The organism is Isoptericola sp. NPDC060185, assembly GCF_042728595.1.
Classification (GTDB): domain Bacteria; phylum Actinomycetota; class Actinomycetes; order Actinomycetales; family Cellulomonadaceae; genus Isoptericola.
This window is the reverse complement of record NZ_JBHWYY010000002.1, coordinates 22,744-77,537: the sequence shown is the minus strand read 5'-3', so window position 1 is coordinate 77,537 and position 54,794 is coordinate 22,744. Positions and strand designations below refer to the sequence as shown.

Sequence of the window (54,794 nt, the reverse complement as noted above, 5' to 3'; positions counted from 1 at the left end):
GACCGGGAGCGCGTTCGTCGACATCGTGCTCGACCAGGCCGAGCAGAAGGGCACCGGCCGCTGGACCGTGCAGAACGGCCTCGACCTGGGCGTGCCGATCACCGGCATCGCCGAGGCGACGTTCGCGCGCGCCCTGTCGGGCTCCGTGCCCCAGCGCGAGGCCGCCCGCGCCGCGCTGCCCGCCGACGCCGGCACGTGGGACGTCACCGACCGCGCGGCGTTCATCGAGGACGTGCGTCTCGCGCTGTACGCGTCGAAGGTCGTCGCGTACTCGCAGGGCTTCGACCAGATCGCGGCCGCCTCCGCCGAGTACGGCTGGGACGTCGACCGTGGCGCGATGGCCCGCATCTGGCGCGGTGGCTGCATCATCCGCGCGCGCTTCCTCAACCGCATCACCGAGGCGTACGAGCGTGCCGCGGACCTGCCGCTGCTGCTCGCCGACGAGTACTTCACCGACGCCGTGGCGAACGGGCTGTCGGCCTGGCGCCGCGTCGTCGCGCAGGCGGCCCTCAACGGGGTCCCCACGCCGGCCTTCTCGTCGTCCCTCGCCTACTACGACGGCGTCCGCGCCGAGCGGCTGCCCGCCGCCCTCATCCAGGCGCAGCGCGACTTCTTCGGCGCCCACACCTACCGCCGCACCGACCGCGACGGCACGTTCCACACCGAGTGGTCCGGCGACCGCACCGAGCAGGAGGCCTGACGCCACCGTGAGCACCCCCAGCACCCCGGCCGCGGGAGCACCCGCGGCCGCTCCCGGGTTCCGACCGGTCATCGTCGGGTCCGACATCGGCGTGTACGCCCTCGCCCGGGCGTTCCACGAGCGGTACGGCGTGCGCACCACCGTGGTCGCGTTCGCCGAGCCCGGCCCGATCGCGCACTCCCGCATCATCGACGTCGTCCTGTCCGGCAGCGAGCCCGAGCAGATCGTCGCGACCCTGCGCGACCTCGCCGCCGCGCAGGCGGGCTCCGGCGACCGGCTCGTCGCGCTCACCAACATGGACTGGGCCGTCCGCACGCTCGTGCACCACCGCGCGGAGCTCGAGGGCGCGGGGTACGTCGTGCCCTTCGCCGACGTCGCGCTCATCGACCGCATCTCCGACAAGGCGGAGTTCGCGGCCGCGTGCGCCGAGCTCGGCATCCCCACGCCGGCCACCGTGATCCAGGACTTCGCGCGGGCCGACGACGCGGGCTGGCAGCCGGCGCCCGTCGCCTTCGACTTCCCGGTGATCGCGAAGCCGGCGAGCAGCGCCGACTACCACGGCGTGACGTTCCCCGGGAAGAAGAAGATCTTCGAGATCGCCACCCCGGCCGAGCTCGACCGGCTGATGATCTCGCTGCGCGAGGCCGGCTTCCGCGGCCGGTTCCTCGTCCAGGAGATGATCCCGGGCGACGACACGCAGATGCGCTCGGTCACCGCGTACGCGGACAGCAGCGGGCGGGTGACGCTGCGCGCGTCGGCCCACGTGCTCCTCGAGGAGCGCACCCCGGCCACCCGCGGCAACCCGTCGGCGATGATCGTCGAGCGGATCGACCCGATCCTCGACGCCGCGCAGCGGCTGCTCGAGCACACCGGCTGGCGCGGCTTCGCGAACTTCGACGTGAAGCTCGACCCGCGCGACGGCGTGTTCAAGTTCTTCGAGCAGAACCCTCGCATCGGTCGGAACAACTACTACGTCACCGCGGGCGGCCAGAACGTGGCCGAGGTGCTCGTGGACGACGTGGTGCACGGCGTGCGCCGCGAGCCGGTGACGGCCGAGCGCGAGATGCTCTACGCCGTCGTGCCGCACCGCCTGCTGCGCCAGTACGTGCTGGACCCGGCGCTGCGCGCCCGGGTGGTCGGGCTCATGCGGGCACGCCGCACCGTGCACCCGCTGCGCTACTCCGCGGACGCCTCACCCCGCCGCCGGCTGTACGTGCTCACCGCGCTGGTCAACCACTGGCGCAAGTACCGCCAGCACTACCCGCTGGACGAGCTGCGGCGCGTGCACGCCACCAACACGCCGGATGGTGCGCCCGGCCGGGTGAGTGCATGAGCCGCTCCACCGCGCCCGAGCCCCGGCCCGAGCTCGCCCCGGTCATCCTCGGCGGCGACATCGGCGTGTACGCCCTCGGGCGGGCCTTCCACGAGCTGTACGGCGTGACGTCGACGGTGATCTCGGGCCTCGTGCCCGGGCCCATCGCCGACTCCCGCATCCTGCGCACCGTGCAGGTCGAGGACAGCCACGACGCGCGCGGGCTCGTGGACGCCGCGCTCAAGGTGGCCGCCGAGACGCTGGCGGCCGACCCCGGCCGCCGCCTGCTGCTCCTGGCCAACTCCGACTGGCTCGTGCGCACGGTGGTGCGCCACCGTGGTGAGCTCGAGGCCGCGGGGTACGTCGTGCCGTTCCTCGACGAGGAGCTGCTGGACGACATCAGCGACAAGGCGACCTTCGCCGAGCTCGCCGAGAAGGTCGGCATCGCCGTGCCGCGCACGATCGTGCAGGACTTCGCCGGCGCCGACGACCCGTCGTGGCAGCCCGTGCCGGTCGACGTCGGCTGGCCGCTCATCGCCAAGGCGGCGAGCAGCGCGGACTACCAGGACGTCGAGTTCCCCGGCAAGCGCAAAGTGTTCGAGATCGGCACGCAGGCCGAGCTCGACGACCTGTGGCGCCGCCTGCGAGAGGCCGGGTTCCGCGGCCGGTTCGTGGCCCAGGAGCTGGTGCCCGGCGACGACACGCAGATGCGTTCCATCACCGCGTACGTCGACGGGCGGGGCGTCGCCACCCTCATGGCCGGCGCGCACGTGCTGCTCGAGGAGCACACCCCGAACGGCCTCGGGAACCCGGCGGCCATGATCACCGGCGACCTCGGCACGATGTTCGACCAGGCGCGCGCGTTCCTGGCGGCCACCGGCTACCGCGGCTTCGCCAACTTCGACATCAAGGTGGACCCGCGCGACGGGAGCTTCGCCTTCTTCGAGGTGAACCCCCGCATCGGCCGCAACAACTACTACGTGACCGCGGCGGGCGCGAACGTCGCGCGGTTCGTCGTGGCCGACCACGTGGACGGGGTGGCCCTCGAGCCGGTCGTCGTGACCCGCGAGGTGCTCTACTCCATCCTGCCGACCAGCCTGCTGCTGCGGTACGTCCGCGAGGACGGGCTGCGGGCGAAGGTGCGCCGGCTCGCCCCGGACACCGCGCACCCCCTGGCCTACTGGGCTGCCGACGGCGGCGCCAAGCGACGCGCGTACGTCGCGGCCGCGAAGGTCAACCAGGTGCGCAAGTTCCGGCAGTGGTACCCGGAGCCCACCGGCACGGGCTTCTGAGGCAGCACCCGTCCTGACACGGCCCGGTCCTGGCGCGCCGACGGGCCCGCACCCCCATGGGTGCGGGCCCGTCGTGCGTCGTCAGTCGCCGATCTCGCTGGTGCCGGCGTACAGGTGCAGCACCGGCGCCCGCAGCTTCTGCCGGGCGCGCGACGCCCAGTCCCTGCGCAGCGTGTCCGCGACCACGTGGGGGTACGTGACCACGACGACCCCCTGCACGCCGTCCGGCCCTCCCTCGGCGGTGACCGCCGCGGCGAGCGCGGGCACGGGGTCCTCCGCGGTCACCTCGCCGTCGGCGGCGACCCCGGTGGCGCGCAGCAGCGCGAGCGACCGCTCGAGCCGGTCGGCCGCGGTGACCTTCGCCTCGTCCTGCGTGGGCTCCCGGCCGACGAGGTCCTCGCCGGCCTCGCGCAGCTCGCCGCTCCACAGGTGGTCGATGATCGCGGAGACGACGTCGGAGTCGGTGTCCTCGGGCACGAGGACCCGGTACCTCTCCGGCTGCTCGGCCTGCAGGTCCGCGATGTGCTGCACATCGGCGTCGGTGAGCGCGTCCTCGGTGAGGATGATGGTCGTCGGCATGCCAGCACCGTAGTCATCCGGGGCCCCGTCCGCGAGGTCAGGACGGCCCTTCCCGTGCGGTGGTGACGAGCGCCTCAGCGCAGCAGCCAGCGCGCCACCAGCGTGCCCGTGCCCGGCGCGTGCAGCAGGTGCGCGAGACGTGCGGGCACGGGCGGCGTCGACGGGATCCCGGCTGGCGGCGGCGGCTCGCCGGATGCCCCGGCAGGGGAGGCGGCGACGATGCGCGACGGGCCCGGCCCGACGACGCTCGGGCTGGTGGTGACGCAGAGCTCGTCGACGAGGCTGTCCGCGAGCATCGCGGCGAGCAGCGTCGGGCCGCCCTCGCACAGCACGCGGGCCAGCCCGCGCCCCGCGAGGGCGGCGAGCCCGGCGCGCACGTCGACGTCGTCCGGGTCGCCGGCGGCCGGCACCTCGACCACGCGGTCGGCGGGCACCATGCGCGCGGCCGTCCGGGCGCCGGCGGCACCCGTGAGGATCAGGGGCGGCCGGTCGCCGTCGGCGAGCAGCTGGGGCACGCGGCCCGACCGCGAGACGAGCGCGAGCTCCAGGGGCCGGTCGCTCGCGGCGGGCAGCCCCGGCGGCCGGTCGAGGGCGGTGTAACCCTCGTGCCGGGCGGTGCCGGCGCCGATCAGCACGACGTCCGCCGCGGCGCGCAGCACGCGGAAGACGCGCCAGTCCGCGTCGTCGTTGATGGAGCCGGAGCGGTGGTCGGAGCCCCAGGCCGCACCGTCGACGGTGGCGACCATGTTGGCCCGGACGTGCGGCACGCCGGCGGGCAGCGCGTGGAGGGCGGTGAGCCGCGGCTCGGCCGGGTCCGCGGGCAGGTGCTCGGGTCCGGGGACGAGCAGGTCGAGCGGCGTCGTGGCAGATCTCACAGCGGCCAGCGTACTGACGCGGCGTAGCCTTGACGGTCGTGACGCTCACGCAGGACACCCCCGCGACGCCCCCGACCTCCGACGCCCGGGAGGGCGCGGTGCCCTCCCTGTCGGCCGTGCGTCCGACCGTCTCGCCGGACCGGCTGCTCGCCGACCTCGTGCCCCCGCGCCACTTCGCGCAGGCCCGGTTCTCGACCTACCGCGCCGACCCGGCGCACCCGAGCCAGACGACGGTGCCCGCCCGGCTGCAGGAGGTGGCGGGGGAGATCACGGCGGCGCGCGCGTCCGGCCTCAAGGCGCTGTTCGGCCGGCGCAAGGCCGTCCCCGCGGTGTACATGGACGGCGGCTTCGGCGTCGGCAAGACGCACCTGCTCACCTCCCTGGCGCACGAGGTCACGGCCGCGCTCGGCGAGGAGTCGGTCGCGTACGGCACGTTCGTGGAGTACACGAACCTCGTGGGCGCCCTCGGCTTCCTGCCCACCGTGGAGGCGCTCGCCACCCGCCGGCTCGTGTGCATCGACGAGTTCGAGCTGGACGACCCGGGCGACACGGTGCTGATGTCCCGGCTGCTGCGCGAGCTCGCGGACCGCGACGTCGCCCTCGCCGCGACGTCGAACACCCTGCCCGAGGCCCTCGGCGAGGGCCGGTTCGCCGCCGAGGACTTCCTCCGCGAGATCCAGGCGCTCTCCTCGCGGTTCGAGGTGCTGCGGGTGGACGGCGAGGACTACCGGCACCGCGCGGTCGTCACCGAGGCCGCCCCGCTGGCCGAGGACGTGGTGGCCCGTGCGGCGGCCGCGCACCCGGGCGCCGTCCTCGACGGGTTCGAGGACCTGCTCGCCCACCTGGCCACCGTGCACCCGAGCCGGTACGGCGCCCTGCTCGACGGCGTCGAGCTCGTGGCGCTCACCGGCGTGCGGCCCGTGCTGCGCCAGGAGGTGGCGCTGCGCCTCGTCGTGCTGGTGGACCGGCTCTACGACCGCGACGTGCCGGTGCTGCTGGCTGGCGACTCCGCGCAGCACCTGTTCACCGACGAGATGCTCCGCGGCGGCTACCGCAAGAAGTACTTCCGGGCGTTGTCGCGCCTGGGAGCCCTCGCCGAGGAGGGGCGCCGCCTCGCCGCGTAGCACCACCGCGTAGCGTCCCGGGCGCCGTCCGCCCGGGCTACCGGTCGACCGGCCCCGTGTGCAGCACGGCCGGCGACCGCGGCGGCAGCGTCAGCGTGCCGTCCTCGTAGGTGGTCCCGGCCGGGTCCCACGCGGCGACGAGCCGGGTGCCGTCGGGCAGCCCGGAGACGTCGACGGTGGCCCGCTCCGTCCCGGTGACCAGCGCGACGGCGGTGCGGCCGCGGTGACCCAGCAGCGTGGTGCCGTCGGTGCGCACCTCCACGGGCAGGTCCCGGTCCGCCGACGCGGCGGGGCGGAGGCCGGCCAGCGTCCTGGTCCACGCGACGAGGCGGCGCGACCGGGCGTCCCGCGCCGGGACGGGGACGTGCTCGGTGTCGAGCACGGGCGGCGTGCCGGCGAGGATCGCGAACGTGAGCAGGCAGGCGCGGTCGTCGTCGGTGACGGCCGCCTCGGCACCGCCGCTCGCGTCGGTCGCGTCGGGGGTCCAGGGCACGGAGCGGTTCGCCGCGGGCAGCCGCGTGAGGTCGCGCACCAGCACCGAGGACGCGCGCTGGGTGGCGCGGTGGGCGCGCCGGAGGCTCGGCGGGCGCCAGGGCGCCGTCGTGGGCGGGAAGACCTCGTTCGCCAGGCGACGCAGGTCCTGGGCGCGGTCGTCGTCGCCGGGGGCGGCGAGGATGTGGTGCACGACGGTGGTCAGCCGGTCGCTGCGACCGGGCCCGTCCACGAGGAGCGCGACGCGGCGCCCGAGCTGCTCGCCGAGCCGGTGGACGTCCTCGGCGAGCTCCCCCAGGAAGGGCATCGCGGACCGGTCCACGAGGGCCTCGACGTCGAGGAGCAGCCCGTCGACGTGGAAGTCCCGCAGCCACCGCTCGGCGTCCGCGACGAGGAAGTCGCGCGGGCCGCGGCTGCCGCTGCCGTCGAGGTTGAGCCGGGGGCTGTCCGAGCCGGCGGGCCCGGGCCGGGCCCCGGTGCGCGGGCCGATCCGCGAGCCCGTCGCGTAGGGGCCGAACGCGTGCAGGCCGAGCCGGTCGGCGACGGCCCACCGGTGGGGGGCGTCGAGCACGACGGCGAGGCCGTGCGCGTGCGCACGGTCGACGAAGCGCTGCAGCGCCCGGGGGCCGCCGTACGGCTCGTGGACGGCGAACAGCCGGACGCCCGCGGCGGGCCCGAGGGCCGGGTCGAAGGCGGCGACGGGGGAGAGCTCCACGCCGACGACGCCGGCGTCCGCGACCGCGGCCAGGCGGTCGGCGGCGGCGTCGAGCGTGCCCTCGGGGGTGAACGTGGGGACGTCGACGCGCAGAAGGGCGCCGACGTCGAGGTCCGCGCCGTGCCACGCATCGTCGGTCCAGGGGAAGTCGGGGTCGAGCACGCGGGAGGGCCCGTCCAGGCCGCCGGGGAGGGAGGTGCTGCACGGGTCGGGCACCGGGTCCGCGCCGTCGATCGAGAACGCGTAGTCCGTGCCCGCGGAGAGCTCGGCGTCCGCGCGCCAGTAGCCGGGCTCGTGCGCGCCCACGAGGCGCAGCGGGAGCCGGTCGCCCGTGGCGGGCAGGACGACCTCGACGGTGTGCGCCCGCGGCGCCCACACGAACGGGCGCGGCCCCGGCCACCGGTCCCGGGTCCGCGGGAGCGGGGGAGGAGGGCCGGTCGCCGCCCTGTCGGCAAGACCTGGATCGGCAGCGGTCACGGCGGACACTCTAGCCACGGGCACCGACCTTCGCGGCCTCAGTCCAGCGGGCCGGACGTGACGTCGCCGACGGGTCGCGCGGTGCGGGACCGACGCCCGCCGCGATGGTGGTGAAGCCGTGCCGACACGGTGCGCGGCACGGAAAAATACTGTGCCAAGCACGGGCACCCAGCGACGGCTGCTGCTAGACCTGGGCCTATGAGCACGCACGACACGGAGGCGCACACCCCGGCGCCGGTGGACATGCTGGACGAGTCGAACGCCTCGCAGGCGAGGCTGGCACCCCGGCGCCGCCCGCTGGACGAGCGACCCGGTGACCCGCGGGCGGGCGGGGACGCGGCGAAGGCGCCGGCGTCCCTCTCGGCCGCCGAGATCGGCCCGATCGAGGGGGCCTCGAGCGGGGTGTCCTGGGACGACCCCGACGAGCTCTGATCGCGACCGTCGTCCCGCGGCCGGTCGGGCCCGTCGGCCCGCCCGGCTCAGCGGGGGAGGCGGTCCGCCCCGACCGGCACGAGGCGGGGCATCCCGGCGGGGGCGACGCGGCTCACCGCCAGGTAGCGGGCCTCGGCGCGGTGCAGGCGGATGTGCTCGTCGAGGGACCAGTCGGGCCCGTTGGTGAGCACCATCCCGCACGAGCAGTCGATCTCGACGATGCCGCCGGCCGCGTGCCGCACCTGCCCCACCGTGACGTGCGACGCCCTGGCCCGCGCCTTGGCCCGGTGCATCGTCGCGGAGACGGGGTCGGCCGGGCCGTCGAGGGGGTCGTCGACAGGGGCGGGGGAGGCGTGATCCACGCGGGCGAGCCTAGTGGCTGTGCGCGATGCCGAGCTCGTGCATCCGCTCGTGCTCCTCGCGGGCGGCCTGGCGCGCGGCGATCCGTGTCTGCACCTCCTCGCGGCGCAGCGGGGGCACGGTCTTCGGCGGCTGGCGACGGGCGGGGAGCTCGCCGAGCAGGCGGGTGACGATCTCGGCGATCTGGTCGGTGGCCTCCTCGCACGGCTCGCGCGTGGCGGCGACGGCGGAGCGCTGGACCCCGGTGACCTTGCGGACGAACTGCTCCGCCGCGGCCCGGATCTCGTCATCGGTGGCGGGCGGCTCGAGCCCCCGCAGGGTCGTGATGTTGCGGCACATGGTCTCGACGCTACGCCGCGGGGGTGACGAGGGCGACGGGTCGGGCGTACGAGAGAGGCCGCCCCGGTGTTCCGGGACGGCCTCGTTCTGGTGGGCGATACTGGGATCGAACCAGTGACCTCTTCCGTGTCAGGGAAGCGCGCTACCGCTGCGCCAATCGCCCAAACGGCTGCTGCGCCCCCGTCAGGGAATGCAGAGCTCGGAGCGGATGACGGGACTCGAACCCGCGACCCTCACCTTGGCAAGGTGATGCTCTACCAACTGAGCCACATCCGCACGACCGAGTCTTCCGGGGCTTCCCCCGGGCCTCTCGGCGCCAGAGGAACATTACCCGGCCGGGGCCGCGTTGGTCCAATCGCGGCCGTGTGACCTGCGACGCCGCCCGGGCCTCCATGCCGCGACCTCATCCTGCGGCCGGCGGATCCGGGACGGGTGACGAGAGGAACGCGGCGCCCACGGCGGCGCCGTCGCGGTGCCGAGCACCGGGAGGGCGAGCAACGCGCCGAACAGCAGGCCCCAGAGCGTGCCCCAGCCCGCGCCGAGCGCCGGGTCGCGCCGGCGGTGCCAGGTGGTGGGGGCCTCGCTGGCCGGCCACGGCCGTCGTCCGTGCGGGGATCGCTGTCGCGGGGAGGGGACGACGAAGCCCCCTGACCGGGACCCGGTCAGGGGGCTTCGTCGTGCTGGTGGGCGATACTGGGATCGAACCAGTGACCTCTTCCGTGTCAGGGAAGCGCGCTACCGCTGCGCCAATCGCCCGTGCTGCGAGGTGGGTACGGGATTCGAACCCGTGTATACGGCTTTGCAGGCCGCTGCCTCGCCTCTCGGCCAACCCACCTTGAGACGTGCTCTCCCGACGCTCATGGTGAGTCGATCAGAGAGTGGGCCTCCGAGCGGATGACGGGACTCGAACCCGCGACCCTCACCTTGGCAAGGTGATGCTCTACCAACTGAGCCACATCCGCGCGACCAGGACCAGGACACCCTGCGGTGCCCGCCGTTCTGGCGCGCCCCAAACATTAGTGGACCCTCGACGGTCCGTCCAATCGCCCCCGCCGGGGTGTGCCGGGAAGCCGTTAGCGTGCTCCTGTGACCGCGCCGACCTCCTGGGCCACGTTCGCCGGACGCCGCGCCACCCGCGCCGTCGAGTGCGTCGACCTCGCCGAGCAGCCCGAGCGGCTGGACGACGGGCTGTGGTTCGTCGTCGTCGACTTCGAGGCCGACCTCGGCCGTGACGGTGCCTCCCGCCCGGGTGGCCGGGCGCGCGCGTGGCGGTTCGCCGAGGTGGCCCCGGAGCCTTCTGCTCCGCCCGGCGGCGGCGACGCCTGGCGGGGCCCCGAGCCGTCCTCTTGGCGGACGTCGATGACGCGGCAGGAGTACGTGCGCGCGGTCGGCACGGTCCGCGAGCGGGTGCGCCGGGGCGACGTCTACCAGGTGAACGTCTGCCGGGTGCTGTCCGCGCCGCTGCCCGCCGGCACGTCGGGCGGCGGCGCGTCCGAGCCCGACGCCTCGGCCCTCGCCGCCCGGCTCGCGGCCGGGAACCCCGCCCCGTACGCGGCCGCCGTGCACGTCCCCGCGGCGAGCGGGCTCGACCCCGTGTGGGTGGTGAGCGCGTCGCCGGAGCTCTACCTGTCGCTCGACGACGCGCGGGGTGCCGTGGGAGACGGCGCGGCGGTGCTCGGCTCGGGCCCGATCAAGGGGACGGCGCGCACGCCGGACGGGCTCACCGCCAAGGATCGCGCCGAGAACGTCATGATCACCGACCTCGTGCGCAACGACCTGCAGCGCGTGTGCCGTCCCGGCACCGTGGACGTCACCGACCTCCTCGCCGTCGAGGAGCACCCGGGCCTCGCCCACCTCGTCTCCCGGGTGCGCGGCGAGCTGGACCCCGCCGCGGCCGGGCCCGGTCGCTGGGGACGGGTGCTGGAGGCCACGTTCCCGCCGGGGTCCGTGTCGGGGGCGCCCAAGTCGTCGGCGCTGCGGCTCGTCGCCGAGCTCGAGACCGCGCCGCGCGGCCCCTACTGCGGCGCCGTCGGCTGGGTGGACGGCGCCGCCGGTCGGGCCGAGCTGGCCGTCGGGATCCGCACCTTCTGGTGGGCCGACGAGCCCGGCGGCGGCGTGCTGCGGTTCGGCACAGGCGCCGGGATCACGTGGGGGAGCGACCCCGAGCGGGAGTGGGAGGAGACCGAGCTCAAGGCCGCGCGGCTCGTCGGCCTGGCGTCGTCCGGCGGGGGTCGGGCGAGCGTCGACCGATGAGTCCGGCGCCTCGCCGCCGTCGGACCGGCATGACACAGGTGACGTGCGACATCGGGATCTCCCTGGACGGGTACTCGGCGGGGATCAACCAGCGGGAGGACCAGCCCTTCGGGGACGGGGTCGGAGACGGCGAGCAGATCCACGCGTGGATGTTCGAGCACGCCGACGCGCACCGCGCCGAGCTCGACGCGATCACGGCGGCGGGCGCGTTCGTCATGGGGCGCAACATGTTCACCCCCGGCCGCGGGGAGTGGGACCTGGCCTGGCGCGGCTGGTGGGGCGACGACCCGCCGTACCACGCACCCGTCTTCGTGCTCACCCATCACGAGCGCGAGCCGCTGGAGATGGACGGCGGCACCACGTTCCACTTCGTCACCGGCGGCCCGCAGGAGGCGCTCGCGCGGGCGCGCGAGGCCGCGGGCGCCCGGGACGTCTCCGTCGCGGGCGGGGCCACGACCGTCAACCAGTTCCTCGCCGCCGACCTCGTCGACGAGCTGCGGCTGCACATCGCGCCGGTCGTCCTCGACGTCGAGGGCGTGCGCCTGTTCGACGGCGTCGGGAACCACGCGCTGCGCGCCGTCGGGGGCCGGGTCACGCCCGAGGTGACGCACGTGGTGCTGCGCCGCTGACCGGCCGCCCCCGGGGGCAGGGTCAGGGCGTCACTCGGGCACGTTGCCCGAGTCGTGGCCCAGCAGGTACGGCGTGGTGACCCCCTCGTACATGAGGTGCGCGACGAGGCCCTCGGTCGCGTGGGGGAGGTTGTGGCAGTGGTCCATCCAGATCCCGGGGTTGTCGGCGACGAAGGCCACGTCGTAGACCTCGCCGTCGCCGACCTCGAGGGAGTCCACCCACCACGGGCTGCCGGTGGCGGGCACGCCGTCGCGGGACAGCACGACGACGTGGTGGCCGTGCAGGTGCATCGGGTGCGGCTCGCCGCTGCGGTTGTCGATCCGCATCCGCACGACGTCGCCCTCCGCGACCGTGAACATCGGCACGTCCGGGTAGGTGTGCCCGTTGACCGTCCAGTGCATGCCCGGCTTGCCGTCCAGGAACCCCGGCGCGCGCCCGATGACGTAGTCGAACGACCGGTCGGCGTCGGCCGGGTCGAACGCGAGCGGTGCCGGCGTGCCGTAGGAGAGCGCGTCCAGCGAGGTCGCGGGGCGCCGTGTGCGGGGAGCGTCGGCGCCGCGCGGCCCGAGGACGACCGCCGCCGACCCGCCCAGCTCGACGCGCGCGGCCGACCCGTCGGGCGGTGCGACGACGAGGAGGTCCGCGCGGCCGCCGGCCGGGACGGTCACGGCCTGGCCGGTCACCTCGGCGGGTGCGTGCACGTCCGTGCCGTCGATCGCCAGGAGGCGGAACGGGGCCCCGCTCACCCACACCGACAGGGTGCCGTTGTCGGTGTTGACGACGCGCACGCGCGCCGCGCGGCCGGGCGACAGCTCGACCGGAAGGTCCCCGACGACGCCCTGCACTGTCCGCCGCGAGCCGTACTGGTGCACGACCGCGGGCACGTCCACGGCGTCGTCGAGCAGCCGGGCCACGGCCGGCCCACCCGCGGGCCGGGCTCCCGGGGCCGGCTCGACCACCAGCGCCCCCAGCAGCCCTCTGCGGACCTGCTCGTGCGACACCTGGTGCGAGTGGTACCAGTACGTGCCCGCGTCCTTCGTGACGAACCGGTAGCTGAACGACCCGCCGACCGGCACCGCGTCCTGCGTCACTCCCGCCACGCCGTCCGCGGCGCCCGGCACGTCCACGCCATGCCAGTGCAGCGTGGCGCCGCCGGGCACGCCGGCGTTGACGAACCGCACCTCGACGAGGTCGCCCTGGACGGCGCGGACCGTCGGGCCGGGCGTCGTGCCGTTCACGGTGTACGCGTCCGTGGTGGCGCCCGGCGCGATCTCGACGCGCTCGGCGCGGGCGGTGAGCGTGACGCTCACGTCCGGTGGGCCGGGAGGGGCCACCAGGGAGTCGACGCTCATCCCGGCGGCGGCGTGCGCGCCCTGCCCGCCGTGCCCCGCGTGGCCGTCGAGGCTCGTCACGCGAGGCCCGCTGCCCGCGGGAAAGCCCCGCTCGGCGGTGCTCGCCCCGGTCACGGAGAACTGCCCTGGCACCCGGCTCGTCTGCCACAGCAGCAGCACGGGGACGAGGACGGCCGCCGCCACCACGCCCGCGACCACGCGGCGCAGCACCGGCGACGTGCGTCCGGTCATCGAACGACTCCTCGGGACGCCCCGGGACGCCTCAGGACGCCAGGCCCTCGGCGGGCGTCGCGCCGACCGACGCCGTCGTGCTGACCGCGCGGCCCCGCGCCGCGACCCGCCAGCCCGTGTACAGCGAGACGCCGAACAGCAGGAGCGCGTTGACGCCGTGCAGGCCGCCGAGGAAGGGGACGCTGTGCCCGGCGATGCCGAGGGTGGCCTGGAGGGCCACGAGCAGCAGGATCGCCAGCCCCCACCGCCACGCACCGCGCACGCCGGCGAAGAAGGAGGCGACGAAGGTCAGGAGGGCGACGATCGGCAGGACCATCATCCCGTTCATCCCGTGCAGGACCATCCCGTTCTGCTCGGGGAACACCTGCTCGCCGGCGAACACCTGCTCCATCGCCGCCTGGTCGAGCACACCGCCGTCGTCGATGTAGAGGCCCATGCCCGCGACCGCGTAGACGATCACGGCGGCCTGGACGACGACGCCCGCGGCGACGACGTAGGCGAGCGTGCGGAAGACCTGTCTCATCGGGATCACCTCGAGAACGTGGGGCCGCGCCGTCGCGGCCCGTCTTCCGATGGTGAGCCGCCCGCGGCCCGCGCTGCTACGCACCGCCGGGGTGAACACGGGGGTGAAGTCGGCGGGGCGCGCGGCCCGTGAGGTCGGGCACACTGGCCCCATGAGTCTGGTGATCTGGGCGGAGGGCCGCCTCGTCGGTCAGGGAGAGGCGGCGCTCAGCGCCGTCGACCACGGCATCACGGTGGGGGACGGTGTCTTCGAGACGTGCACCGTCTTCGACGGGCAGGCGTTCGCGCTGACGCGACACCTGCGCCGCCTCGCGCGGTCGGCGCAGGGCCTCGGCCTCGCCGCCCCCGACGAGGAGAAGGTGCGCGACGGCGTCGCCGCCGTGCTCGCCGAGGCCGTGCGGGCCGACGGGCCCTTCGACGGCCGCTTGCGCATCACCGTGACCGGCGGGATCGGCCCGCTCGGCTCCGGCCGCGTCGACGCCCCGGAGACCGTCGTCGTCGCCGTGCAGGACTCGACCATGGCCCCGACCTCGCGATCCGCACGCTCGCCGTGGCCCCGTAACGAGCGGTCCGCCGTCGCCGGCCTCAAGACCACCTCGTACGCCGAGAACGTGGTGGCGCTCGCGGACGCGGTGCGCAAGGGCGGCGACGAGTCGATCCTGCCCAACACGGTCGGCGACCTGTGCGAGGGCACCGGGTCCAACGTCTTCGTCGAGCGCGACGGCGAGCTGGTCACGCCCACCCTCGAGTCCGGGTGCCTCGCCGGCATCACCCGCGCCCTCGCGCTCGAGTGGGCCGCGGAGGAAGGGCTGCCCGTCCGCGAGGCCAAGGAGGGCGAGCTGCCGTTCACCGTGCTCGACGAGGTGACGCAGGGCCGCGCCCAGCTCACCCTCACGTCGTCGGGACGCAACGTGCAGCCCGTCGTCTGGCTCGACGGCGCGGACGTCGCCGTGGGCGAGGTCTCGCGCGCGGTGCGCGAGGTGTTCGAGCGCAACTGCCGCGAGCGCCTCGACCCCTGACACGCCTGCGGCGCCGGTTTGGTCAGCCGCCCGATCTGTGGCTAATATCGTCCACGCACCGGGCGATTGGCGCAGTGGTAGCGCGCTTCGTTCACACCGAAGAGGTCACTGGTTCGAACCCAGTATCGCCCACCCGTGAGCAAAGGCCCCTGACCAGCGGAAGCGCTGGTCAGGGGCCTTTGTCATGCGCTGCGCGCGAGCGGGGGATGATGGCCCGGTGTCCCGTGACCTGTGCCCCGGCCTCCGGGTGAGCTCTGCGCTCGTCGTGCCCGAGGCGGAGCTGTCGTGGCGGTTCTCGCGGTCGTCGGGGCCGGGCGGCCAGGGCGTGAACACGGCGGACTCGCGGGTCGAGCTGTCGTGGGACGTCGCCGCGTCGGCGGTGCTGTCCGACGCGCAGCGCGCACGGCTGGTCGAGCGGCTGGGCGGCCGCCTGGTGGACGGCGTGCTCACGGTGGCGGCGTCGGAGCACCGGGCGCAGCTGCGGAACCGGGAGGCCGCGCGGGTGCGGCTGGCCGCGCTCGTCGCGGACGCGCTCGCACCGCCCGGGCCGCGCCGTCGGGCGACCCGGCCCACCCGCGGCTCCGTGACGCGCCGGCTCGACGCGAAGAAGCAGCGGTCGGGCGTCAAGAAGCTGCGCCGGCCGCCGTCGGACTGACCGCTCGGGCCGGTCGACCCGCCCAGCGAGTTGTCAGGGGCAGGGCGCGGTACACCCGGCGCGCGTCCTGACAGCTGTTCGGGACTACCGGGGCGCGGGGCCGCTGCTCTGCCGCACGGCCAGGCGCACGGGCACGGTCTCGTGCGTGCCGCTGAGGTCGACGCCGTCGCGCACCTGGCGCAGCAGCAGGTCGACCAGGCTGCTGCCGATGCGCGCGAAGTCCTGCTCCACGGTGGTGAGCGGGGGCCACAGGTGCTCGGCGAGCGTGATGCCGTCGAAGCCGACGACGGACACGTCCTCGGGCACGCGGCGGCCCGCCTCGTGCAGGGCGTGCAGCACGCCGGCGGCGGTCTCGTCGTTGGCGCAGAACACGGCGGTGACGTCGGGGTCGGCGGCGAGGAGGGCGCCGGCGGCGCACCCGGCGCGGGCGCTCCAGTCGCCGTGCAGCGGGTCGGGGACGGGGCGCCCGGCCGCCTCGAGCGTGGCCCGCCAGGCGTCGATGCGGCTCCGGGCGGGCAGCGAGTCGTCGGGGCCGGCGACGTGGTGCACGGTGTGGTGGCCGAGGTCGAGCAGGTGCTGCACGGCCAGGCGCGCGCCCTCGGTCTGGTCGGCGCGGACGGCGGGGTGCGTCCCGACGAACCGCGAGTCCGACACGACGACGGGCAGCTGCGCGGGCAGCGCCAGGGTGTCCGGCGTGGCGGACTCGGCGCGCACGATGACGAGGCCGTCGATGGCCTGGTGGGACAGCCGGGCGACGGCGGCGGAGACGTCGTCGGGGGAGGGGCTCTCGACGTCGACGATCGTCACGGTGTAGCCCTCGGCGCGGGCCGCCTCGACGACGGCCTCGACGGTGCGGGACTCGCCGGTGCGCGCCAGGCGGTGGGCGATGACGCCGATGGTGCGGAAGCTGCCGTAGCGCAGGGCCCGGGCCGCGGTGTTGGGCGCGTACCCGAGCTCCGCCATCGCCGCGAGGACACGCTCCCGGGTGGCGGGCCTGACGTTGTCCAGCCCCATGGAGACACGCGAGACGGTCTGCGAGGAGACCCCGGCCAACGCCGCGACCTCCGCCATCGACGGCGCCGTCCGCGAGCGCCCGCGTCCCTGGGGGCGCGCCTGCGGCGCACCGTTCGTCTCGACCATCCCTGCCCTCTCGTGACCTCGGCCGTCGGCCCGCGACGGCGACGTCGCGGGCCGGGTGCGACGGCGGGGCTTGACATCTCCCGCCGCCTCGCGACACTCTAATGCCGCCAGGATGTTTACGTAAACATTCGGCCTGTCCCCTGGGAGTTGATCCGTGACCGCTGTCGCTCCGGCATCCTCGCCGCCCACCGTGCCCGCGCTGCGCCGCAGCGGCCGGCGCTGGACCGGGTGGGCGTTCGTCGGCCCGTTCATGCTGGTGTTCGCGCTGGTGTTCCTGGCGCCGATCGCCTACTCGCTGTACCTGTCCGTGTTCCGCACGCAGATGGTGGGCGGCACCACGTTCGTCGGCCTCGAGAACTACTCGCAGGCCCTCGCCGACCCGCAGTTCTGGGAGGGGCTGGGCCGCGTCGCCCTGTTCCTCGTGGTGCAGGTGCCGATCATGCTCGGCATCGCGCTGCTCGTGGCCCTCGCGATCGACAGCGGCCGGCTCTACGGCAAGAGCTTCTTCCGCATCTCGATCTTCATGCCCTACGCGGTGCCCGCCGTCGTCGCCTCGCTCATGTGGGGCTTCATGTACGGCACGCGCTTCGGCCTGGTCGGCAACATCAACGACGCGCTCGGCATCAGCCTGCCGAACCCGCTGTCGCCGGACCTCGTCCTGGCCTCGATCGGCAACATCGTGACCTGGGAGTTCGTCGGCTACAACATGCTGATCTTCTACGCCGCGCTGCGCGTGGTGCCGCACTCGCTGTACGAGGCGGCGGAGATCGACGGTGCCGGCCAGTGGCGCGTCATCGGCGCCATCAAGCTGCCCGCCATCCGCGGCGCGCTCGTCATCGCCACGATCTTCTCGATCATCGGCAGCTTCCAGCTCTTCAACGAGCCCAGCATCCTCAAGTCGCTCGCTCCGAACGCCATCACGACGTCGTACACGCCCAACCTGTACGCCTACTCGCTGTCGTTCTCCGGGCAGCAGTACAACTACTCCGCGACCGTCGCCATCATCATGGGCCTGATCACCATGGTGATCGCCTACGTGGTGCAGCTGCGCGGCATGCGCAAGGAGCCGTGACCCGTGTCGACGCTGACCGCCACCCCCGCCCGCCCCGCCGTGCGCCTGCGGACCCCGCGCCACCACTCCGTGGCCCAGCCCCGCCGCAGCACCCTGCTCACCGTGCTCACCACGGTGGTGCTCGTCTACTCGCTGGTGCCGCTCGCGTGGCTGCTCATCAACACCACCAAGACGCAGGCCGACCTGTTCTCCTCGTTCGGCCTCTGGTTCGGCGACTCGTTCTCCCTGTGGGACAACATCACCGCCACGCTGACCTACGACGGCGGCGTCTTCGTGCGGTGGTTCGCCAACACCGTGCTGTACGTCGTGGTGGGCGCCGGCGGGGCGACGTTCCTCGCCGTGCTCGGCGGCTACGCCCTGGCGAAGTTCGACTTCCCCGGCAGGCGCGGCGTGTTCGCGCTCGTCATCGGCGCCGTCGCCGTGCCCGGCACGGCGCTCGCCGTCCCGACGTTCCTCATGTTCAGCCAGATGGGCCTGACCAACACGCCGTGGGCGGTGATCATCCCGTCGCTCATCTCGCCGTTCGGGCTCTACCTCATGTGGACGTTCGCGTCCGAGGCGGTGCCCGGCGAGCTCCTCGAGGCCGCGCGGATCGACGGCGCGGGGGAGTTCCGCACCTTCTTCCGGGTGAGCCTGCCGCTGCTCGGCCCCGGCATCGTCACCGTGCTGCTCTTCACGATGGTCGCGACGTGGAACAACTACTTCCTGCCGCTGATCATGCTGCGCGACTCGTCCTGGTACCCGCTGACGCTCGGCCTCAACGCGTGGAACGCGCAGGCCGCCACCGCCGGCGGCGAGGCGATCTTCAACCTCGTGATCACCGGAGCCCTGCTCACCATCCTGCCGCTCGTGGCCGCCTTCCTGCTGCTGCAGCGCTACTGGCAGTCCGGCCTCGCGGCCGGGTCCGTCAAGGAGTGACCGGGAGCGACCCCGCACTCCCGAACCTGCACTCCCACCCGCAGTCCCCGACACGCTCCACCCCGTCTGACGATGAAGTGAGGACACCCATGAACGCACGACCCCGCCACCTGGTGCGCGGCACCGCCCTCGCCGGCGTGCTGGCGCTCGGCCTGGCCGCCTGCGGCTCCGCCGACGACAGTGGCTCCGGCGGCGGCGACGCCGCGCCCGTCGACACCGCCTCCGTCCTCGACAAGGGCGGCGAGATCACCGTCTGGGCGTGGGAGCCCACGCTCGAGGGCGTCGTGAAGGACTTCGAGTCGACGTACCCGAACGTCACGGTGAACCTGGAGAACGTCGGCACGGCCAACGACGAGTACACCGCGCTGCAGAACGCGATCGCCGCCGGCGACGGCGTCCCCGACGTCGCGCAGATCGAGTACTACGCGGTGCCGCAGTTCGCCATCTCCGAGGCCCTGACCGACCTGGGCCCGCTCGGTGCCGCCGACCTGGACGGCACGTTCAGCACCGGCCCGTGGAACGCGGTGCACAGCGGCGACGGCGTGTACGGCCTGCCGATGGACTCCGGCCCGATGGCCCTCTTCTACAACAAGGACGTCTTCGACAAGTACGGCGTCGACGTGCCCACGACGTGGCAGGAGTACCTCGAGGCCGCGCGGACCATCCACGAGAAGGACCCGAAGGCGTACATCGCCAACGACATCGGCGACGCCGGGTTCACCACCAGCATGATCTGGCAGGCCGGCGGCCACCCCTACCAGGTGGACGGCACGGACGTGACGATCGACTTCGCCGGAGACCAGGGCACGAAGGCGTTCACCGACGTCTGGCAGCAGCTCGTCGACGAGGACCTCCTCGCGCCCGTGGGCTCGTGGAGCGACGAGTGGTACCAGGGCCTCGGCAACGGCACCATCGCGTCGCTGACCATCGGCGCCTGGATGCCGGCCAACCTCGAGTCCGGCGTCCCGCAGGGCAAGGGCAAGTGGCGCGTCGCCGAGATGCCGCAGTGGGAGGCCGGGCAGCACGCCTCGGCCGAGAACGGCGGCTCGTCGCTGACCGTGCCCGCCGCGAGCACGAACGCCGAGCTCGCCTACGCGTTCGTCGACTTCGCCACGCACGGGGACGGCGTGCAGACGCGCATCGACGGCGGCGCGTTCCCCGCGACGACGGCCGACCTCGAGTCGGACGACTTCCGCGGCACGGAGTCGGAGTACTTCGGGGACCAGAAGATCAACGAGGTGCTCGCCGACTCCGCCGCGAACGTCGTGGAAGGCTGGCAGTACCTGCCGTTCCAGGTCTACGCGAACTCGATCTTCAACGACACGGTGGGCCAGGCGTACGTGTCCGGCACCACGCTGACCGACGGCCTCGGTGCGTGGCAGGAGCAGTCCGTCACGTACGGCAACGGCCAGGGCTTCACCGTCAACAAGTGAGCGCGGCCGCGTGACGCGGCGGCGGGGCGTACCGCCCAGCCGCCCGTCGCGCGCCGTCCCGCGCCCACGACTCCCCGCACCACATCGCGACCGAAAGGCCCGACACCCCATGCCCACGTTCGAGATCGGCGAGCGGGACTTCCTGCTCGACGGCCGCCCCGTCCAGGTGATCAGCGGAGCGCTGCACTACTTCCGCGTGCACCCCGACCAGTGGGCCGACCGGATCCGCAAGGCGCGGCTGATGGGGCTCACCACGATCGAGACGTACGTGCCGTGGAACTTCCACGCCCCCGAGCCGGACGTCTTCGACCTCACCGGGCGGCGCGACCTCGGCCGGTTCCTCGACCTCGTCGCCGCCGAGGGCCTGCACGCGATCGTGCGCCCCGGCCCGTACATCTGCGCGGAGTGGGACGGCGGCGGGCTGCCGGCGTGGCTGTTCGCCGACGGACGCGCCGCGGTGCGCCGGCACGACCCGGCGTTCCTCGACGCGATCGGCACCTACTTCGCGCACCTGCTGCCCGTCGTGGCCGAGCGCCAGGTGACCCGCGGCGGACCGGTGCTCATGGTCCAGGTCGAGAACGAGTACGGCGCGTACCCGGGCGTCCCCGCCGACGAGCGCGAGCGGTACCTGCGCGCGCTGGTCGACCTCACGCGCGCCCAGGGCATCGACGTGCCGCTGTTCACGTGCGACCAGGCCGACGACGAGCACCTGTCCCTCGGCGGCCTGCCCGAGATGCACAGGACGGCGAACTTCGGGTCCCGCTCCCTGGAGCGGCTCGCCGTGCTGCGCCGCCACCAGCCGACCGGGCCGCTGATGTGCATGGAGTTCTGGGACGGCTGGTTCGACTCCTGGGGGCTGGAGCACCACGTCACCACCCCGGAGGCCACGGCGGCCGACCTCGACGAGCTGCTCGGCGCCGGCGCGTCGGTCAACCTCTACATGTTCCACGGCGGCACGAACCTCGGCCTGACCAACGGGGCGAACGACAAGGGCACCTACCTGCCCATCACCACCTCGTACGACTACGACGCCCCGCTGTCCGAGCACGGCGCCCCGACGGCCAAGTTCCAGGCGCTGCGGGCCGTCATCGCCAAGCACGCGCCGGTGCCCGACGAGGTGCCGGCCGAGCCGGCTCCCGCGCCCGAGCTCGACGTCGTCCTCGACCGGCGCGTGGCGCTCGACGGCGTCCTGGACCTGGTGGCCGGGCGGAGGTGGCGGACGTCGGCCCCGCAGCCCCCGACGATGGACGACCTGCGCCAGTGGTCCGGCTTCGTGCTGTACGGCACGCGGGTCGACGCCGACGACGTGGTGCTCGTGGCCGACGAGGTGCGCGACCGCGCCGTCGTGGCGCTCGACGGCGACCCGGTGGGTGTGCTCGACCGGAGCACCCACGTCCGGACGCTGCCCCTGCCCCGGCGGGCGGGCACGCTGACCCTGCTGGTCGAGGACCGCGGCCGCGTGAACTACGGCGCCCGCATCGGCGAGCCCAAGGGGCTCGTCGGGACGGTCCGCACCGCCACCCGTGAGCTCACCGACTGGGAGGCCGTCCCGCTGCGGCTCGAGGACGCCCCGGCGCGCCTGCCCGACGCCGTGTGGGGGACCGGCGGCGCCCACACGGCACCGGTCGGCGGGCCGTCGTTCCACCGCGGCACGTTCGCCTCCGTCGCGGGCGCCGACCACTTCCTGCGCCTGGACGGCTGGACCCGCGGCCTCGCGTGGGTGAACGGCGAGCTGCTCGGTCGGTACTCCAGCCAGGGCCCCACCGGCACGCTCTACGTGCCCGGCCCGCTGGTCCGCGCCGAGGGCAACGAGCTGGTGCTGCTCGAGCTGCACGGGGCGGCCGCCCCGCGCGCGCGGTTCGTGGCGGGCCCCGACCTCGGGCCGACGGAGGCCTGACCGCCACTCGCTCCGGCCGTCACAGGCGGAGCGGGGGGGGGCGGGCCGGAGCGGAGCCGGCCGGGCCCGCCGCAGCGAAGGCGTCGACGAGGTCGGGGTCCGCGAACACCGTGATGCCCGCGATGCCGTCGCGGCGCGCGTCGAGCACGGCGACCCCGTACGGCTTGCCGCGGCGGTGCACCACGGCCGCGGGCTGACCGTTCGCGACGGCGCGGCCCATCCGCCATCCGCCGGGCTCGCGCGCCGCGGCGTGGAGGACGGCAGCGCACCTGGCCTTCCCCTCGAACCGGGCGCCCACCGGCCGGAGCTCGAGGGTCGCGTCGGTGCGCAGCGTGGCGACGAGCTCCGTGACGTCGCCTGTCTCGAACGCGCGCAGGTAGACCCCGAGCTGGTGCGCGGCCACGGCGCCGCGCGGCTCGACGACGTCGTAGGGGACCAGGGCGGCGCTGCCGAGCCGGGCCCGGGCGCGCTGCAGGCTGCTTTTCACCGCGGGGACCGACGTGCCGAGCATCCGCGCCACCTCGGCCGCGCGGAAGCCGAGCACCTCACGCAGCAGCAGCGCGGCGCGCTGCGTGGGCGGCAGCAGGCGCAGACCCGCGACGAGGGCGAGGCGCACGTCGGCGCGGTCGTCCGGGAAGGGCTGCACAGGGTGTCCGCCGAGGGCCTCGGCGGGGGACCCGGCGTCGGCGTCGACGGGCACGGGTGTGTGACGCCGCGTACGCGCGGCGTCGATGCAGGCGCGCGTCGCGACCGTGTACAGCCACGTGCGTACGGACGAGCGCCCCTCGAAGCCCTCCCAGCCGCGCCAGGCGTGCAGCAGCGCCTCCTGCAGGGCGTCCTCGCCGTCCTGGCGCGAGCCGAGCATGCGGGAGCAGTGCGCCAACAGCTCGCCGCGCAGGGGTGCCACCTCGTCCTCGAAGCGGGTCATGGTGCCATTGTCGCCGTGGCCGCCAGGGTCGACCGCAGCCAGGCCGCCCCGCCGCGCACGGCCCGGTCGGCCGCGGGCGACCGGCCCACGGCCTGCTGGAACGTATGGAGGGCGCCCGCCGTCTCCTCCAGCCGCACGGCGACACCCGCCGCGCGCAGCCGGGTGACGAGGGCACGGGCGTCGTCGAGCAGGGCTTCGTCCCCGCCGACCTGCACCAGCGTGGACGGCAGGCCGTCGAGCCGCGCGTGCAGCGGCGCGGCACGCGGGTCCCAGGGGTCGGTGCCCGCGAGGTAGCCGGCCGCGAGCGAGCGCACCAGCTCCCGGGTGAAGAACGGGTCGCGGCCCGAGTCGTACGACGCGCCGTGGGCCTCCAGGTCCGCCCACGGCGACATCAGCAGCAGGGCGGCCGGGCCCGGGGCGCCCGCGTCGCGCAGCCGCACTGCGAGGGTCAGGGCCAGCGTGGCACCGCACGAATCGCCCACGACGGCCACGGTGCGGTGGCGACGCCGCAGCCACCGGAACGCCTCCACCGCCTCCTCGACCTGGCTCGGGTAGACGTGGTCCGGCACGAGGCCGTACTCGAGCGCGAAGACGGGCACGCGGGTCGCGAGCGCCAGGTGGCCGAACAAGCGCCGGTGCGTCGCGACGTACCCGCTGACGAACCCGCCCCCGTGGATCGCCAGGACCGCCCCGGAACCGTGGACCGGCGACCGCAGCCACCGCCCCGGGGGCGCCGCCGACGGTTCCTCCTCGACGCCCGGGGCCTCGGTGGCGAGGTCACCCCAGGTCGTCGGACCCCCGGCGCGGGCGCCCTCCTCCCACCACCAGCGGTTCGGGTCGGTCGTGGCAGCCGAAGGCAGCGGCGTCGTGCGTGCGGGCGGGCGCGGTGCGGTCGTCATACCTGGTGAGACGTACCGGGGAACGCGAAGGAATCGGTGGTGTGCAGCGGTGAGGCCAGGGCGCTCTCGGGGTCGTACCGGGCCGCTGTCGCGCGCAGGTCGTCGAGCGCTGCGGGCGGGAAGCAGTCGGCGAGGGCGCTCGTGCCTCCGGTGAGGTCGGCCTCGCCGACGTACCGGCCGGTCCGGACGTCGTCGAGGGCCGCGATCGTGCCCCGGGCCCAGGCCACGGGGCTCCCCGGGCGCTGGTGCGCGGGGTCCCAGTGTGCGTACGCCGACACGCTCAGCGTGCCGCCGGGAGCGTAGAGCGCAGCGTCGGGGGCCGTGCCGTCGGCACGACGGGCCGCGGGCGTCACCAGCACGCTGGAGCACGGCGACAGGTCGGGGTCGCGGCGGGGGAGCAGCGGCAGCACCTCGGCGAACCCGGCCCGGGTCCAGGCGTGGTCGGAGAACATCGCCTCGCCCGGGTGCCGGGGGATCGGCCCGAGCAGCGCCGCGAGCGAACCGGCGACGGCGACGTCCGCAGGCATGCCGGAGGGGACGGCGCGCAGCAGGTCCGGCGCGTCGGCGTCGTCGAGCCCGAACGCGGTCGCCGAGACGACGGCGTGCGGCGGGTCGCCGGCCCCGCGCGCCGGACGCCAGAACACCGTGAGCTCGAGATGCGGGGGCGACGCTGCGACGACGTCGTCGAGGGCGGCGCCGAGCGCGGCGGGGTCGCGCGCGTCGACGACGACCGTGACCCGCGTCGACGGGGCGTCACCCGGCACGAGGGCCAGGCGGAAGGCGGTGACGATCCCGGGGAACGCCGGCCCGGCCCCGCGCAGCGCGCGGAACAGGTCCGGGTGCGAGCCGGCGTCGACGCGCAGCGCGGTCGCGTCGGGCAGGACGACGTCGGCGGCCAGCACGCGCTCGCACGCATGGCCCCACACCGGCGTGTTCCAGCCGTTCCCGCCGGCGAGGAGGTAGCCGCCGAGGCCGACGGTGGGCGCGTGTCCCAGCGGGAAGGAGAACCCCGCGGCCCCGAGGGCGCGGGCAGCCCGCTCCACCGTGGCGCCCGGGCCGACCCACGCGGTCGCCGTCTCCGGGTCGACCGCGACGTGGTGCAGGGCGCCGAGGTCGACGGTCACGGCGCCGTCGAGCAGGTGCGTGGCGCTGAGGGAGTGCCCGCCGCTGCGCACGGCGACGCGCCGGCCCTCCTCCCGGGCGCGCGCCAGGGCGGCGCGCACCCCGGCGGCGTCGCGCGGCCGCGCCACTGCCGCGGGCGACCGGTCGGGCTGCCACGCCGAGGCGGACAGCGCGGCGACCGCCTCCCCGAACGCGGGGGAGCCGCGACCCACCCACGCGACGGGCGCCGGTTTCACGCGGGGCTCACGCGAGGATCGCGGCGTCGATGGCGGCCGGGTCGTAGACGAGGTCGACGACCTTGCGCGTCAGCCCGACGACGGCGCCGTCCGCTCCGAGGTGGGCGGCGCCGACGCTCAGGTGGTGCCGGGCGCGCTCGGTGACGTCCTCGCGGATCGCGGCGTCGATCCGCGACACGACGCGGGGGATCCGGCCCAGGGCGCCGCCCAGCACCAAGTCGTCGGGGTTGGCGACCGCCACGACGGTGGCGAGCACGCGCGAGAGGCGCGCAGTGGCGTCGTCGACGGCGTCGCAGACCGCGGGGTCGCCCGCCGCGACGCGGTCGACGATGTCTTGCAGGTGCCGCACGCCCGTGTCCGCGAGCCGGCGGATCAGGGCGTGTCCCGACGCCCAGGCGGCCAGGCAGCCACGCCGCCCGCACGTGCACACCGGCCCGTCGTCGGTGATGCGCACGTGCCCGATGTCGCCCGCGGCGCCGTCGGCTCCCTCCAGCACGTGCCCGGCGTCGACGATGCCGGCGCCGATCCCCGTCGCGTACTTCACGGCGAGCACCGTGCGGTCCGCGCCGATCACGCTGGACTCGCCGAGGGCGAAGGCGCGGGCGTCGTTCTCGATGACGGTCGGAACCTGCCAGCGGTCGCGGACGGCCTCGAGGACCGGGTAGGCCTCCCAGCGCGGCATCGTCGTCGACGTGCCGAGGACGCCGGTGGCCGGGTCGACCGGCCCGGGGATGCCGAGGGCGACGCCGATGAGGGTCTCGTCCTGGCCGGCGTCCACGAGCCGCTGCGAGATCTCGGACATCTCGGCGAGGTAGGCGGGTGCCTCGGTGTCGATGTCGACCGCGACGTCGCGCATGCGCAGGATGCGACCGTCGACGCCCGTGACGCAGAGGCGTGCGTGGGTCTGGCCGAGGTCGAGCACGAGCACCACCCGGCCGCGGGTGTCCCAGCGCAGCAGCTCCGAGCGCCGGCCCGGCCCGCGGCCGCCCGTCCCCGGTGGCGCGGAGCCGTCCTGGTACACGTACCCGTGCTGGAACAGGGCCTCGAGGCGCTCGAACAGGGTGGTGCGGGACATGCCCGTCGCGGCCAGGAGCTGCTGGCGCGTCATCCCGGGCCGCGAGCGGATGAAGCTCACCAGCGCGCCGTAGGAGGCCGCGGGGAGCACCGCGGGGAGCGTGGTGCGCACGGGCGGGAGCGGCACCGCGACGGGGGGCCCGCCGCCGTCGTCGCGCGCGTCGCGGGTCCGGGCCGTCTCGGTCACCACAGGTCGTCCTCCTCGACTCGGCGCTGCGGGTGACGTTTCACGCCACCGGGCGCAGCAGTCCGCGGCTGGTTCGTCCGGGCTCATCTTGACACGTTGACGGGCGTCGCACTAGCCGTTACGTTCAGCCATTGGACGCAAAAGCCCAACGACGGGCGACGGGACCTAAGGACGAAGATGACCGAAGTCGCGATCTCGCTGCCGCAGGCGGCCGCCGAGGTGCTGCGCGCCAACGACCGTGGCCGCCGCACCGTCGCGGCCCCCGCGCTGTACCCGCACCAGTGGTCCTGGGACGCCGCGTTCGTGGCCATCGGCTGGGCGACGATCTCGGTGCCGCGGGCGCTCGAGGAGATGCGTCACCTGCTGCGCGGGCAGTGGGCGACGGGCATGATCCCGCACATCGTGTTCTCCGCGGAGCCGGGGTACTTCCCCGGCCCCGACCGGTGGCGCACGGAGGGGCTGGCCCAGGCGCCGGACGTGCCGACCTCGGGAATATGTCAACCAGCCATACACAGTCTGGCGCTCTTCGTGATCGGGGAGCAGGCCCGCCGCAACGGCGGCGCGGACGCCGAGCTCTTCCGCGACTTCCTCGCCGAGACGTTCGACGGCTGGCTCGCCTGGCACCGGTGGCTGGAGACCACCCGCAGCACCCATCCCACCGGGCTCGTGGAGATCCACCACCCGTGGGAGTCGGGGATGGACAACTCGCCCCGCTGGGACGCGCCCTGCGCGCGCATCCGGGTCGGGGCGATGGCGCCGTACCAGCGCGAGGACGTCCGGCACGTCGCGGGCGCGGACGAGCGCCCGGCGGACGCCGACTACGACCGGTACCTGTGGCTGGTCGAGCAGCTCGTGTCCGTCGGGTACGACGACGCCACCGCCCGGGGCACCGTGGACTTCCGCGTCGGGGACGTGTTCTTCACCGCGACCCACGCGATGTCGGCCGGCCTCCTCGCCGAGCTCGGCGACCAGATCGGCCGCGCCGCCGAGGCGGGGGAGCTGCGGGCGATGGCGGCGCGCGCGCGCGACGCGGTGGGCCGCACGGCCGACCCGGTCACCGGGCGGTCACGCGACTACGACATGCTCGCGGGCGAGTGGCTCGACTCCGCGACGGTGGGTGGCTTCGCCCCGCTGGTCTGCGGCGCCGCCGCTGACGCGTACGACTCCCTGGTGGAGCAGCTCCTCGGGCCGTCGTGGTGCGGGCACCCCGCCCTCGCGCACCCCGTGCCGCCGACCGTGACGCCCGACAGCGTGGCGTTCGCCGGCCGCACCTACTGGCGGGGCCCGCAGTGGCCGGTGCTCGTGTGGCTCCTGTCCTGGTCCCTGCGCCACCACGGGCGCGTCGAGGCCGCGGAGTCGATCGGCCGCGCCGGGCGGGAGCAGCTCGGCGACCACACCTTCGCCGAGTACTACGACAGCCTCACCGGGCAGGCGCTCGGCAGCCAGAACCAGTCGTGGACGGCGGCCGTCGCCCTCGCCTGGACGTGGGGGGAGGGACGATGAGCGCGCCCACGGCCTGGGTGGGGCGGTCGCGTCCCGCGGTCGAGGGCGGCGACATCGTCACCGGCGACCTCGTGTACGTCACCGACCGCCGCGCGCCCGGGATGCTGTACGGGCACGTGCTGCGCTCCGCCGTCCCGCACGCCCGCATCGACGCGCTCGACACCGCGGACGCCCTCGCCCTGCCGGGGGTGGAGGTCGTCCTGACCGCGGCGGACGTGCCGGTGAACGCGCTGGGCCCCCGAGACGTCGACGGACCCGTGCTGGCCGACGGCGTCGTCCGGCAGGTGGGCGAGGCGATCGCCCTCGTCGCGGCGCGCGACGCGCGCACGGCGGAGCGGGCCGCCGCGCTCGTGCGCGTAGAGCTCACCCCGCTGCCCGTGGTCGACGGCCCGGAGGCCGCGGCCGCCGAGGGCGCGCCCGCGCTGCACGCGGGCGGCAACGTCTCCGGCCGCATCGCGTTCGCCTCCGGCGACGTGGCGCCGGCCCTGGACGCCGCGCACCTGGTGCTGCGCCGCCAGGTGCGCACCCCCGCGCAGGAGCACGTCGCGATCGAGACTCCGGGCGGCGTCGCGGAGGCCGACGAGGACGGCGTGACGATCTGGTGCGGCTCCCAGAACCCCGGTCTGCACCAGCGCAAGGTGGCGCGCGCCCTCGGCGTCGACCCCGCCGCCGTGCGGATGGTCGCGGGCCCGGTGGGCGGCGCCTTCGGGTCCCGCAACGACGACCCGATGCCCGTGTACCTGGCGCTGCTCGCCCGGGCCACCGGGCGGCCGGTCCACCTGCACATGACGCGCGAGGACGTGATGGCCGCGGGCGCGAAGCGGCACCCCTTCGTCACGGACATCGAGATCGGCTTCGACCGCGACGGCCGGATCCTCGGGTCCGCCGTACGGGCCGTGGCCGACACCGGGCCGGTGATCACCTCGGGCCCCAACGTCATGAAGACGTCCGCCGAGATGTCGACCGGCCCCTACCGGTTCGACTTGGCGTCGTTCAACGGCACCGTCTACTACACGAACAACGCGAACGCGGGCGCGTTCCGCGGGTACGGGGTGCCGCAGGTCGCGTTCGCCGTCGAGAACGCCATGACCGAGGCCGCGCACCGGCTCGGGATCGACCCGATCGAGATCCGGCTGCGCAACGCGCTCGACGGCGGCGACCGGCACAGCCTGTACCGGCACGCCACGACCCGGAGCCTCGCCGTGCGCGAGACGCTCCGCACTGCCGCCGCGCATCCCCTGTGGGCTGACCGCGAGCACTGGCGTGCGGGCGCGACCGGGCCCTGGCGCCGTGGCACGGGCGTCGCGACCGCGATGAAGGGCGTGGGGATGGGCAGCGGCACGGGCGACACGGCCCGGGCGCGCCTGCGGATCGACACCGACGGGCACGTGACGATCTGGGCCGGGCCGAACCACACCGGGCAGTCCATCCAGACCACCTACGAGCAGGTCGCCGCCGACGCGCTCGGGCTGCCGATCGAGCAGGTCGAGGTGCGCGTCGGGGACACGGGCGAGGTGCCCGAGTCCGGGCCGACCGCGGCGAGCCGCTCCACCTACGCCGGCGGGAACGCCGTGCGGGCCGTGTGCGCCGAGCTGCTCGGCCGGTGCGAGCGCCTCTCGCTGCCGCTCGCGACCGACGCCCCCGGGGCGGGGACCAAGCTGGTCGACCTGGGCGAGGCCGAGATGGTCGCGGAGTTCCGCCTCCCGGACACCGAGGACATCGGCCTGGTGCCGCCCGAGCAGCTCGCCACCTTCGCGCCCCACCGCGTGTACGGCACCTGCACCCAGGTGGTGCGGGTGGAGGTCAACGTGCACACGGGGGAGCTGCGCGTGCCCGAGCTGCTGTGCGTGCTCGACTGCGGCACGCCCATCAACCCGGCGGCCACGGTCGGACAGGCGGAGGGCGGCATCCTCCAGGGTCTCGGGCTCGCCGTCATGGAGGACCACCAGGTGGTGGGCGGCGTGCCCCGGACCACGAGCCTGGAGAACTACCTCGCGCCGACCATCGCGGACACGCCGGCCATGACGACGCTCTTCGTCCCGGGCAGCGAGGCCTCCGGGCCGTTCGGCGCCAAGGGGATGTCCGAGGTCGTCGTCGTGCCGACCCCGCCCGCAATCACCGCCGCCGTGCTCGACGCCGTCGGCGTCCTGCCACGTCGGCTGCCCGTCACGCCCGAGCGGCTCCTCGACCTGCTCGACGAGCCCGGCACCGGCGACGGGGACCAGGGCCAGGACGACCGCGGACAGCGGGAGGCGTCGTGCGACTGAACGGCACGGAGACGGGCGCCGTCCCCGAGGAGCTCCACGGCCTGCGCCTGCTCGACTACCTGCGCGACGTCGCCGGGCTCACCGGCGCCAAGGAGGGCTGCGGCATGGGGGAGTGCGGCAGCTGCACCGTCACGGTGGACGGGCGCGCGACGACGTCGTGCCTCGTCCTGGTGGGGCAGGTGCTCGACGCCGACGTCCGCACCGTGGAGGGTCTGGCCGCGGCGGGGCACGGCGCGCTGCAGGCGGCGTTCGTGGAGCGGCAGGCCGTGCAGTGCGGCTACTGCATCCCCGGGGTGCTCAACTCGTGCGCCGCGCTGCTGGACCGCGACCCCGACCCGGACGACGCCGCCGTGCGGCGGGCGCTGGACGGCAACCTGTGCCGCTGCACGGGCTACCAGCGCTTCGTCGACGCCGTGCACGACGCCGCCTGCGCCCGCCGCGGAGCCGGCGCGGGGACGGAGGGCGACGCATGATCACCGCACCCCCGCGCCTGCTGCGCCCGGCGAGCGTCGCCGCCGTGTCCGCGCTGCTCACGAGCGAGAGGCCCGCGCGACCGGTCGCCGGCGGCACGGACCTCCTCGTGCAGCGCCGCGCCGGTCTCGACGTGCCCGTGCTGGTGGACCTCACGGCGCTCGCGGGCGCCGCTCCTGCGGCGGCTCGAACGACCGACGGTGGCGCGCTGCGCGTGTCCGCGCTGCGCCCGCTGAGCGACGTGTCCGCGGCGCTGGGCGACGACGTGCCGCCCCTGGCCGCGGCGATCCGCGAGTTCGCGTCGACCACGATCCGCCACCGCGCGACGATCGGCGGCAACCTCGTCACCGGGTCGCCCGCCGCGGACACCGTGCCGGCACTGTTGGCGGCGGACGCGGTCGTGGAGGTCGTGACGCCCGACGGCTCCGGCCGGGCGGTGCCCCTCGCCGCGTTCCTGCTCGGGCCGCGCCGCGTGGACCTCGCGCCCGGCGAGTGGGTCGCGTCCGTCACCGTGCCCGACCCGCGACCCGGGGTTGGCGCCCTGGAGGGCGGCTTCCGCAAGATCGGCGGTCGTCGCGCCCAGGCGATCTCGCTGCTCAGCCTCGCCTGGCAGTGGCGCCGCGACGTCGACGGCCGCCTCGCGGACGTGCGGCTCGCCGCGGGTGCGGTCGCCCCCACCGTGGTGCGGCTGGCGCGGGCCGAGGCGCTCCTCGAGGGCGCGGTGCCGACGCCGGCCCTCGTCGAGGAGGCCACGCGGGCCGTGGCCACCGACATCAGCCCCATCGACGACCTGCGCGCGACCGCCGCCTACCGGCGGCGGTGCGCGGCGGGCCTGCTCCGCGAGGTGGTCCCCGTCCCGGGACGGGCCCCGACACCGATCTCCAGCACGACCTCCAGCACGACCACGAGAGGGAACGACCAGTGAACGTAGGCGTCACCGTGCGGCTGGACCAGCCGATCACCGAGGCGGCCCGCTGGGCCCGTCGGGCCGAGGACCTGGGCTTCTCCAGCGTCTGGCTGGCCGACCACTACTTCCACCGCGACGCGTCGGCGGCCCTGGCCCTGATGATGACCGCGACGCGGCACGTCCGGCTGGGCACCGCCGTGGTGTCGCCGTTCCTGCGGCACCCGACGCTGCTGGCGAGCCTCGCGGCGACCCTGCGCGAGATCGGCCCGGGCCGCTTCGTGCTGGGCCTCGGCGCCGGCGGCTACGAGATCGCGGGCGAGATGGGCATCGCGATGCGCCGCCCGCTGCGGCTCACGGCCGAGGCGGTCGACATCGTGCGCGAGCTCACCGCGGGCACCGCGCACGTGACCGGCGAGACGTTCAGCGCCGAGGGCTCGGCCCTGCGGTGGCAGGCGGAGGACGGGCCGCTGTACCTGGCGGCGCGGGGCCCGAAGATGCTCGAGCTCGCGGGCCGGTGCGCCGACGGGGTCATCACCCACGGCATCGCGGACAGCCACATCGCCTTCGTCCAGGAGCGGGTGGCGGCCGGCGCCGTCGGCCGCGAGAGCGGCAGCGCCGCCGTCTGCCTCATGCTCGACGTCGAGATCGGCGACGACGCCGACGCCTCGCTGCGCGCCCTTGCCCCGCGCTGCGTCACCATGGCCGGCGGCGCCTACGCCGACGAGCTCATCGAGGTCTACGGCCTCGACCGCGACGAGGTCGCATCCCTGCGCGCCACCGTCCGCAGCGGCGACCGCGCGCTGGCCGCGCGCCAGGTCACCCCGGACATGGCCCGCGCGTTCGGCCTCGCCGGGCCCGCGGCCGAGGTGGCCGACGGCCTGCGCCGGCTCGCCGACCAGGGCGTCGACGAGGTCATCGTGTCCGTGGGCGGCGCCGACCCCGACGCCGTCGACCGCCAGCTGTCCGCCCTCGCCCAGGAGGTCTTCGCATGAGCCCGCTCCCGTCCGCCGTCACCGTCCTCGGCTCCGGGGCCGGCGCGCTGTCCAGCGCGACGGAGCTGTCGCTGGCCGGGGTCGACGTCACCGTCGCCGACTTCGAGCGGTTCCGTGCCAGCATCGACGCGATCGCCGAGACCGGCGTCGTGCGGCTGCGGTCCCCGTGGCACGGGGTCACGGAGACGCCCGCCCGCGCGAGCCTGGACCCCGCGGCGGCCGCCGCCGCGGCCGACGTCGTCGTCGTGTCGGTGCCCGCGTTCGGGCACGACACCTTCGCGACCCTCCTGGCCGAGCACCTCCGCCCGGGGACGCAGGTGATCTTCGCGGGGGAGGGCGGCGGCAGCCTCGCCCTGGTCGCCGCGATGCGCCACGCGGGGCGCCCGCTGGACGTGGACGTCGCGGAGCTGAACAGCCTCCCGTACGGCGCGCGGGTACGGGCCCCCGGGCTCATCACGGCGTCCCGCAAGGTGGGCGGCACGGTCGCGGCGGGGATGCCCGCCGGCAACGCCGCCGTCGAGACCGCCTGCGCGATCTGGCCCTCGGTGACCGCGGGCGAGAGCGTGCTCGAGACCGTGCTGCTCAACTTCAACGCCATCGACCACGTGCCGCCGATCCTGGCGAACCTCGGCGCGATCGAGGGCGGCCCCGGCAAGTTCCTGCTGTGGGGCGTGGGCGCCAGCCCCGCCGTGGCGCGCTTCATCGGCGCGATCGACGCCGAGCTGGTCTCGATCCGCCGCGCGCTGGGGTTCGCGAACCTCCAGGGCTACGAGGAGTACCTGGTGGAGCAGGGGTTCGCCCCCGAGGTGAAAGGGGACCTGCACGCCACCCTCGCGTCGTCGGCGTTCGCGGACTCGACCTTCGCGACCGGTCCGACGGCGCTCGAGAGCCGCTACATCACCGAGGACGTGCCCTACGCGCTGTGCCTCATGGCGTCGATCGGCCGGGAGGTGGGCGTCGCGACGCCGACGATCGACGCGATGATCCACCTCGCGGGCGTGGCCACGGGCACCGACTACCGCGCCCGCGGCCGCACCCTGGAGACCTTCGGCCTCGCCGGCCTGGGGCGCGACGGGCTGCTCGAGGCGACGAGGACGGGCCGATGGTGACCGACCCCGCCGCGCCGGGCGCGGTGACCGTGCCCGGCCTCGTGAACATGCACGACCACCTGCGGTCGTTCGTGCCCGGCTCCACGGCGTCGGAGGGCGCGTCGCTCGCCCAGGCGATCAGCGCGGGCAACGCGCGCCAGGCGGTCGCGGGCCCGGCCGAGTACCGCGCCCTCACCGCGCTCGGGGCGGCCCGCCAGGTCGTGGCCGGGACCACCACCGTGGTGGACCACGTCTACCCGCTGCACCGCCCGGGGCTGCTGGACGCCGTGGTCGCGGGGCACGCCGCCGTCGGGGTCCGGGGCTATGTCGCGCTCGGCATCATGACCCGCGGGGCGCCCGGCCTCGCGACGTCCGTCGCGGACGTCGTCGCCCTCGCCGAGCGGGCCGCGGACGTCCTGCTCCCGCGCGACCGGCTCTTCCTGGCGCCGGTGTCCGTGCGGCAGAACGTGCCGGCGGACTACGCCGAGGCGGCGGCCGCCGCGGACCGGCTCGGGCTGCGCCTGTACACCCACGTCTCCGAGAACGCTGCCGAGGTGGACGCGTGCCTCGCGGAGCACGGGGTGCGCCCGATCGGCCTGCTCGACCGGGCGGGCTTCCTGCGGCCCGGGACCGTCCTGGTGCACGGCGTCGAGCTCATCGACGACGAGATCGACCTGCTGGCCCGGCGCGGGGCCGCACTCGTGTACTGCCCGACGAACCACCTGCGGTTCGCGAAGGGCGTCGCCCGCGTCCTCGACCTCCTGGAGGCCGGGGTGCCCGTCACGCTCGGCGTGGACGGGATGGAGAGCCTGTTCCACGAGATGCGGCAGGCCGTCTACACCCAGGGGCAGGCGGCCGGCGACCCCGCCGCCCTCTCCTCCGAGGCCGCGTACGCGATGGCGACGACGACCGCGTCGGCCGTCCTCGGGCTGCCCGCCGACGCAGGCGACGTCGTCCGGCTCGACACCGGCGGGCCGGCGTGGCAGCCGCTGGTCGACCCGCGGTGGGCCCTCGTCCACCGTGCGGGCCCCGCCCACGTGCGCGACGTGGTCGCGGCGGGCCGCACCCTCCTGCGCGACGGGGAGCTGGTGTCGGCCGACGCCGCCGAGCTCGCCGCCGACGCCGACTCCGCCCTCCGTGCGCTCGCCGCACGGTCCGGCCACCGCCCACCCGCCCCGGTGGGCCCCCTTCCCTGAGCTGTTCCGCCTCGATGCAGAGACCTCGATGAAGAGACAAGGAACCGACATGGCTGCACGTACTCCCTCCCTCACCCGGCGTCAGATGCTCGCCCTCACCGGCGGGCTCTCGGCGGGGTTCGTCCTGTCCGCGTGCGGCACGGGCACCGGTGGCGGCGCGGCGCCGACCGGCGGCTCGTCCGGCGGCGGGGGCGGCACCCTCGAGCTGTGGGCCAACGCCGCGACGGCCGGCGACACCGGCTCGCCCCTGCACCAGGCCGCCGAGGCCTTCGGCAAGGCGAACGGCGTCACGATCAACATCCAGGGCATCCCGACCGAGGACCTCGTGCCCAAGCTGACCACCACGAGCAGCGGCGGCGAGGGGCCCGACGTCGCGATCGTGGACGTCTCCTCGGTGCCGCAGCTCGCGGCGGCGCAGGTGCTGGCCGACGTCACGTCCCAGAGCAAGGAGGTGGCCGACGCCTTCGGCACCGAGCTGCTCGCAGGCGCCGGCTACGACGGCAAGCAGTACGGCCTGCCGTACACGACCAACAACGTGGCGCTCTACTACAACAAGGGCATGCTCTCGAAGGCCGGGATCGAGGTCCCGACCACGTGGGACGACCTGCGCTCCGCGGCCGTCGAGCTCACCGGCGGTGACCAGTACGGCTACATGATGGGCGCCTCGGGCTTCGGGTCGTTCCTGTTCTGGCCGTGGCTGTGGCAGAACGGCGGCGAGATCCTCAGCGACGACCTCACGAAGGCGACGTTCGCCGACGGCCCGGGCATGGAGGCCTGGGAGTTCTACGCGAACCTCGCGGTCAAGGACAAGGTGGCGCCGCAGGAGTTCGTCGCCGCGAACTCGTCGTGGGACCAGTACGTGGCGCCGTTCGTCCAGGGCAGGGTCGCGATGATGGCGATCGGCCCCTGGGGCACCGGGCCGATCACGGACGGCAACCCGGACCTCGACTGGGCGGCCGCGCCGCTGCCCGGCAGGACGGCGAAGGGGACGGTGCTCGGCGGCACCGCGGTCGGCGTCGGGGCCAACAGCGCCCACGCCGACGTCGCCTGGGACTTCGTCAGGTGGGTCACGGACTCGGCGCAGATGCCGTACATCCAGGACACCGGCAACATCCCCGCGCGCCTCGACGTCGTCGAGTCCGACTGGGCCGCCGAGGACCCGGTGCGGAAGGTCTTCATCGACCAGATCGCCGTCACCCGCGCCCGCCCGGCGCTGCCGAGCTGGGGCGACATCGAGTGGGGCGTCATGGCGGACGCGTGGGACTCCGTCATCCAGGGCCAGAAGGAGCCCGCCGCCGCTCTCACCGCCGCCGCGAAGGCGGCGGACGCGAAGCTCTCCAGCTAGTCCGGACCGACCGGCGGGCCGCCACCGTGGCGGCCCGCCGCAGGACACGAGCCAGGGACCACCATGTCAACCATCACCTCCACCCGCCCCGAGACCGCTCCCGCGGCTCCCGCGGCCCGGCGCCCCCGGCGGCGCCTCGCCCGGCGCCTCGAGCCGGTCGCGTACATCGCGCCCGCCTTCGTCGCGCTCGCGCTCATCGTGGGCTACCCGGTGTTCAACGCCATCGGCACGAGCTTCCTGCACGCCAACCTGACGCGGCCGGGGCAGGACACGTTCGCCGGGCTGGCGAACTACACCGACCTGTTCACGAGCGCCACGTTCTGGACGGTCACCGCGCGCACGCTCCTGTGGGCGGCGTCGGCGCTCGTCGTGCAGGTCGGGCTCGGCCTGGTCATCGCGACCACGCTGAACAAGCGCCTCGTCGCGCGGGGCGCGATCCGCACCACCCTGATCGTCCCGTGGGTCGTGCCCACGGTGCTCGTGGCCCTCATCTGGCGGTTCCTGCTGGACCCCGTCTCCGGCCCGATCAACGGCCTGCTGCGCAGCAGCGGCCTGCTGGAGAACCCGCCGATCTGGCTCGCCGACCCCACGTGGGCCATGCCCGTGCTGGTGCTGATCAGCGCGTGGAAGTGGACGCCGTTCACCGCGGTCATCCTCCTCGCCGGCATGCAGCAGATCCCCGGCGAGCAGTACGAGGCGGCGATGGTCGACGGCGCCAGCGCGTGGCAGCGGTTCCTCCACGTGACGATCCCCGGCATCCGCGCGTCGCTGGCGCTCGTCGCTCTCACGACGATCTCCGGCGCGATCAACAACTTCAACGGGATCTGGATGTTCACGCGCGGCGGCCCCGTCGGCGCCACCGAGATCCTCACCACCTACGCCTACAGGACGGCCTTCATGGAGTTCGACTTCGGCAAGGCGTCGGCCATCTCGGTCGTCATCTTCGCGATCATGATGGTCCTCGCCGTCACGTACTTCTACGTCGTCGAGGGCCGCAAGGGGGACCGGCGATGAGGCGCTCCCGCACCCGCGCGTCGGTCGGCGCGCACGTCGTGGCCACGGTCCTCGTGCTCGGCACGGTGCTGCCGTTCCTGTGGATGCTCGTGTCGTCGTTCAAGACGCCGGCGGAGCTCAACGGCGTCGACAAGCGGCTCCTGCCGTCGGCGCTGTTCCTCGGCAACTACGCCAGCCTGCTCGACACGAACTTCGTGACCTACTTCCGCAACTCCGTCGTGGTGGCGGCGGCGACCACGACGGTCGCCCTGCTGCTCGCGATCCTCGCCGGCTACGGCTTCGCGCGGTTCACGTTCGTGGGCAACCGGGGGATGCTGCTCATCGTCGTGGCGGCGCAGATGTTCCCCGCCGTGATGCTCGCGACGCCCCTGTTCGTCACAGTGAAGACCCTGGGGCTGCTCGACTCGCTCACCGGCCTCGTGGTCGTCTACGTCTCCTTCGCGCTGCCGTTCTGCATCTGGCTGATGCGCAACTACTTCCTGGCGGTGCCGGTCGAGACGGAGGAGGCCGCGCTCATCGACGGCTGCACCCGGTTCCGGGCCCTGTGGCGGGTGGTGCTGCCGCCGGCGCTGCCGGGCGTCATGGCCGCCGCCGTGTTCACGATCATCCAGGTGTGGGAGGAGTTCTTGTACGCGAACACGTTCATCGACACGGACGCCAAGCGGACGCTGTCGGTGGGCCTGAACTCCCTCATCGGCGAGTTCACGACCGACTGGGGGCGGCTGCTCGCCGCGGGCGTGCTCGTCATGATCCCGGTGCTGCTCGTGTTCGGGTACCTGCAGCGGTACGTCACCCAGATCGCCGGGGGCGGGGTGAAGGGCTGAATGTCCGCCCAGATCCTGCGCGGCGCGCGCCTGGCCGGCGGCGAGGTCGTGGACGTCCGGCTCGACGGCGCCGTGGTGGCCGCCGTCGAGCCGGCGGGCGGCCCGCCCCGACCCGGTGACGCCGGCCTGCCGGAGACCGACCTGACCGGCTACCTGCTGTGCGGGGCGTTCGTCGAACCGCACACCCACCTCGACAAGGCGTTCACCGCGGACCGTGTCACCGGCGCGGACGGCACCCTGCGCGGCGCCATGGAGCGCTACGGCGCGGTGCTGGCGGACATGGACGAGGAGGACGTGCACCGTCGCGCCGCCCGGGCCCTGGGGCTCCTGGTGGCGCACGGCGCGACGGCCGTGCGCACCCACGTCGGCTGCGGGAGGCTGCTCGGGGTGCGGGCCGTGCGCGCCCTCGCGCGGCTGCGCCACGAGCTGGCCGACGTCGTCGACCTCCAGGTCGTCGCGCACGTCGGCGGGCCCGGGCCGGGCGAGACGTGGCGCACCCACCGGACGCGCCTGGTCGACGCTCTCGACGCCGGGGCCGACGTCGTGGGCGGCAACCCGTCGATCGAGCAGGACCCGGTGGCCGCGATGGAGGAGTGCGTCGGCGTCGCCGTCGAGCGCGGCGTCCCGGTGGACCTGCACGTCGACGAGACCACCGACCCGGCCGTGCTCACGCTGCGCCACCTCGCGCGCCTCGCCGCCGGGGCGGGCGTGCCGGTCACGGCGAGCCACTGCGTGTCGCTCGGCCAGCAGGATGCCGGGCTCGCGGCCGAGGTGGCGGCCGAGGTGGCGGCGGCAGGCGTGCGCGTGGTCGCCCTGCCGGCCACCAACCTGTACCTCCAGGGCCGCGGGGCCGTGCCCCGGACCCGTGGCCTCACGGCGCTCGACGCGCTGCGGGACGCCGGAGTGCGGGTCGCCGCCGGGGGCGACAACGTCCGCGACCCGTTCAACCCCGCCGGGAGGCTGGACCCGCTGGAGACGGCCTCGCTCGCGGTGACCGCCGGGCACCAGCCGCCGCGGGTCGCCTGGGACCTGGTCGGCCCGGACGCCCGGGACGTCCTCGGCCTGCCGCCGGCCGGCCCCGTGCCCGGGGCGCGGGCGGACCTCGTGGCCGTGCGGGCGGGCTCCCTGGAGGACGCCCTCGCGCTCGCCCCCGCCGACCGGAGGGTGTGGCGCGCAGGCCGGCTCGTGTCCCGGACGCTCGTCGAGCGCCACGGGCCCCTCGCGGGCCTCGTGACCGGGCTGACCCCGGAGGCGGTCCGATGAGCGTCGCCGCCGCGCCCCGCGCCGGCTCCCTGTGGCGGGTTCGCCAGATCCGGGCCGTGTTCGTCCTGAGCTTCGCCGGTCTCACCAGCTTCTCGGTGACCCTGGCGGCGCTGCCCGCCTGGGCCCGGCAGCTCGGGCACCCCGAGGGGGTCGTCGGGACCATCACGGGCGTGATGCTCGCCGCCACCGTGGTCACCCAGCTCCTGACCGCGGGCCTCCTGCGCCGGTGGAGCGTGCGGACGCTGCTCGTGGCGGGCTCGTTGCTGCTCGGCCTCCCGACGCCGCTGTACCTGCTCGCGCACGACCTCTGGGCCTTCTACGCGCTCTCCGCGGTGCGGGGCGTCGGCTTCGCCGTCGTCACGGTGGTCGCGGCGCTCGCGATCCCGCGCGCCGCGCCGCCCGAACGCCGCGGTGAGGCGATCGGGCTCTTCGGCCTGTCCGCGGCCGTGCCGATGATGGTCGGGATCTCCGGCGGCGCCGCGCTCACCCTCGGCGGCTCGTTCGCCGCCGTCGCGGTGCTCGGAGCGCTGCCGGTGGTCGCGCTGGTCTTGGTGCCCGGGGTGCCTGCCGAGATCGTGGGGACGACCGGCTCGACCGCGATCACGCGCGTCCTGTCGACGCTCGCGCTGCCCGCCGGTCTCCTGCTGGTGACCACGGCCGCCGGCGGCGGGCTCGTCACGCTCCTGCCGCTGCAGCGCCCCGACGGGTCCGTCGCGGCCGCGGCCCTGCTCGCGTTCGGGGCCGTGGGCATGGTGACGCGGTGGAAGGTGGGTCCGGTGCTCGACCGGGCCGGACCCCGCGTGGTGCTGCCCGTGCTCGTGGCGTGCGGGGTCGCGGGCCTGGCCGTCGTGGCCGCGGGCCTCGCCGGGACGGCGGGGGTGCTCGTCGCCGGGGCCGCGCTGTTCGGCGTCGCTTACGGCGGCCTCCAGACGGTGACGCTCGACCTGAGCTACCGCGCCGTCCCCGACCGCGACGCGCCCGCCGCGAGCGCCGTCTGGAACGCGGCTTTCGACGCCGGCACCGGCGCGGGCTCGGCGATGCTGGGCTTCGTGGGCGGCACCGCCTGGGGCGGCGCGGGGGCGCTGGTGGCCGGGGCGGTCGCCGTGGCGCTCGTGGGCGCGGCCGCCGCGCTCACGGCGCGCCGCGCGCCCGCCCGCGGTGGGGCCCACGACCTGGTGGCAGAGGACACGACCGCCCGCACGACCGACCGCACGACCGACCGCACGACCGACCGCACTGCCGACCCGGAGGGGACCGCATGAGGATCACCGACGTCACGTGCGTGGAGTACGTGGGCCACGTCGACGCGCCGGAGCCGATCTTCGCCGACCGGCTGCGTCGCCCCACCGACGTCTACCCGGAGCTGCGCGCGCAGGGGCCGCAGGTGTTCCCCGAGGTGACGCCCGGAGTGGCCGAGGTGCGCTCGGTGTTCCTGCACGTCGACACCGACACGGGGCTGCGGGGCAGCACCGCGCAGCTCTCGCCCGAGCAGGCCTTCATCGTGACCAGCGTGCTGCGGCCGCTGCTGCTGGGCGCGGACCCGCTGGCGACCGAGCGGCTGTGGGACGTGCTGTACCGCTCGGCGATCCACGGCCGCGCGGGCGCCGGGATGACGGCGCTGTCCGCCGTCGACTGCGCGTTGTGGGACCTCCGCGCCCAGCACCTCGGCGTCCCGGCGCACGTGCTGCTCGGCGGGCCCACGCGGGACGCGGTGCCCGCGTACGCCTCGACGCTCGGGGACAGCCTGGAGCCGGCGGCCGTCGCGGCGCGCACCCGCGAGCTCGTGGCCCGCGGCTTCCGCGGGCTGAAGTGGTTCCCGCGCTGGGGGCCCGAGGACGGCGCGGCGGGGGTGGACCGCGTGGTCGAGCTGGTCGGCACCGTGCGCGACGCGGCCGGGCCGGGTGTCGCGATCATGCTCGACGCGTGGAGCGGGTGGGACGTGCCCTTCACCCTGGACGTCGCACTGGCCACCCGGGACCTCGGCGTGGCGTGGATCGAGGAGCCGCTGCTGGCCGACCAGGCCGAGGGCTACCGGGCGCTGCGGCGCCGCCTGCCCGACGGCGTGCGGATCGCGGGCGGCGAGCACGAGTACACCCGGTGGGGCTACCGGGAGCTCCTCGCGGCGGACGTGCTCGACCTGTACCAGCCCGACCCGCACTGGGCCGGCGGGATCTCCGAGCTGACCAAGGTCATGGCGCTCGTCAGCGCGGCCGGCGCCCAGCTCGTGCCGCACGGGCAGTCGCTCCAGTGCAACGCCGCCCTGACCTTCGCGGCGTCCCCGGCGCTCGTCCCGCAGATGGAGTACCTCACGCGGCTCATGCCGATGTACCAGCACTTCCTCGCCGAGGCGATCGTGCCCGCCGACGGGGCGATCCACGCCCCGACGGGCCCGGGTCTGGGCATGGCGGTGGACCCCGCGAAGGTCGTGGCGACGCGGGTGCTCGGGGGCGGGGGAGCCGCGTGAGTGCCGTCCTGCTGTGCCTGTCGGACTACCCGCGCGACCTCGTCGAGGGCTGGGTCGCCGGCGCGGACGTCGAGGTGGTCCTCGCCCCGGGCGGCGCGGGCGTGCCCGACCTGCCCGGCGCGCTGGCCCGCGCCGACGTGGTGGTCGGCGACGCCGCGCGCCGGGTCCCGCTCGACGCCGCCGCCCTCGCGGGCATGGGCCGGTGCCGGCTGGTCGTCCACCCCGCCGTCGGGCTGGACGGCGTCGTCGACCTCGACGCCGCCCGCGCCCGCGGGATCCGCGTCGTCAACGCGCCCGGGTACAACGCCGACGCGGTCGCCGACTGGGCGCTGATGGCCATGCTCCTGCTGCTGCGCGACGGCGTCGCCGCCGACCGCGACCTGCGCGCCCGTGGCTGGCACCCGAGGCCGCTGGGCCGGGAGCTCGGGGCGCTGACGGTCGGGATCGTCGGCTACGGCGCGATCGGCCGGGCCGTGCACCGCCGGCTCCGCGGGTTCGGCGCCCGGGTGGTCGTGACCAGCGGGCACCCCACCGACGACGTCGCCGCCGCGGGCGGGACGCAGACGGACCTCCCCACGCTGCTCGAGGGGTCCGACGTCGTCACCCTGCACGCCCCCCTGACCGCCGCCACGCGTCACCTGCTGGACGCGCCCCGCCTGGCCGCCATGCGGCCCGGCAGCGTGCTCGTGAACGCCGCCCGCGGCGAGCTCGTGGACGAGGCGGCCCTCGTCGCCGCGCTGCGCGCGGGCCGACCGGCCGCCGCCGCGCTCGACGTGTTCGCCACCGAGCCGTTGTTGCCGGACAGCCCGCTGCTCGCGCTGGACAACGCGTACCTCTCGCCGCACGTGGCCGCCGGCACCGTGCAGGCGCGCGAGCGCGTGCGGGCCCTCGTGGGGCAGGCCGTCCGCGCGGCGCTCGCGGACGCGGGCGCCCCCGCCCCGCGACCCCACCCGCCCGCGCGGGCCTGACCGGCCCGCGCACGTCACGTCACGTGACGTGACGTGGAAACGTTCGAGGAAGGACACCATGCTGCAGCTCGGCTACAAGGCGTCGGCGGAGCAGTTCTCGCCGCGCGACCTGCTCGCCTCCACCGTCCTGGCCGAGGAGGCCGGGTTCGACTCCGTCTTCGTCAGCGACCACCTGCAGCCCTGGCGGCACACCGGCGGGCACGCGCCCGCAGCCCTGCCGTGGCTGGGCGCCGCCGCGGCGAGCACGTCCCGCGTGCGGCTGGGCACGAGCGTGCTCACCCCCACGCTGCGCTACCACCCCGGCGTGGTGGCCCAGGCGTTCGCCACGCTCGGCTGCCTCGCGCCCGGTCGCGTCATCCTCGGCGTCGGCTCGGGGGAGTCCCTCAACGAGGCGCCGCTCGGGCTGCCGTGGCCCGACGGCAAGGAGCGGTACGCCCGGTTCCGGGAGGCGATCTCCCTCATCCAGGCGCTGTGGGCCGGGGAGCGGGTCACGATCGACGGCACGTACTACAGCGCCCGCGACGCGACGATCTACGACCGCCCGGACACGCCCGTGCCGCTCTACGTCGCCGCGTCGGGGCCGTCCGCCACCCGCCTGGCGGGGCGCGTCGGCGACGGCTTCATCTGCACCAGCGGCAAGGGGCGCGAGCTGTACACCGAGACGCTGCTCCCGGCCCTCGCCGAGGGCGCCGCGAAGGGCGGGCGCACGCTCGCCGACCTCGACCTCATGATCGAGATGAAGGTCTCCTACGACCCGGACCTCGACCGGGCGCGGCAGGCCACCCGGGCGTGGGGTGCGTTGGCCCTGACCCCGGAGGAGAAGGTCGGCGTCGAGGACCCGGTCGAGATGGAGCGGCTGGCCGACGCGCTGCCCGTGGAGCGCACCGCGAGCCGGTGGATCGTGTCCGACGACCCGGACGAGCACGTCGAGCGCATCTGGTCGTACGTCGAGATGGGCTTCACCCACCTCGTCTTCCACGACCCGCGCGCCGACCAGCAGGCGTTCCTCGAGCGGTACGCCGAGGAGATCCTGCCGCGCCTGCGGGCCCGGGAGCGGGAGCGGCAGGAGGCCTGATGGATCCCGTCCTCGACGCCGTGCTCGCCGGGTCGTCCACCGGGTCGTCCACCGGGTCGTCCACCGGGTCGTCCACCGGGTCGTCCACCGCGCCGTTCGCGCTCGCGACGGTCGTGGCGACGTGGAGCTCGGCTCCCCGCGGCCCGGGCGCCCGCATGCTGGTGCGCGCGGACGGGACCGCCGTCGGGTCGCTCACCGGCGGGTGCGTGGAGGCCGACGTCCACGCCCGCGCCCTCGAGGTGCTGGGCGACGGCGTGCCCCAGCTCGTGCGCTACGGCGTGAGCGACGACGTCGCGGGCGCGGTCGGCCTGACCTGCGGCGGCACCGTCGAGATCCTCGTGCAGCGGGTGGACGACGCGGCGGCGCTGCGGGCGTTCGCGCGCCGCGTCGCGCACGGGGACCCGGCGGCCCTCGCGACGGTGGTCGCGCACGACGGCGGCGTCCCCGGGGCCTCCGTCGCCGTTGGTCCCGCCGGGGTGGTCGCGGGCCGGACCGGGTCGGCGCGGCTCGACGACGCCCTCGCGCACGACGCCGCCGCGCTCGTCGCGGCCGGCCGCACCGGGGAGTTGACGTACGGGCCCGACGGCAGCCGCCAGGGCGTGGGCATGCGCGTGCTGGTCGACGTCGCCGCACCCCCGCCGCGGATGATCGTCGCGGGCGTCACGGACTTCGCGGCCGCCGTCACCTCCCTGGCGGTCTTCCTGGGCTACCGGGTCACGCTGTGCGACGCGCGCCCCGCGTTCGCCACCCGTGAGCGGTTCCCGGACGCGCACGAGATCGTCGTGGACCGGCCGGACCGGTACCTGGCCGCGGAGCTCGCGGCCGGCCGGGCGGACGGGCGCACCGCCGTCCTCGTCCTCACGCACGACCCGAAGTTCGACGAGCCGCTGCTCGAGGTCGCGCTCGGCGCCGACCTCGCCTTCGTGGGCGCGATGGGGTCGCGCCGCACGCACGCCGACCGGCTGGACCGGTTGCGGGACCGGGGCGTGCCCGCGGAGGCGCTGGCCCGGCTGCGCTCGCCCGTCGGTCTCGACCTCGGCGGGCGCAGCCCCCGCGAGACCGCGCTGTCCGTGCTCGCCGAGGTGGTCGCCGTCCGCGCCCGCGGCACCGGTGCACCGCTCACGGCGACGGCCGGGCCGCTGCACCACGACCGCCGCCCCGACGAGGTGGCGCACCGCGGGTACTCCCGCCGGCCCTGACCCCCCCTGCCCTGACCCCCTGCCCTGACCGCTGCCCCGGTCCGTCGCCCGGGGTCGGCCGGGCCCCGTCCCGCGAGCCCCGCGGCGCGGACGTACGCTCTCGACGCCGGGAGGCGCCCGGCGAGCCCGGCCTCGACGTGGGGTGGTGCGCGATGGGGACCAGCACGCAGGGCACCCGCGAGCGCCGCCTGCGCCGCGAGGCGTGGGGCTTCGCCGCGGGGTCGGTGTGCTTCCTCGTCGGCGCGCTGCCCGCCTACGCGGCGTGGGCGGGCCCGGTCGGCACGGGCATCACGTTCGTGGTGGGGGCGGTGCTGTTCACCGCGGCGGCGGTGGTGCAGCTCGCGCTGAGCGGCCGCCGTCCGCCCGGCCCCGGGGCGGTGGTGGCGGACCGATGGGACTGGTGGTCGGCGGCGGTGCAGCTGCTCGGCACGCTGCTGTTCAACGTGAGCACCACCGTGGCGCTGACCGCCGCCGTGGTGGACCCGGGCGACGTGGGCGCGGGGTGGCGGCCGGACGCCTACGGCTCGGCCGCGTTCCTCGTGTCGAGCGCGCTGGCGCTGGTCGCGACGGCGGACCGGGGGCGGCTGTGGGACACGGACGCCCGGACCTGGCACGGCACCTGGCTGAACATGGCGGGCTCGGTCGCCTTCGCCGCCTCAGCCGTCGGCGCCTACGTCGCGCCGGGCACCGACGCCGACCTCAGCCCGTGGTGGTCGACGGTGGGGACGCTGGTCGGCGCGGCCTGCTTCCTCGTCGCGGCGCTCCTGTCCCGGCGGGCGGTCGAGGCGGCGCCCTGACCGGGTCGCTCGGGGTCCGTCGCCGGCTCGGTGTCGCCGGCTCAGTCGTCGCGGGCCGAGCGCATCGCGATGCCCTCGGCGCGGGCCGCGCCCCAGAAGTTGTGGAACAGCTCCTCGGGGGTGAGTCGGTCGTCGCGGTGCTCGACGGGATCGGCCTCGCCGGCGATCGCCTTGACCTCCTCGTGGATGCGCTCCATGGAGCTGTCGAGGGAGGAGGCGACGTCGGCGGCGAGCTTGAGCGAGTCGGTGAGGTGGCGCGGCACGTCGCGCGCGTACTTGTAGTAGATCTTGTGCTCGAGGCTCGCCCAGAAGTCCATCGCGATGGTGCGCAGCTGGATCTCGACGACGACGTCCTCCACCCGGTCGGACAGGTAGACCGGCACCTGCACGATGAGGTGCAGCGACTTGTACCCGTTCGCCTTGGGATGGGCGATGTAGTCGCGCTCCTCCAGGATCGTGAGGTCGGTCTGGCCGACGATCATGTCGCGCACCTTGTAGATGTCGGAGACGAAGCTGCAGGTGACGCGGACGCCTGCGACGTCGAACATCTGCCCGCGGACGCCCTCGGGCGTGAGCGGGATGCCCTTGCGGCGGCACTTCGCCACGATCGACTCGAACGACTTCAGGCGCGAGCTCACGTGCTCCACGGGGTTGTAGTTCTGCATGTGGCGGAACTCGTCGCGCAGGATCGAGATCTTGGTCATGACCTCGTCGATGCCGAACTTGTAGGTGAGCACGAGCCGGCGCAGCTGGTCCACGAGCTCGCGGATCTCGGCGGCGTCGGGGGACAGGTGCGGGGGTTCGTGCTCGGCGTACGTGCTCACGACGTCCACGGTAGACGGCCCGCACGTCCCCGCGTGCCTGCGCCGGGCGGCCTCCGCAGCACCTCCCCGAACGGTGTCCGGCATCCGGCCACTCGTTGTCCGCGGGGTGAGAGGCGAGGAGGATGGGCGTGCACCGTACCGCCGGAGTCGAGGGGGGACCATGACCACCCAGTTCGTCGTCCTGGTCGCGCTCGTGCTGCTCACCGTCGTGCTCGGCACGCTGTGGCGCGCACGGCAGGGCCGGGTCCGCACCGCTCCCGCGCGCGCCGACCTCGCGGTCGACTGGGCCGCGCGGGGCGTCGTCCTGGGGGAGCGCGCGACGTTCGTCCAGCTCTCGGCGCAGGTCTGCGCCCCCTGCCGGGCCACCGCCCGCGTGCTGCGCGACGTCGCCGCGCGGGAGCCGGGGGTGGTGCACCACGAGCTCGACGTCGAGGAGCACCTCGACCTGGTGCGCGAGCTCGGGGTCCTGAAGACCCCCACCGTCCTCGTGCTCGACGCGACGGGCGCGCAGGCCGCGCGCAGCAGCGGCGGCATGAACCCCGCCCAGGCCGGCCGGGCCCTGGAGGCGGCGCTGCCCGCCCCGGCCGCCCGCGCCTGACGGGCACGCCGCGCCCGCCGACTGCCGCCCGACGCCCGACGCCCGACGAGGACCGTCCACCGCACCTCTCGGCCCCACCATCGCAGGAGCACCCATGAGCCACGAGACCTCCGCCCCGCCGGCCCCGGCCGGCATCGACCCCCGCGGCCCGCGCGTGGGCGCCGGCATCACCGCCTTCCTGCTCGCGGTCGTGGTGCTCCTGGGCGCGACGACGGCCGGCCTCGTGCTGCTCGCCGTCGTCGCGGCGGGCTTCGCCCTGGGCGCGGTGCGCGGTGCCCAGGGCACGGTGCAGGGCTGGCTCTTCCGCACGCTCGTGCGCCCGCGGCTCGCGCCGCCCGAGGAGCTGGAGGACCCGCGGCCGCCGCGGTTCGCGCAGCTCGTCGGCCTGGTCGTGACCGGCGTGGGCGTCGTCCTCGGGCTCGCCGGCGTGCTGACCGCCGTTCCGTGGGCAGCGGGCGTCGCCTTCGTCGCTGCCGCGCTCAACGCCGTCGTCGGGCTGTGCCTGGGGTGTGAGCTGTATCTCCTGGGCCTGCGCCTGCGGCCGGCCACCCGGACCGCGGACCGCGCGCCCCGGTAGGGTCCGAGGCATGGTGACGGTGCTCCCCTTCGACGGCCACACTCCCGAGATCCACCCCACGGCGTGGGTCGCCCCGACGGCGACGATCGTCGGCAACGTCCGCATCGAGGCGCGCGCCAGCGTGTTCTACGGTGCGGTGCTGCGCGGCGACATGGACGCGATCGTGCTCGGCGAGGGGTCCAACATCCAGGACAACTGCGTGGTGCACACCGACACCGGCGTGCCCGCGACGATCGGCGCGGGCGTGGGCGTCGGGCACGGCGCCATCATCCACGGCGCCACCGTGGGCGACGGCAGTCTCATCGGCATGGGCGCCACCCTGCTCAACGACGCCGTCGTCGGCGCGGGGGCGCTCGTGGCCGCCGGCGCCCTCGTGCGCGAGGGGCAGGAGATCCCCGCCGGGCACCTGGCCGTCGGCGTGCCCGCCAAGGACCGCGGCCCGCTCGACGCCGAGGGCGCCGAGCGGGTGCGCCGCAACGCGATCGAGTACCAGGAGCTGGCCGAGCGGCACCGGCGCTCGGTGGGCTGACGCGCCCGATGTGCTGACGGCGGGCGCTCAGGCCTCCGGCGTGCGCACCGTCCCGAAGATGGTGTGGCCGCGCAGCCGGAACCCGAGGTTCTCGTAGAGCCGGATGGCGTTCGTGTTGTTCCCCGCCGCGTGCAGCATCGGCCGGGCGCCGCGCTCGCGGACGTGGTGGGCGACGTCGAGCACCAGCCGGGTCGCGAGGCCCTGGCCGCGGTGGTCGGGGTCGGTCGTCACGGCGCTGATCTCGGTCCAGCCGTCCGGCTGGAGCCGCTCGCCCGCCATCGCGACGAGCCGCCCCTCCCGGCGGACGCCCACGTAGCGCCCCATGAGGTACGTGCGGGGCAGGAACGGGCCGGGGCGCGAGCGCTCCACCAGGGCGAGCATGTCGGGCACGTCGTCGGCGCCGAGCACCACGGCCTCGTCGTCGGGGCGCGCCCGCAGCCGGGCCGTGTCGACGAGCTGGACGCCCTCGTGGAGGGCGACCCGCTCCCAGCCCGCGGGCAGCGCGACCGTGGCCGGCGGCGTCGGGAACTCGGCGCCGTGGCCCACGACGTCGACGATCGCGTCCCAGACGCCGGGGTCGTCCCACGACCGCACGGCGGCGAACGGGGAGACGTCGGCGGGGTAGCGCAGCACCAGGTCGTTCCCCTCGGCCAGGTGCGCGTGCGCCCCGGTGAGCGACGACCAGCGCGGGTTGTCGAGGACGGCCTCGGACGCGTCGGGCCCCGATGACGGGGTCGGGGTCGCGTCCGGCGGGGTGGTCGTGGTGGTCATGGGTCCTCCTGTCGGCCGTCGCAGCCTAAGCGTCGGCCCTCCGCGGGAGGGCGCGCTTTTCGCTCTCGGCGTGCTGTGACGTGCGCCCGGCGCGACGGGCCCCCGGTCCGGGGTGGGCCGGGGGCCAGGTCGCTCGTCGCGCGTGGTCGTCGCGCGTGGTCGTCGCGCGTGGTCGTCGCTCGTGGTCGTCGCTCGTCGAGGATCGTGCCGGTCAGGCGTCGAGCCGCAGCCGCGCGCCGAGGGCGACGGCGGCGACGACGGTCGCGCCGGCCACCAGGACGACGTCCTTCAGCACGTACTGGCCGAGGAGCGTCATGCCGTGGCCGAACAGCTCGTCGCCGAAGAGGGCGACGGGGGACAGGATGCCGACCATCGCGACGGCGAGGACGACCAGGCCCGTCCGCAGCAGGCGGCCGGACAGGAGCGTCAGGCCGATGAAGGTCTCCATGACGGCCGTCAGCAGCACGGCGGCCGTGGCGGGCACCAGCCCGAACGTGAGGGTCTCCACCGTGCGGGCGGCGATCTCCTCGGCGGGGCTGGCACCGGGGAAGAACTTCAGGGCGCCGAAGCCGAGGAAGACGAGCCCGAGGGCGACGCGCAGGGCGGGGACCGACCATCGGGTCAGGAACCGGGCCAGCGCGGTCACCGCGAGATCGGCGCGCAGCGCGATCCGCTCGGCGAGGCGGCGAGGGGCCCGGGTGGACGGGCGGGGCGGCGTCGTGCGCGGTCGCCAGGGCGTGGCCGCGGGGGCGGCGGGGGCGGGGTTGTCCTGGGACGGCGGGACCGTGCCGGTGGCGGTGCGGTGCGCCGGGGTGGAGACGGACATCGTGGTGCTCACTTCCGGGGAGGGGTCACGGCCGGGTGTGGCCGCCCCAGGAGAGAGGTCCCGTCGTGCGGGGCGATGCGGGGGGCGGGGCGTTTTCGCCCGGTCCTCACCCGGGGGCCCGCTAGCGTCGGACCATGGATCACGAGCCGATGCGGCGGGTCGCCGAGTTCCGCGAGACGTTCGACCTGGAGACCGACGCCGCGCGCCCGGAGCTGGCGACCCACCGCCGGGCGCTGCTGGACGAGGAGGCCGCCGAGGCGGCCGAGGCCCTCACCGAGCTCGCGGCGACGCTGGCCGCCGGCGAGGACGCGGACGCCGCCTACCGGGCCGTGGCCAAGGAGCTCGCCGACGTCCTGTACGTCACGTACGGCGCCGCGGACGCGCTGGGAATCGACCTGCCCGCGGTCTTCGTCGAGGTGCACCGGTCCAACATGAGCAAGGTCGACGACGATGGTCGGGTGCTGCGCCGGGCCGACGGCAAGGTCCTCAAGGGGCCCGGCTACCGGCCACCGTCGCTCGAGGGTCTCGTCGCGGCGCCCCGGGAGCGTCCCTGACCTGAACCACCTCGGGCGGCGCTCCCGGGGCGCGCGACGCCGTCCCGGCGCCTTGACACCTGCGCGGCGCGGGTGTCACAGTGGCGCTCATCCGGAAACGTTTCCAGCGATGCCGCGGAGACGGATCTGGAAACGTTTCCAATCGCCGTTCGACGCTGAAGGTGGAGCGACAGTGACGTCATCACGCGCCACGTTGATCGAGGTGGCCCGGCACGCCGGGGTCTCCCTCGCGTCGACGTCGCGGGCACTGCACGGCACCGGGGCCAGCCCGGCCATGGTGGAGCGCGTGCGCGCCGCCGCCGACGAGCTCGGCTACAGCCCTGACGTGACCGGCCGGTCGCTGCGGATGCGCAAGACCTTCCAGGTCGCGTTCGCCGTCGCCGACATCGGCAACCCGGTGTACGTCGAGATGCTCGCCGCCATCCACGAGGTCCTGGCGCCGCACGGCTACCGGGTCGTGGTCATGTCCACGGGGGACACGGCGGGCGCCACCGCCGAGCTCGTGCGCAGCCTCGGGGGCGGGTTCGTCGACGCCCTGGTCGTGAGCCCGCTGCGCGCCGACGACGCCCTCGCCGAGGAGATCCGGCGGGCCCCGGTCCCGGTGGTCGTCATCGGCCGCGCGCTCGACGCCGCCGGCGACTCCGTCTCGACCGACTCCGCGGGCGGCATCGGCCTCGCCGTCGACCACCTGGTCGCCGCCGGCCGTCGCCGGATCGGCTTCCTCAACGGCCCCCTGGACACCACGCCGGGCACGGCGCGCCAGCGCGGCTTCGACGCCGCGACGGGCGCGGGCGGCTTCCCGGCCGAGCGCGTCGCCGTCGAGGTCGCCGACGACTTCACCGTCGCCGCGGGGCTGCGCGCCGCGCGCACCCTGCTGGCGCCCGCCGCCGACGGGACGCGCCTGGACGCCGTCGTCGCCGCGAACGACCTGCTCGCCATCGGCGCGGTCCGCGCCGCCCGCGAGGCCGGGCTCGCCGTCCCGGGCGACGTCGCGGTCACCGGCATGGACGACACCGAGCTCGGCCGCGTCTACGAGCCCACCCTGACGAGCGTCTCGCTCGGCACCGCGGAGCGCGGGGCCGCCGCCGCGCGCGCCGTGCTCGCCCGCCTCGAGGACGACGAGGCCACCGCCCAGCACGTCGTGATCGGCCCGCGCCTGCTGGTGCGCGAGTCGTCCGGCGTCGCCACCACCCCCGAGGAGGGCACGCGATGAGCGCCCCGACCACGCCGACCGCGCCCGCGGCCGGCCCCTCGAGCCGGTCCTCCGCGCGGGGCCCGCAGCAGGTCCGCCGCCGCGGCGGGCTGGAGCGAGGCCGCCGCCGCGAGGCCGCCGCCCTGGTGATGCCGTCGCTCCTGCCGATCCTGGTGCTCAGCGTCGCGCCGCTCGTCATGGGCATCGCGCTGGCCTTCACCGACGCGCGGCTCGTGCGCCACCCGGACTACGAGTTCGTGGGCGTCGACAACTTCGTGCGCCTGGCGGGCAACTCGTTCTTCTGGGACTCGTTCCGCATCGGCCTGATCTGGGCCGTGTCCGTGACGCTGCTGCAGCTCGTGCTCGCCCTCGGGCTCGCGCAGCTGCTCAACTCCGGCCTGCGGCTCCAGGGCCTCACGCGCGTGCTCGCGCTGATCCCGTGGGCGATGCCGCCGGTCGTCGTGGCGATCATGTGGAAGATGATCTACTCGCCCAACGCGGGGCCGCTCAACGCGTTCCTCGGGGCGCTGGGCCTGCCGGACGACATCAACTGGCTGGCGGACTTCTCCACCGCGCTGCCCGCCGTCATCGTCGTGGGCGTGTGGGTCGGCATGCCGCAGACCACGGTCACGCTGCTCGCCGGCCTCCAGCAGATCCCCGACGAGCTGCACGAGGCCGCGTCCATGGACGGCGCGGGCGCCTGGCGCCGGTTCACCGCCGTCACGTGGCCGAGCCTGCGGCCCATCGTCGCGTCGATCACGTCGCTGAACTTCATCTGGAACTTCAACTCGTTCTCGCTGGTCTACGTCCTCACCGAGGGCGGGCCCGGCGGCCGCACGATGCTGCCGATGCTGTTCACCTACCTCGAGGCGTTCAAGAACCGGAACATCGGGTACGCCGCCGCGATGGGCGTCGTCCTCGTCGTGGTCGTGGTCCTGCTCCTCGCCGTCTACCTGCGGTCGCAGTTCCGCGACGACCGCGCCGTGAAGAAGGGCTGAGCCGATGCGCGTCCTCGTCCGCCCCGCCCAGTACGTGGCGCTGGCCTGCTACATCGTCTTCCTCGGCTTCCCGCTGCTGTGGCTGATCTCGGCCTCGGTGAAGTCGTCCGCCGAGCTCAACTCGCTCACCGTGAGCCTGCTGCCCTCGCAGTGGCACTGGGAGAACTACGCCCAGGCGCTGGCGCGGCAGGGGCTGGTCCACTCCGCGGTGAACAGCGTCATGGTGGCGCTCGCCTCGACCGCGCTCGTCATCCTCATCGCGATGCCGGCGGCCTACGTGCTCGCCCGCCTCAAGGGCGCGATCCGGGTGGCCGGCGTCGGGTGGATCCTCGTGAGCCAGGTGTTCCCGGTGATCCTCATCATCCTGCCGCTGTTCCTCATCCTGCGGACCATGAACCTCACGGACAGCCTGGTAGGGCTCACGCTGGTGCACACCACGTACACGCTGCCGTTCGCGCTGTGGATGCTGCAGGGCTACGTGGCCGGCATCCCCACCGAGCTCGAGGAGGCCGGCTCCATGGACGGCGCCAGCCGCCTGTCCGTGCTCCGCCGGATCGTGTTCCCGCTGCTCGCTCCCGGGATCGTCGCCACAGCGATGTTCAGCTTCGTCTCCTCCTGGAACGAGTTCTTCTTCGCCCTGGTCCTGCTCCAGTCGCCGGAGAACTACACGCTGCCGATCACGCTCACGTCGTTCATCGGCGGCGAGGGCAAGGTCGCGCTCGGGCCGCTGGCGGCCGGGTCGTTCCTCGCGGCCATCCCGAGCATCGTCTTCTTCTCGATCATGCAGAAGAAGCTCACCGGCGGGCTCATGGCCGGCGCCGTCAAGGGCTGACGACCCGCCCTCCTGTTCTTCCGCACCCCTGACGACCACCCGAAAGGAAGTCCCATGAAGACTCGTGGAGTGTCCATCGCCGCATGCCTCACGGTCAGCGCCCTGGCCCTCGCCGCGTGCAGCGGCGGTGGCGGCGACGACGGCGGTGACGGCCCCGTGACCCTGAAGTTCCAGTCGCTGTCCGACCAGCCGGCCGCCATCGCGGCGACCAAGAAGATCGTCGACGAGTGGAACACCGACCACCCCGACGTGCAGGTCCAGATCGTGCCGGCGGGGTGGGACGGCGTCTACGACAAGCTCATCACCCAGTTCAACGGCGGTGCCGCGCCCGACATCATCCACTACGAGGCCGCGAGCATCGTGCCGTTCGCCCGCGACGGCTACCTCGCCGACCTCTCGGAGTACATGTCCGACGAGCGCAAGGCCGACATCCCCGAGGGCGTGCTGTCCTCGGTGACGGTCGACGACCAGGTCGTGGCCTACCCGACCGAGCTGCAGTCCTACATGGTCTTCGCGAACAAGAAGCTCCTGCAGGACGCGGGCGTCGAGATCCCGACCGGCGACACCATGACGTGGGACCAGCTGCGCGACATCGCCAAGGCGACCACGAAGGGCAAGACCTACGGCCTCGGCTGGGGCCTGTCGAGCCCGACCGCCGCGTTCATGACGCTGGCGCCGGCCTTCGGCGGCCAGTACTTCACCGGCACGGGCACCGACGCGAAGATCACGATCGGCGACGGCGAGATGGCCGTGCCCGAGCTGGTGGACGCGATGGCGCACCAGGACAAGTCGATCCTCCCGGTCACCCTGACGCAGTCGGGCTCCGAGGCGATCGCGTCGTTCTACGCCGGTCAGACGGCGATGACGGTGCAGGGCTCCTACCAGGCCGCGAACATCGCCAAGGACGCTCCGAAGGACCTCGACTGGGTGGTGCTGCCGCCGCTCGCCGGGCCGGAGGGCGCCGGGCAGGCCGCGAACCCGCAGACCCTGTCCGTCAACGTCGACTCGGAGCACGTCGAGGACTCGGCCCAGTTCATCGAGTTCTTCACCGAGCCGGACAACCTGGCCGCCCTCAACGAGGCGGACGCGCTGATCCCGGCGACGACGTCGGCCCAGAAGGTCATGGCCGACAAGCTCGGCGACGAGAACGGCTGGAGCACCATCCTGGCCTCGGGCCAGCACTTCGTCTCCGCGCCGTACCTGTTCGTCGACGCGTACGCGCAGTGGAAGGACACCGTGGCCACGCCGGCCTACCAGCGGTTCCTGGCGCAGGAGACGGACGCCGACGAGCTGTCCGCGCAGCTCACCGACGGCTGGGACGAGATCACGAAGTGACGGTCGTGGGGGGGGGGGGGCGCCCCCCCCCCCCCCCCCCCCCCCGGGGGGGGGGCCCCCCCCCCCCCCCCCGCCCCCCCCGGGCCGGCCCCGCGCCCCGGCCGGCGCGGAGGGGGGGTC

Annotated in this window: 53 protein-coding genes and 6 tRNA genes (1 of these 59 running past the window's edge); 39 read left to right on the top strand and 20 right to left on the bottom strand. The window is 75.0% G+C overall.

Going from position 1 to position 54,794, the window contains the following annotated elements:
- The 3 genes in view from gndA to ACFWDO_RS01210 are tightly spaced (at most 7 nt apart) and all read left to right on the top strand, a layout consistent with a single transcriptional unit that may run on beyond the window.
- Positions 1 to 700, top strand: partial view of an NADP-dependent phosphogluconate dehydrogenase gene (gene gndA, locus ACFWDO_RS01220; protein ID WP_380324993.1) — the final stretch only. Its footprint begins 737 nt before the window's first position; only the last 700 of its 1,437 coding nucleotides appear in the window; its start codon lies off the left edge, out of view; the stop codon is at positions 698 to 700.
- A gap of 7 nt (positions 701 to 707) precedes the next feature.
- Complete coding sequence (locus ACFWDO_RS01215; protein ID WP_380324996.1) at positions 708 to 2,033, top strand: hypothetical protein; 1,326 nt, start codon at positions 708 to 710, stop codon at positions 2,031 to 2,033.
- Positions 2,030 to 3,304 carry a hypothetical protein gene (locus ACFWDO_RS01210; RefSeq protein ID WP_380324999.1) on the top strand — a complete coding sequence of 425 codons (1,275 nt, stop codon included), beginning with the start codon at positions 2,030 to 2,032 and terminating at the stop codon, positions 3,302 to 3,304. The genes ACFWDO_RS01215 and ACFWDO_RS01210 overlap by 4 nt, the downstream gene beginning before the upstream one ends.
- A gap of 81 nt (positions 3,305 to 3,385) precedes the next feature.
- On the opposite strand, the gene ACFWDO_RS01205 is transcribed toward ACFWDO_RS01210, so the two are convergent.
- Together ACFWDO_RS01205 and ACFWDO_RS01200 are read right to left on the bottom strand one after the other, a co-directional pair.
- Complete coding sequence (locus ACFWDO_RS01205) at positions 3,386 to 3,883, bottom strand: hypothetical protein (RefSeq protein ID WP_380326303.1); 498 nt, start codon at positions 3,881 to 3,883, stop codon at positions 3,386 to 3,388.
- 74 nt (positions 3,884 to 3,957) lie between these two features.
- Positions 3,958 to 4,758, bottom strand: a complete 801-nt coding sequence (locus ACFWDO_RS01200) for a dihydrofolate reductase family protein (protein ID WP_380326300.1) — start codon at positions 4,756 to 4,758, stop codon at positions 3,958 to 3,960.
- A 38-nt stretch (positions 4,759 to 4,796) separates the two neighbouring features.
- Here ACFWDO_RS01200 and zapE point away from each other — a divergent pair, with 38 nt between their 5' ends.
- Complete coding sequence (zapE, locus tag ACFWDO_RS01195; protein WP_380326297.1) at positions 4,797 to 5,882, top strand: cell division protein ZapE; 1,086 nt, start codon at positions 4,797 to 4,799, stop codon at positions 5,880 to 5,882.
- 37 nt (positions 5,883 to 5,919) lie between these two features.
- Here the strand turns inward: zapE and ACFWDO_RS01190 are convergent, their stop codons facing one another.
- The gene (locus tag ACFWDO_RS01190) at positions 5,920 to 7,566 is read right to left on the bottom strand and encodes a hypothetical protein (protein ID WP_380326294.1); all 1,647 of its coding nucleotides are present in this window, start codon (positions 7,564 to 7,566) and stop codon (positions 5,920 to 5,922) included.
- A gap of 198 nt (positions 7,567 to 7,764) precedes the next feature.
- Between ACFWDO_RS01190 and ACFWDO_RS01185 the strand changes: the two genes are divergently transcribed.
- Entirely contained in the window at positions 7,765 to 7,998 is a 234-nt protein-coding gene (locus ACFWDO_RS01185; RefSeq protein ID WP_380326291.1) for a hypothetical protein, read from the top strand.
- 47 nt (positions 7,999 to 8,045) lie between these two features.
- Here the strand turns inward: ACFWDO_RS01185 and ACFWDO_RS01180 are convergent, their stop codons facing one another.
- From ACFWDO_RS01180 to ACFWDO_RS01150, 7 genes are all read right to left on the bottom strand, one after another.
- Positions 8,046 to 8,291 carry a hypothetical protein gene (locus ACFWDO_RS01180; protein ID WP_380326306.1) on the bottom strand — a complete coding sequence of 82 codons (246 nt, stop codon included), beginning with the start codon at positions 8,289 to 8,291 and terminating at the stop codon, positions 8,046 to 8,048.
- Between the two features lie 79 nt (positions 8,292 to 8,370).
- Positions 8,371 to 8,697, bottom strand: a complete 327-nt coding sequence (locus ACFWDO_RS01175) for a DUF2277 domain-containing protein (RefSeq protein WP_380326288.1) — start codon at positions 8,695 to 8,697, stop codon at positions 8,371 to 8,373.
- Positions 8,698 to 8,785: 88 nt separating this feature from the next.
- Positions 8,786 to 8,860: transfer RNA gene (locus tag ACFWDO_RS01170), tRNA-Val, on the bottom strand.
- A 40-nt stretch (positions 8,861 to 8,900) separates the two neighbouring features.
- Positions 8,901 to 8,973, bottom strand: a tRNA-Gly gene (locus ACFWDO_RS01165).
- A 405-nt stretch (positions 8,974 to 9,378) separates the two neighbouring features.
- Positions 9,379 to 9,453: transfer RNA gene (locus tag ACFWDO_RS01160), tRNA-Val, on the bottom strand.
- A gap of 8 nt (positions 9,454 to 9,461) precedes the next feature.
- Positions 9,462 to 9,532, bottom strand: a tRNA-Cys gene (locus ACFWDO_RS01155).
- Between the two features lie 54 nt (positions 9,533 to 9,586).
- A tRNA-Gly gene (locus tag ACFWDO_RS01150) sits at positions 9,587 to 9,659 on the bottom strand.
- A gap of 124 nt (positions 9,660 to 9,783) precedes the next feature.
- On the opposite strand from ACFWDO_RS01150, the gene ACFWDO_RS01145 reads away from it, so the two are divergent.
- A complete protein-coding gene (locus tag ACFWDO_RS01145) occupies positions 9,784 to 10,950 on the top strand; it encodes a chorismate-binding protein (RefSeq protein WP_380326411.1) in 1,167 nt (388 codons plus the stop codon).
- Positions 10,951 to 10,979: 29 nt separating this feature from the next.
- Entirely contained in the window at positions 10,980 to 11,579 is a 600-nt protein-coding gene (locus ACFWDO_RS01140; RefSeq protein WP_380326408.1) for a dihydrofolate reductase family protein, read from the top strand.
- Between the two features lie 30 nt (positions 11,580 to 11,609).
- Here the strand turns inward: ACFWDO_RS01140 and ACFWDO_RS01135 are convergent, their stop codons facing one another.
- Positions 11,610 to 13,163, bottom strand: coding sequence for a multicopper oxidase family protein (locus ACFWDO_RS01135; RefSeq protein WP_380326406.1), 1,554 nt, complete (start codon positions 13,161 to 13,163; stop codon positions 11,610 to 11,612).
- A 31-nt stretch (positions 13,164 to 13,194) separates the two neighbouring features.
- Entirely contained in the window at positions 13,195 to 13,686 is a 492-nt protein-coding gene (locus ACFWDO_RS01130) for a hypothetical protein (RefSeq protein WP_380326403.1), read from the bottom strand.
- Between the two features lie 151 nt (positions 13,687 to 13,837).
- On the opposite strand from ACFWDO_RS01130, the gene ACFWDO_RS01125 reads away from it, so the two are divergent.
- The 3 genes from ACFWDO_RS01125 (at position 13,838) to arfB (ending at position 15,359) form a co-directional block, all read left to right on the top strand.
- Positions 13,838 to 14,704, top strand: coding sequence for an aminotransferase class IV (locus tag ACFWDO_RS01125; protein WP_380326400.1), 867 nt, complete (start codon positions 13,838 to 13,840; stop codon positions 14,702 to 14,704).
- A 60-nt stretch (positions 14,705 to 14,764) separates the two neighbouring features.
- Positions 14,765 to 14,836, top strand: a tRNA-Val gene (locus ACFWDO_RS01120).
- A gap of 85 nt (positions 14,837 to 14,921) precedes the next feature.
- Positions 14,922 to 15,359 carry an alternative ribosome rescue aminoacyl-tRNA hydrolase ArfB gene (gene arfB, locus ACFWDO_RS01115; protein WP_380321148.1) on the top strand — a complete coding sequence of 146 codons (438 nt, stop codon included), beginning with the start codon at positions 14,922 to 14,924 and terminating at the stop codon, positions 15,357 to 15,359.
- A gap of 84 nt (positions 15,360 to 15,443) precedes the next feature.
- On the opposite strand, the gene ACFWDO_RS01110 is transcribed toward arfB, so the two are convergent.
- A complete protein-coding gene (locus ACFWDO_RS01110; RefSeq protein ID WP_380321151.1) occupies positions 15,444 to 16,499 on the bottom strand; it encodes a LacI family DNA-binding transcriptional regulator in 1,056 nt (351 codons plus the stop codon).
- A gap of 154 nt (positions 16,500 to 16,653) precedes the next feature.
- On the opposite strand from ACFWDO_RS01110, the gene ACFWDO_RS01105 reads away from it, so the two are divergent.
- From ACFWDO_RS01105 to ACFWDO_RS01090, 4 genes are all read left to right on the top strand, one after another.
- Positions 16,654 to 17,571: a carbohydrate ABC transporter permease gene (locus tag ACFWDO_RS01105; protein WP_380321154.1), complete on the top strand. Its 918-nt coding sequence runs from the start codon at positions 16,654 to 16,656 to the stop codon at positions 17,569 to 17,571.
- Positions 17,572 to 17,574: 3 nt separating this feature from the next.
- Entirely contained in the window at positions 17,575 to 18,489 is a 915-nt protein-coding gene (locus ACFWDO_RS01100) for a carbohydrate ABC transporter permease (RefSeq protein WP_380321157.1), read from the top strand.
- Positions 18,490 to 18,578: 89 nt separating this feature from the next.
- Positions 18,579 to 19,922, top strand: a complete 1,344-nt coding sequence (locus ACFWDO_RS01095; protein WP_380321160.1) for an ABC transporter substrate-binding protein — start codon at positions 18,579 to 18,581, stop codon at positions 19,920 to 19,922.
- A gap of 109 nt (positions 19,923 to 20,031) precedes the next feature.
- Positions 20,032 to 21,819, top strand: a complete 1,788-nt coding sequence (locus ACFWDO_RS01090; RefSeq protein WP_380321163.1) for a beta-galactosidase family protein — start codon at positions 20,032 to 20,034, stop codon at positions 21,817 to 21,819.
- Positions 21,820 to 21,838: 19 nt separating this feature from the next.
- Here the strand turns inward: ACFWDO_RS01090 and ACFWDO_RS01085 are convergent, their stop codons facing one another.
- From ACFWDO_RS01085 to ACFWDO_RS01070, 4 genes are read right to left on the bottom strand one after another with little or no spacing between them, the layout of a single operon-like run.
- Complete coding sequence (locus ACFWDO_RS01085) at positions 21,839 to 22,747, bottom strand: RNA polymerase subunit sigma-70 (protein WP_380321166.1); 909 nt, start codon at positions 22,745 to 22,747, stop codon at positions 21,839 to 21,841.
- Positions 22,744 to 23,646, bottom strand: coding sequence for an alpha/beta hydrolase (locus ACFWDO_RS01080; protein ID WP_380321169.1), 903 nt, complete (start codon positions 23,644 to 23,646; stop codon positions 22,744 to 22,746). Before ACFWDO_RS01080 ends, ACFWDO_RS01085 begins: the two co-directional genes overlap by 4 nt.
- Positions 23,643 to 25,004: an FAD-binding oxidoreductase gene (locus ACFWDO_RS01075; protein ID WP_380321172.1), complete on the bottom strand. Its 1,362-nt coding sequence runs from the start codon at positions 25,002 to 25,004 to the stop codon at positions 23,643 to 23,645. Before ACFWDO_RS01075 ends, ACFWDO_RS01080 begins: the two co-directional genes overlap by 4 nt.
- 7 nt (positions 25,005 to 25,011) lie before the next feature.
- Entirely contained in the window at positions 25,012 to 26,265 is a 1,254-nt protein-coding gene (locus ACFWDO_RS01070; RefSeq protein WP_380321175.1) for an ROK family protein, read from the bottom strand.
- Positions 26,266 to 26,442: 177 nt separating this feature from the next.
- Between ACFWDO_RS01070 and ACFWDO_RS01065 the strand changes: the two genes are divergently transcribed.
- The 17 genes from ACFWDO_RS01065 to ACFWDO_RS00985 all read left to right on the top strand — a co-directional run bounded on the left by ACFWDO_RS01065 (position 26,443) and on the right by ACFWDO_RS00985 (position 45,638).
- A complete protein-coding gene (locus ACFWDO_RS01065) occupies positions 26,443 to 27,768 on the top strand; it encodes a glycoside hydrolase 100 family protein (protein WP_380321178.1) in 1,326 nt (441 codons plus the stop codon).
- Positions 27,765 to 30,035, top strand: coding sequence for a xanthine dehydrogenase family protein molybdopterin-binding subunit (locus tag ACFWDO_RS01060; protein ID WP_380321181.1), 2,271 nt, complete (start codon positions 27,765 to 27,767; stop codon positions 30,033 to 30,035). The genes ACFWDO_RS01065 and ACFWDO_RS01060 overlap by 4 nt, the downstream gene beginning before the upstream one ends.
- The gene (locus ACFWDO_RS01055) at positions 30,026 to 30,508 is read left to right on the top strand and encodes a (2Fe-2S)-binding protein (RefSeq protein ID WP_380321184.1); all 483 of its coding nucleotides are present in this window, start codon (positions 30,026 to 30,028) and stop codon (positions 30,506 to 30,508) included. The genes ACFWDO_RS01060 and ACFWDO_RS01055 overlap by 10 nt, the downstream gene beginning before the upstream one ends.
- On the top strand, positions 30,505 to 31,431 hold the full coding sequence (locus ACFWDO_RS01050) for an FAD binding domain-containing protein (protein WP_380321187.1): 927 nt from the start codon (positions 30,505 to 30,507) through the stop codon (positions 31,429 to 31,431). The genes ACFWDO_RS01055 and ACFWDO_RS01050 overlap by 4 nt, the downstream gene beginning before the upstream one ends.
- On the top strand, positions 31,428 to 32,405 hold the full coding sequence (locus ACFWDO_RS01045) for an LLM class flavin-dependent oxidoreductase (protein ID WP_380321190.1): 978 nt from the start codon (positions 31,428 to 31,430) through the stop codon (positions 32,403 to 32,405). Before ACFWDO_RS01050 ends, ACFWDO_RS01045 begins: the two co-directional genes overlap by 4 nt.
- Complete coding sequence (locus ACFWDO_RS01040) at positions 32,402 to 33,514, top strand: NAD/NADP octopine/nopaline dehydrogenase family protein (protein WP_380321193.1); 1,113 nt, start codon at positions 32,402 to 32,404, stop codon at positions 33,512 to 33,514. Before ACFWDO_RS01045 ends, ACFWDO_RS01040 begins: the two co-directional genes overlap by 4 nt.
- The gene (locus tag ACFWDO_RS01035; RefSeq protein WP_380321196.1) at positions 33,508 to 34,689 is read left to right on the top strand and encodes an amidohydrolase family protein; all 1,182 of its coding nucleotides are present in this window, start codon (positions 33,508 to 33,510) and stop codon (positions 34,687 to 34,689) included. The genes ACFWDO_RS01040 and ACFWDO_RS01035 overlap by 7 nt, the downstream gene beginning before the upstream one ends.
- Before the next feature lie 49 nt (positions 34,690 to 34,738).
- Complete coding sequence (locus ACFWDO_RS01030; protein ID WP_380346756.1) at positions 34,739 to 36,034, top strand: ABC transporter substrate-binding protein; 1,296 nt, start codon at positions 34,739 to 34,741, stop codon at positions 36,032 to 36,034.
- Between the two features lie 63 nt (positions 36,035 to 36,097).
- Entirely contained in the window at positions 36,098 to 37,048 is a 951-nt protein-coding gene (locus tag ACFWDO_RS01025) for a carbohydrate ABC transporter permease (protein ID WP_380327123.1), read from the top strand.
- Positions 37,045 to 37,872, top strand: coding sequence for a carbohydrate ABC transporter permease (locus tag ACFWDO_RS01020; RefSeq protein ID WP_380327120.1), 828 nt, complete (start codon positions 37,045 to 37,047; stop codon positions 37,870 to 37,872). The genes ACFWDO_RS01025 and ACFWDO_RS01020 overlap by 4 nt, the downstream gene beginning before the upstream one ends.
- Positions 37,873 to 39,135 (top strand): amidohydrolase family protein, encoded by a 1,263-nt coding sequence (locus tag ACFWDO_RS01015; RefSeq protein ID WP_380346754.1) that lies wholly within the window; start codon positions 37,873 to 37,875, stop codon positions 39,133 to 39,135. It abuts the gene before it with no gap.
- Complete coding sequence (locus tag ACFWDO_RS01010; RefSeq protein WP_380322923.1) at positions 39,132 to 40,397, top strand: MFS transporter; 1,266 nt, start codon at positions 39,132 to 39,134, stop codon at positions 40,395 to 40,397. Before ACFWDO_RS01015 ends, ACFWDO_RS01010 begins: the two co-directional genes overlap by 4 nt.
- Positions 40,394 to 41,599, top strand: coding sequence for an enolase C-terminal domain-like protein (locus ACFWDO_RS01005; protein WP_380322926.1), 1,206 nt, complete (start codon positions 40,394 to 40,396; stop codon positions 41,597 to 41,599). Before ACFWDO_RS01010 ends, ACFWDO_RS01005 begins: the two co-directional genes overlap by 4 nt.
- Positions 41,596 to 42,567, top strand: a complete 972-nt coding sequence (locus ACFWDO_RS01000) for an NAD(P)-dependent oxidoreductase (protein ID WP_380322929.1) — start codon at positions 41,596 to 41,598, stop codon at positions 42,565 to 42,567. Before ACFWDO_RS01005 ends, ACFWDO_RS01000 begins: the two co-directional genes overlap by 4 nt.
- A 58-nt stretch (positions 42,568 to 42,625) precedes the next feature.
- Positions 42,626 to 43,642, top strand: coding sequence for a glucose-6-phosphate dehydrogenase (coenzyme-F420) (gene fgd, locus ACFWDO_RS00995; RefSeq protein ID WP_380322932.1), 1,017 nt, complete (start codon positions 42,626 to 42,628; stop codon positions 43,640 to 43,642).
- Positions 43,642 to 44,841 carry an XdhC family protein gene (locus ACFWDO_RS00990; RefSeq protein WP_380322935.1) on the top strand — a complete coding sequence of 400 codons (1,200 nt, stop codon included), beginning with the start codon at positions 43,642 to 43,644 and terminating at the stop codon, positions 44,839 to 44,841. Before fgd ends, ACFWDO_RS00990 begins: the two co-directional genes overlap by 1 nt.
- 152 nt (positions 44,842 to 44,993) lie before the next feature.
- Positions 44,994 to 45,638 (top strand): hypothetical protein, encoded by a 645-nt coding sequence (locus tag ACFWDO_RS00985; RefSeq protein ID WP_380322938.1) that lies wholly within the window; start codon positions 44,994 to 44,996, stop codon positions 45,636 to 45,638.
- Positions 45,639 to 45,679: 41 nt separating this feature from the next.
- Here the strand turns inward: ACFWDO_RS00985 and ACFWDO_RS00980 are convergent, their stop codons facing one another.
- A complete protein-coding gene (locus ACFWDO_RS00980) occupies positions 45,680 to 46,462 on the bottom strand; it encodes a GTP pyrophosphokinase family protein (RefSeq protein WP_380322941.1) in 783 nt (260 codons plus the stop codon).
- Between the two features lie 160 nt (positions 46,463 to 46,622).
- Here ACFWDO_RS00980 and ACFWDO_RS00975 point away from each other — a divergent pair, with 160 nt between their 5' ends.
- The 3 genes from ACFWDO_RS00975 to ACFWDO_RS00965 all read left to right on the top strand — a co-directional run bounded on the left by ACFWDO_RS00975 (position 46,623) and on the right by ACFWDO_RS00965 (position 48,166).
- On the top strand, positions 46,623 to 47,060 hold the full coding sequence (locus tag ACFWDO_RS00975) for a thioredoxin family protein (protein ID WP_380322944.1): 438 nt from the start codon (positions 46,623 to 46,625) through the stop codon (positions 47,058 to 47,060).
- 94 nt (positions 47,061 to 47,154) lie between these two features.
- Positions 47,155 to 47,637, top strand: a complete 483-nt coding sequence (locus tag ACFWDO_RS00970) for a DUF4395 domain-containing protein (RefSeq protein WP_380322947.1) — start codon at positions 47,155 to 47,157, stop codon at positions 47,635 to 47,637.
- A gap of 10 nt (positions 47,638 to 47,647) precedes the next feature.
- Positions 47,648 to 48,166, top strand: coding sequence for a gamma carbonic anhydrase family protein (locus ACFWDO_RS00965; RefSeq protein WP_380322950.1), 519 nt, complete (start codon positions 47,648 to 47,650; stop codon positions 48,164 to 48,166).
- Between the two features lie 27 nt (positions 48,167 to 48,193).
- Here the strand turns inward: ACFWDO_RS00965 and ACFWDO_RS00960 are convergent, their stop codons facing one another.
- Both ACFWDO_RS00960 and ACFWDO_RS00955 read right to left on the bottom strand, forming a co-directional pair.
- A complete protein-coding gene (locus ACFWDO_RS00960) occupies positions 48,194 to 48,937 on the bottom strand; it encodes a GNAT family N-acetyltransferase (RefSeq protein WP_380322952.1) in 744 nt (247 codons plus the stop codon).
- 211 nt (positions 48,938 to 49,148) lie between these two features.
- Complete coding sequence (locus tag ACFWDO_RS00955; RefSeq protein ID WP_380322955.1) at positions 49,149 to 49,763, bottom strand: DoxX family protein; 615 nt, start codon at positions 49,761 to 49,763, stop codon at positions 49,149 to 49,151.
- A 134-nt stretch (positions 49,764 to 49,897) separates the two neighbouring features.
- On the opposite strand from ACFWDO_RS00955, the gene ACFWDO_RS00950 reads away from it, so the two are divergent.
- The 5 genes from ACFWDO_RS00950 (at position 49,898) to ACFWDO_RS00930 (ending at position 54,674) form a co-directional block, all read left to right on the top strand.
- Complete coding sequence (locus ACFWDO_RS00950) at positions 49,898 to 50,317, top strand: hypothetical protein (protein WP_380346752.1); 420 nt, start codon at positions 49,898 to 49,900, stop codon at positions 50,315 to 50,317.
- A 172-nt stretch (positions 50,318 to 50,489) separates the two neighbouring features.
- The gene (locus ACFWDO_RS00945; RefSeq protein WP_380346750.1) at positions 50,490 to 51,530 is read left to right on the top strand and encodes a LacI family DNA-binding transcriptional regulator; all 1,041 of its coding nucleotides are present in this window, start codon (positions 50,490 to 50,492) and stop codon (positions 51,528 to 51,530) included.
- Positions 51,527 to 52,507: a carbohydrate ABC transporter permease gene (locus ACFWDO_RS00940; protein WP_380322961.1), complete on the top strand. Its 981-nt coding sequence runs from the start codon at positions 51,527 to 51,529 to the stop codon at positions 52,505 to 52,507. The genes ACFWDO_RS00945 and ACFWDO_RS00940 overlap by 4 nt, the downstream gene beginning before the upstream one ends.
- 4 nt (positions 52,508 to 52,511) lie before the next feature.
- Positions 52,512 to 53,339, top strand: coding sequence for a carbohydrate ABC transporter permease (locus tag ACFWDO_RS00935; protein ID WP_380322964.1), 828 nt, complete (start codon positions 52,512 to 52,514; stop codon positions 53,337 to 53,339).
- A gap of 54 nt (positions 53,340 to 53,393) precedes the next feature.
- Positions 53,394 to 54,674: an ABC transporter substrate-binding protein gene (locus ACFWDO_RS00930; protein WP_380322967.1), complete on the top strand. Its 1,281-nt coding sequence runs from the start codon at positions 53,394 to 53,396 to the stop codon at positions 54,672 to 54,674.
- Positions 54,675 to 54,794: the final 120 nt, after the last annotated feature.

What these genes read in the sequence shown, in the direction of transcription:
- ACFWDO_RS01210 (WP_380324999.1), top strand. Translation starts at nt 2,030, where the DNA reads ATGAGCCGCTCCACCGCGCCCGAGCCCCGGCCCGAGCTCGCCCCGGTC.
- ACFWDO_RS01205 (WP_380326303.1), bottom strand. Translation starts at nt 3,883, where the DNA reads ATGCCGACGACCATCATCCTCACCGAGGACGCGCTCACCGACGCCGAT.
- ACFWDO_RS01185 (WP_380326291.1), top strand. Translation starts at nt 7,765, where the DNA reads ATGAGCACGCACGACACGGAGGCGCACACCCCGGCGCCGGTGGACATG.
- ACFWDO_RS01180 (WP_380326306.1), bottom strand. Translation starts at nt 8,291, where the DNA reads ATGCACCGGGCCAAGGCGCGGGCCAGGGCGTCGCACGTCACGGTGGGG.
- ACFWDO_RS01175 (WP_380326288.1), bottom strand. Translation starts at nt 8,697, where the DNA reads ATGTGCCGCAACATCACGACCCTGCGGGGGCTCGAGCCGCCCGCCACC.
- ACFWDO_RS01140 (WP_380326408.1), top strand. Translation starts at nt 10,980, where the DNA reads ATGACACAGGTGACGTGCGACATCGGGATCTCCCTGGACGGGTACTCG.
- ACFWDO_RS01135 (WP_380326406.1), bottom strand. Translation starts at nt 13,163, where the DNA reads ATGACCGGACGCACGTCGCCGGTGCTGCGCCGCGTGGTCGCGGGCGTG.
- ACFWDO_RS01130 (WP_380326403.1), bottom strand. Translation starts at nt 13,686, where the DNA reads ATGAGACAGGTCTTCCGCACGCTCGCCTACGTCGTCGCCGCGGGCGTC.
- ACFWDO_RS01125 (WP_380326400.1), top strand. Translation starts at nt 13,838, where the DNA reads ATGAGTCTGGTGATCTGGGCGGAGGGCCGCCTCGTCGGTCAGGGAGAG.
- ACFWDO_RS01110 (WP_380321151.1), bottom strand. Translation starts at nt 16,499, where the DNA reads ATGGTCGAGACGAACGGTGCGCCGCAGGCGCGCCCCCAGGGACGCGGG.
- ACFWDO_RS01095 (WP_380321160.1), top strand. Translation starts at nt 18,579, where the DNA reads ATGAACGCACGACCCCGCCACCTGGTGCGCGGCACCGCCCTCGCCGGC.
- ACFWDO_RS01090 (WP_380321163.1), top strand. Translation starts at nt 20,032, where the DNA reads ATGCCCACGTTCGAGATCGGCGAGCGGGACTTCCTGCTCGACGGCCGC.
- ACFWDO_RS01085 (WP_380321166.1), bottom strand. Translation starts at nt 22,747, where the DNA reads ATGACCCGCTTCGAGGACGAGGTGGCACCCCTGCGCGGCGAGCTGTTG.
- ACFWDO_RS01080 (WP_380321169.1), bottom strand. Translation starts at nt 23,646, where the DNA reads ATGACGACCGCACCGCGCCCGCCCGCACGCACGACGCCGCTGCCTTCG.
- ACFWDO_RS01065 (WP_380321178.1), top strand. Translation starts at nt 26,443, where the DNA reads ATGACCGAAGTCGCGATCTCGCTGCCGCAGGCGGCCGCCGAGGTGCTG.
- ACFWDO_RS01060 (WP_380321181.1), top strand. Translation starts at nt 27,765, where the DNA reads ATGAGCGCGCCCACGGCCTGGGTGGGGCGGTCGCGTCCCGCGGTCGAG.
- ACFWDO_RS01050 (WP_380321187.1), top strand. Translation starts at nt 30,505, where the DNA reads ATGATCACCGCACCCCCGCGCCTGCTGCGCCCGGCGAGCGTCGCCGCC.
- ACFWDO_RS01040 (WP_380321193.1), top strand. Translation starts at nt 32,402, where the DNA reads ATGAGCCCGCTCCCGTCCGCCGTCACCGTCCTCGGCTCCGGGGCCGGC.
- ACFWDO_RS01035 (WP_380321196.1), top strand. Translation starts at nt 33,508, where the DNA reads ATGGTGACCGACCCCGCCGCGCCGGGCGCGGTGACCGTGCCCGGCCTC.
- ACFWDO_RS01030 (WP_380346756.1), top strand. Translation starts at nt 34,739, where the DNA reads ATGGCTGCACGTACTCCCTCCCTCACCCGGCGTCAGATGCTCGCCCTC.
- ACFWDO_RS01025 (WP_380327123.1), top strand. Translation starts at nt 36,098, where the DNA reads ATGTCAACCATCACCTCCACCCGCCCCGAGACCGCTCCCGCGGCTCCC.
- ACFWDO_RS01020 (WP_380327120.1), top strand. Translation starts at nt 37,045, where the DNA reads ATGAGGCGCTCCCGCACCCGCGCGTCGGTCGGCGCGCACGTCGTGGCC.
- ACFWDO_RS01015 (WP_380346754.1), top strand. Translation starts at nt 37,873, where the DNA reads ATGTCCGCCCAGATCCTGCGCGGCGCGCGCCTGGCCGGCGGCGAGGTC.
- ACFWDO_RS01010 (WP_380322923.1), top strand. Translation starts at nt 39,132, where the DNA reads ATGAGCGTCGCCGCCGCGCCCCGCGCCGGCTCCCTGTGGCGGGTTCGC.
- ACFWDO_RS01005 (WP_380322926.1), top strand. Translation starts at nt 40,394, where the DNA reads ATGAGGATCACCGACGTCACGTGCGTGGAGTACGTGGGCCACGTCGAC.
- fgd (WP_380322932.1), top strand. Translation starts at nt 42,626, where the DNA reads ATGCTGCAGCTCGGCTACAAGGCGTCGGCGGAGCAGTTCTCGCCGCGC.
- ACFWDO_RS00990 (WP_380322935.1), top strand. Translation starts at nt 43,642, where the DNA reads ATGGATCCCGTCCTCGACGCCGTGCTCGCCGGGTCGTCCACCGGGTCG.
- ACFWDO_RS00985 (WP_380322938.1), top strand. Translation starts at nt 44,994, where the DNA reads ATGGGGACCAGCACGCAGGGCACCCGCGAGCGCCGCCTGCGCCGCGAG.
- ACFWDO_RS00975 (WP_380322944.1), top strand. Translation starts at nt 46,623, where the DNA reads ATGACCACCCAGTTCGTCGTCCTGGTCGCGCTCGTGCTGCTCACCGTC.
- ACFWDO_RS00970 (WP_380322947.1), top strand. Translation starts at nt 47,155, where the DNA reads ATGAGCCACGAGACCTCCGCCCCGCCGGCCCCGGCCGGCATCGACCCC.
- ACFWDO_RS00965 (WP_380322950.1), top strand. Translation starts at nt 47,648, where the DNA reads ATGGTGACGGTGCTCCCCTTCGACGGCCACACTCCCGAGATCCACCCC.
- ACFWDO_RS00960 (WP_380322952.1), bottom strand. Translation starts at nt 48,937, where the DNA reads ATGACCACCACGACCACCCCGCCGGACGCGACCCCGACCCCGTCATCG.
- ACFWDO_RS00955 (WP_380322955.1), bottom strand. Translation starts at nt 49,763, where the DNA reads ATGTCCGTCTCCACCCCGGCGCACCGCACCGCCACCGGCACGGTCCCG.
- ACFWDO_RS00950 (WP_380346752.1), top strand. Translation starts at nt 49,898, where the DNA reads ATGGATCACGAGCCGATGCGGCGGGTCGCCGAGTTCCGCGAGACGTTC.
- ACFWDO_RS00940 (WP_380322961.1), top strand. Translation starts at nt 51,527, where the DNA reads ATGAGCGCCCCGACCACGCCGACCGCGCCCGCGGCCGGCCCCTCGAGC.
- ACFWDO_RS00935 (WP_380322964.1), top strand. Translation starts at nt 52,512, where the DNA reads ATGCGCGTCCTCGTCCGCCCCGCCCAGTACGTGGCGCTGGCCTGCTAC.
- ACFWDO_RS00930 (WP_380322967.1), top strand. Translation starts at nt 53,394, where the DNA reads ATGAAGACTCGTGGAGTGTCCATCGCCGCATGCCTCACGGTCAGCGCC.